The sequence below is a fragment of the Actinomycetospora aeridis genome (assembly GCF_037400275.1).
Lineage (GTDB): Bacteria > Actinomycetota > Actinomycetes > Mycobacteriales > Pseudonocardiaceae > Actinomycetospora > Actinomycetospora aeridis.
The window spans coordinates 1-55,912 of record NZ_JBBEGL010000005.1; the positions used below are offsets into that span (position 1 = coordinate 1).

62 protein-coding genes (1 of these 62 cut by a window edge) are annotated in these 55,912 nt (G+C 75.2%); 16 read left to right on the plus strand and 46 right to left on the minus strand.

The genetic code is table 11. The features are described from left to right. Positions 1-63 precede the first annotated feature (63 nt). Positions 64-2,034, minus strand: coding sequence for a sigma-70 family RNA polymerase sigma factor (locus WCD41_RS18110; protein WP_337714896.1), 1,971 nt, complete (start codon positions 2,032-2,034; stop codon positions 64-66). After that, complete coding sequence (locus WCD41_RS18115) at positions 2,031-2,354, minus strand: YciI family protein (protein ID WP_337714898.1); 324 nt, start codon at positions 2,352-2,354, stop codon at positions 2,031-2,033. The genes WCD41_RS18110 and WCD41_RS18115 overlap by 4 nt, the downstream gene beginning before the upstream one ends. 152 nt (positions 2,355-2,506) lie before the next feature. On the opposite strand from WCD41_RS18115, the gene WCD41_RS18120 reads away from it, so the two are divergent. The 3 genes from WCD41_RS18120 to WCD41_RS18130 all read left to right on the plus strand — a co-directional run bounded on the left by WCD41_RS18120 (position 2,507) and on the right by WCD41_RS18130 (position 5,607). Then, positions 2,507-3,160 (plus strand): DUF998 domain-containing protein, encoded by a 654-nt coding sequence (locus WCD41_RS18120; RefSeq protein ID WP_337714900.1) that lies wholly within the window; start codon positions 2,507-2,509, stop codon positions 3,158-3,160. A gap of 273 nt (positions 3,161-3,433) precedes the next feature. After that, a complete protein-coding gene (locus WCD41_RS18125) occupies positions 3,434-4,708 on the plus strand; it encodes a DUF8814 domain-containing protein (RefSeq protein ID WP_337714902.1) in 1,275 nt (424 codons plus the stop codon). Positions 4,709-4,734: 26 nt separating this feature from the next. Beyond that, positions 4,735-5,607 (plus strand): 1,4-dihydroxy-2-naphthoate polyprenyltransferase, encoded by an 873-nt coding sequence (locus WCD41_RS18130; RefSeq protein ID WP_337714904.1) that lies wholly within the window; start codon positions 4,735-4,737, stop codon positions 5,605-5,607. On the opposite strand, the gene WCD41_RS18135 is transcribed toward WCD41_RS18130, so the two are convergent. Continuing rightward, on the minus strand, positions 5,604-5,993 hold the full coding sequence (locus tag WCD41_RS18135) for a DUF4229 domain-containing protein (protein ID WP_337714906.1): 390 nt from the start codon (positions 5,991-5,993) through the stop codon (positions 5,604-5,606). The genes WCD41_RS18130 and WCD41_RS18135 overlap by 4 nt on opposite strands. A 210-nt stretch (positions 5,994-6,203) precedes the next feature. On the opposite strand from WCD41_RS18135, the gene WCD41_RS18140 reads away from it, so the two are divergent. Then, positions 6,204-6,407 carry a BldC family transcriptional regulator gene (locus tag WCD41_RS18140; RefSeq protein ID WP_337714908.1) on the plus strand — a complete coding sequence of 68 codons (204 nt, stop codon included), beginning with the start codon at positions 6,204-6,206 and terminating at the stop codon, positions 6,405-6,407. A gap of 254 nt (positions 6,408-6,661) precedes the next feature. Further along, the gene (locus tag WCD41_RS18145) at positions 6,662-6,916 is read left to right on the plus strand and encodes a hypothetical protein (RefSeq protein WP_337714910.1); all 255 of its coding nucleotides are present in this window, start codon (positions 6,662-6,664) and stop codon (positions 6,914-6,916) included. 14 nt (positions 6,917-6,930) lie between these two features. Here the strand turns inward: WCD41_RS18145 and WCD41_RS18150 are convergent, their stop codons facing one another. The 5 genes from WCD41_RS18150 to WCD41_RS18170 form a co-directional block, all read right to left on the minus strand. After that, a complete protein-coding gene (locus WCD41_RS18150) occupies positions 6,931-8,313 on the minus strand; it encodes a MinD/ParA family ATP-binding protein (protein ID WP_337714913.1) in 1,383 nt (460 codons plus the stop codon). A 69-nt stretch (positions 8,314-8,382) separates the two neighbouring features. Continuing rightward, the gene (gene ccsB / locus WCD41_RS18155; protein WP_337714915.1) at positions 8,383-9,426 is read right to left on the minus strand and encodes a c-type cytochrome biogenesis protein CcsB; all 1,044 of its coding nucleotides are present in this window, start codon (positions 9,424-9,426) and stop codon (positions 8,383-8,385) included. Then, positions 9,416-11,110: a cytochrome c biogenesis protein ResB gene (gene resB / locus WCD41_RS18160; RefSeq protein ID WP_337714917.1), complete on the minus strand. Its 1,695-nt coding sequence runs from the start codon at positions 11,108-11,110 to the stop codon at positions 9,416-9,418. The genes ccsB and resB overlap by 11 nt, the downstream gene beginning before the upstream one ends. A gap of 21 nt (positions 11,111-11,131) precedes the next feature. Next, positions 11,132-11,971: a cytochrome c biogenesis CcdA family protein gene (locus WCD41_RS18165; protein WP_337714919.1), complete on the minus strand. Its 840-nt coding sequence runs from the start codon at positions 11,969-11,971 to the stop codon at positions 11,132-11,134. A gap of 82 nt (positions 11,972-12,053) precedes the next feature. Further along, positions 12,054-12,836: a hypothetical protein gene (locus WCD41_RS18170; protein ID WP_337714922.1), complete on the minus strand. Its 783-nt coding sequence runs from the start codon at positions 12,834-12,836 to the stop codon at positions 12,054-12,056. 330 nt (positions 12,837-13,166) lie between these two features. Between WCD41_RS18170 and WCD41_RS18175 the strand changes: the two genes are divergently transcribed. After that, positions 13,167-13,340, plus strand: a complete 174-nt coding sequence (locus WCD41_RS18175; protein WP_337714923.1) for a hypothetical protein — start codon at positions 13,167-13,169, stop codon at positions 13,338-13,340. Between the two features lie 12 nt (positions 13,341-13,352). Here WCD41_RS18175 and WCD41_RS18180 read toward each other — a convergent pair whose 3' ends face one another. The 16 genes from WCD41_RS18180 to WCD41_RS18255 form a co-directional block, all read right to left on the minus strand. Then, positions 13,353-13,736: a zinc-ribbon domain-containing protein gene (locus tag WCD41_RS18180; protein ID WP_337714926.1), complete on the minus strand. Its 384-nt coding sequence runs from the start codon at positions 13,734-13,736 to the stop codon at positions 13,353-13,355. Positions 13,737-13,797: 61 nt separating this feature from the next. After that, complete coding sequence (locus WCD41_RS18185; protein ID WP_337714928.1) at positions 13,798-14,373, minus strand: TlpA family protein disulfide reductase; 576 nt, start codon at positions 14,371-14,373, stop codon at positions 13,798-13,800. A 1-nt stretch (position 14,374) separates the two neighbouring features. Further along, positions 14,375-15,004, minus strand: coding sequence for a histidine phosphatase family protein (locus tag WCD41_RS18190; RefSeq protein WP_337714930.1), 630 nt, complete (start codon positions 15,002-15,004; stop codon positions 14,375-14,377). Further along, a complete protein-coding gene (gene hemL, locus WCD41_RS18195; protein WP_337716056.1) occupies positions 15,001-16,329 on the minus strand; it encodes a glutamate-1-semialdehyde 2,1-aminomutase in 1,329 nt (442 codons plus the stop codon). The genes WCD41_RS18190 and hemL overlap by 4 nt, the downstream gene beginning before the upstream one ends. Positions 16,330-16,388: 59 nt before the next feature. Beyond that, entirely contained in the window at positions 16,389-18,530 is a 2,142-nt protein-coding gene (locus WCD41_RS18200) for a serine/threonine-protein kinase (RefSeq protein ID WP_337714932.1), read from the minus strand. Positions 18,531-18,637: 107 nt separating this feature from the next. Next, positions 18,638-18,973 (minus strand): hypothetical protein, encoded by a 336-nt coding sequence (locus WCD41_RS18205; protein WP_337714934.1) that lies wholly within the window; start codon positions 18,971-18,973, stop codon positions 18,638-18,640. Next, a complete protein-coding gene (mce1N, locus tag WCD41_RS18210; RefSeq protein WP_337714936.1) occupies positions 18,970-19,422 on the minus strand; it encodes a transport-regulating membrane protein Mce1N in 453 nt (150 codons plus the stop codon). The genes WCD41_RS18205 and mce1N overlap by 4 nt, the downstream gene beginning before the upstream one ends. Beyond that, positions 19,419-19,856: a hypothetical protein gene (locus WCD41_RS18215; protein ID WP_337714939.1), complete on the minus strand. Its 438-nt coding sequence runs from the start codon at positions 19,854-19,856 to the stop codon at positions 19,419-19,421. Before WCD41_RS18215 ends, mce1N begins: the two co-directional genes overlap by 4 nt. A gap of 2 nt (positions 19,857-19,858) precedes the next feature. Then, positions 19,859-20,833 carry a porphobilinogen synthase gene (gene hemB / locus WCD41_RS18220; RefSeq protein ID WP_337714940.1) on the minus strand — a complete coding sequence of 325 codons (975 nt, stop codon included), beginning with the start codon at positions 20,831-20,833 and terminating at the stop codon, positions 19,859-19,861. A gap of 78 nt (positions 20,834-20,911) precedes the next feature. Next, positions 20,912-22,558 carry a uroporphyrinogen-III synthase gene (locus tag WCD41_RS18225; RefSeq protein WP_337714942.1) on the minus strand — a complete coding sequence of 549 codons (1,647 nt, stop codon included), beginning with the start codon at positions 22,556-22,558 and terminating at the stop codon, positions 20,912-20,914. A 23-nt stretch (positions 22,559-22,581) separates the two neighbouring features. Beyond that, a complete protein-coding gene (hemC, locus tag WCD41_RS18230) occupies positions 22,582-23,631 on the minus strand; it encodes a hydroxymethylbilane synthase (protein WP_337714945.1) in 1,050 nt (349 codons plus the stop codon). Then, entirely contained in the window at positions 23,628-25,016 is a 1,389-nt protein-coding gene (locus tag WCD41_RS18235) for a glutamyl-tRNA reductase (RefSeq protein ID WP_337714947.1), read from the minus strand. The genes hemC and WCD41_RS18235 overlap by 4 nt, the downstream gene beginning before the upstream one ends. Beyond that, complete coding sequence (locus WCD41_RS18240; RefSeq protein ID WP_373695151.1) at positions 25,013-25,801, minus strand: redox-sensing transcriptional repressor Rex; 789 nt, start codon at positions 25,799-25,801, stop codon at positions 25,013-25,015. The genes WCD41_RS18235 and WCD41_RS18240 overlap by 4 nt, the downstream gene beginning before the upstream one ends. Positions 25,802-26,108: 307 nt before the next feature. After that, entirely contained in the window at positions 26,109-26,789 is a 681-nt protein-coding gene (locus WCD41_RS18245; RefSeq protein WP_337714949.1) for a hypothetical protein, read from the minus strand. Next, entirely contained in the window at positions 26,786-27,373 is a 588-nt protein-coding gene (locus WCD41_RS18250) for a hypothetical protein (protein WP_337714951.1), read from the minus strand. Before WCD41_RS18250 ends, WCD41_RS18245 begins: the two co-directional genes overlap by 4 nt. After that, positions 27,370-27,669 carry a glutaredoxin family protein gene (locus WCD41_RS18255; RefSeq protein WP_337714953.1) on the minus strand — a complete coding sequence of 100 codons (300 nt, stop codon included), beginning with the start codon at positions 27,667-27,669 and terminating at the stop codon, positions 27,370-27,372. The genes WCD41_RS18250 and WCD41_RS18255 overlap by 4 nt, the downstream gene beginning before the upstream one ends. A 904-nt stretch (positions 27,670-28,573) precedes the next feature. Here WCD41_RS18255 and WCD41_RS18260 point away from each other — a divergent pair. The 3 genes from WCD41_RS18260 to WCD41_RS18270 all read left to right on the plus strand — a co-directional run bounded on the left by WCD41_RS18260 (position 28,574) and on the right by WCD41_RS18270 (position 31,960). Then, positions 28,574-29,209 carry a sigma-70 family RNA polymerase sigma factor gene (locus WCD41_RS18260; RefSeq protein WP_337716060.1) on the plus strand — a complete coding sequence of 212 codons (636 nt, stop codon included), beginning with the start codon at positions 28,574-28,576 and terminating at the stop codon, positions 29,207-29,209. 124 nt (positions 29,210-29,333) lie between these two features. Then, positions 29,334-30,677 (plus strand): DUF5667 domain-containing protein, encoded by a 1,344-nt coding sequence (locus WCD41_RS18265; protein ID WP_337714955.1) that lies wholly within the window; start codon positions 29,334-29,336, stop codon positions 30,675-30,677. A gap of 191 nt (positions 30,678-30,868) precedes the next feature. Further along, the gene (locus tag WCD41_RS18270; RefSeq protein ID WP_337714957.1) at positions 30,869-31,960 is read left to right on the plus strand and encodes an HAD family hydrolase; all 1,092 of its coding nucleotides are present in this window, start codon (positions 30,869-30,871) and stop codon (positions 31,958-31,960) included. A gap of 195 nt (positions 31,961-32,155) precedes the next feature. Here the strand turns inward: WCD41_RS18270 and WCD41_RS18275 are convergent, their stop codons facing one another. The 11 genes from WCD41_RS18275 to WCD41_RS18325 all read right to left on the minus strand — a co-directional run bounded on the left by WCD41_RS18275 (position 32,156) and on the right by WCD41_RS18325 (position 42,087). Then, positions 32,156-33,232, minus strand: coding sequence for a lysophospholipid acyltransferase family protein (locus WCD41_RS18275; RefSeq protein ID WP_337714959.1), 1,077 nt, complete (start codon positions 33,230-33,232; stop codon positions 32,156-32,158). Between the two features lie 45 nt (positions 33,233-33,277). Then, complete coding sequence (locus WCD41_RS18280) at positions 33,278-34,330, minus strand: NAD-dependent epimerase/dehydratase family protein (RefSeq protein ID WP_337714961.1); 1,053 nt, start codon at positions 34,328-34,330, stop codon at positions 33,278-33,280. 28 nt (positions 34,331-34,358) lie between these two features. Further along, the gene (locus WCD41_RS18285; RefSeq protein WP_010241351.1) at positions 34,359-34,460 is read right to left on the minus strand and encodes a 30S ribosomal protein bS22; all 102 of its coding nucleotides are present in this window, start codon (positions 34,458-34,460) and stop codon (positions 34,359-34,361) included. A gap of 173 nt (positions 34,461-34,633) precedes the next feature. Further along, positions 34,634-34,867: a helix-turn-helix domain-containing protein gene (locus WCD41_RS18290; RefSeq protein WP_133830068.1), complete on the minus strand. Its 234-nt coding sequence runs from the start codon at positions 34,865-34,867 to the stop codon at positions 34,634-34,636. Positions 34,868-35,094: 227 nt separating this feature from the next. After that, positions 35,095-35,934, minus strand: coding sequence for a pyrroline-5-carboxylate reductase (proC, locus tag WCD41_RS18295; RefSeq protein ID WP_337714963.1), 840 nt, complete (start codon positions 35,932-35,934; stop codon positions 35,095-35,097). A 19-nt stretch (positions 35,935-35,953) separates the two neighbouring features. Beyond that, positions 35,954-36,739, minus strand: coding sequence for a sugar phosphate isomerase/epimerase family protein (locus tag WCD41_RS18300; RefSeq protein ID WP_337714965.1), 786 nt, complete (start codon positions 36,737-36,739; stop codon positions 35,954-35,956). A 45-nt stretch (positions 36,740-36,784) separates the two neighbouring features. After that, on the minus strand, positions 36,785-38,149 hold the full coding sequence (locus WCD41_RS18305; RefSeq protein ID WP_337714967.1) for an Rv0497 family membrane protein: 1,365 nt from the start codon (positions 38,147-38,149) through the stop codon (positions 36,785-36,787). A 5-nt stretch (positions 38,150-38,154) separates the two neighbouring features. Continuing rightward, positions 38,155-39,147: a Ppx/GppA phosphatase family protein gene (locus WCD41_RS18310; RefSeq protein WP_337714970.1), complete on the minus strand. Its 993-nt coding sequence runs from the start codon at positions 39,145-39,147 to the stop codon at positions 38,155-38,157. Positions 39,148-39,170: 23 nt separating this feature from the next. After that, complete coding sequence (locus WCD41_RS18315; protein WP_337714971.1) at positions 39,171-39,899, minus strand: response regulator; 729 nt, start codon at positions 39,897-39,899, stop codon at positions 39,171-39,173. Further along, a complete protein-coding gene (locus tag WCD41_RS18320) occupies positions 39,896-41,200 on the minus strand; it encodes a sensor histidine kinase (protein ID WP_337714973.1) in 1,305 nt (434 codons plus the stop codon). The genes WCD41_RS18315 and WCD41_RS18320 overlap by 4 nt, the downstream gene beginning before the upstream one ends. A 116-nt stretch (positions 41,201-41,316) precedes the next feature. Continuing rightward, a complete protein-coding gene (locus WCD41_RS18325; protein ID WP_337714975.1) occupies positions 41,317-42,087 on the minus strand; it encodes a phosphoglyceromutase in 771 nt (256 codons plus the stop codon). Positions 42,088-42,272: 185 nt separating this feature from the next. On the opposite strand from WCD41_RS18325, the gene WCD41_RS18330 reads away from it, so the two are divergent. From WCD41_RS18330 to WCD41_RS18355, 6 genes are all read left to right on the plus strand, one after another. Next, positions 42,273-42,668, plus strand: a complete 396-nt coding sequence (locus tag WCD41_RS18330) for a hypothetical protein (protein WP_337714977.1) — start codon at positions 42,273-42,275, stop codon at positions 42,666-42,668. A gap of 6 nt (positions 42,669-42,674) precedes the next feature. Then, positions 42,675-43,979 carry a cupin domain-containing protein gene (locus tag WCD41_RS18335; RefSeq protein WP_337714979.1) on the plus strand — a complete coding sequence of 435 codons (1,305 nt, stop codon included), beginning with the start codon at positions 42,675-42,677 and terminating at the stop codon, positions 43,977-43,979. A gap of 66 nt (positions 43,980-44,045) precedes the next feature. Then, on the plus strand, positions 44,046-45,005 hold the full coding sequence (locus WCD41_RS18340; protein ID WP_337714981.1) for a ferredoxin family protein: 960 nt from the start codon (positions 44,046-44,048) through the stop codon (positions 45,003-45,005). A 102-nt stretch (positions 45,006-45,107) separates the two neighbouring features. Then, entirely contained in the window at positions 45,108-45,380 is a 273-nt protein-coding gene (locus WCD41_RS18345; RefSeq protein WP_337714983.1) for a GlsB/YeaQ/YmgE family stress response membrane protein, read from the plus strand. A gap of 37 nt (positions 45,381-45,417) precedes the next feature. Next, the gene (locus WCD41_RS18350) at positions 45,418-45,897 is read left to right on the plus strand and encodes a MarR family winged helix-turn-helix transcriptional regulator (RefSeq protein ID WP_337714985.1); all 480 of its coding nucleotides are present in this window, start codon (positions 45,418-45,420) and stop codon (positions 45,895-45,897) included. A gap of 29 nt (positions 45,898-45,926) precedes the next feature. After that, complete coding sequence (locus WCD41_RS18355) at positions 45,927-46,364, plus strand: OsmC family peroxiredoxin (protein WP_337714987.1); 438 nt, start codon at positions 45,927-45,929, stop codon at positions 46,362-46,364. A 7-nt stretch (positions 46,365-46,371) separates the two neighbouring features. Here the strand turns inward: WCD41_RS18355 and WCD41_RS18360 are convergent, their stop codons facing one another. From WCD41_RS18360 to WCD41_RS18405, 10 genes are all read right to left on the minus strand, one after another. After that, positions 46,372-46,761 carry a hypothetical protein gene (locus tag WCD41_RS18360; protein WP_337714989.1) on the minus strand — a complete coding sequence of 130 codons (390 nt, stop codon included), beginning with the start codon at positions 46,759-46,761 and terminating at the stop codon, positions 46,372-46,374. A 173-nt stretch (positions 46,762-46,934) separates the two neighbouring features. After that, positions 46,935-47,099, minus strand: a complete 165-nt coding sequence (locus WCD41_RS18365) for a hypothetical protein (protein ID WP_337714990.1) — start codon at positions 47,097-47,099, stop codon at positions 46,935-46,937. 140 nt (positions 47,100-47,239) lie between these two features. Further along, complete coding sequence (locus tag WCD41_RS18370) at positions 47,240-48,199, minus strand: helix-turn-helix transcriptional regulator (RefSeq protein WP_337714992.1); 960 nt, start codon at positions 48,197-48,199, stop codon at positions 47,240-47,242. A 138-nt stretch (positions 48,200-48,337) separates the two neighbouring features. Further along, positions 48,338-48,775: a hypothetical protein gene (locus WCD41_RS18375; RefSeq protein WP_337714994.1), complete on the minus strand. Its 438-nt coding sequence runs from the start codon at positions 48,773-48,775 to the stop codon at positions 48,338-48,340. A gap of 5 nt (positions 48,776-48,780) precedes the next feature. Then, a complete protein-coding gene (locus tag WCD41_RS18380) occupies positions 48,781-49,503 on the minus strand; it encodes a hypothetical protein (RefSeq protein ID WP_337714996.1) in 723 nt (240 codons plus the stop codon). Positions 49,504-49,565: 62 nt separating this feature from the next. Then, entirely contained in the window at positions 49,566-50,339 is a 774-nt protein-coding gene (locus WCD41_RS18385) for a helix-turn-helix domain-containing protein (protein ID WP_337714998.1), read from the minus strand. Positions 50,340-50,585: 246 nt separating this feature from the next. After that, positions 50,586-51,089 (minus strand): DUF4234 domain-containing protein, encoded by a 504-nt coding sequence (locus tag WCD41_RS18390; RefSeq protein ID WP_337715000.1) that lies wholly within the window; start codon positions 51,087-51,089, stop codon positions 50,586-50,588. 243 nt (positions 51,090-51,332) lie between these two features. Continuing rightward, positions 51,333-52,028, minus strand: a complete 696-nt coding sequence (locus WCD41_RS18395) for an ANTAR domain-containing protein (protein ID WP_337715002.1) — start codon at positions 52,026-52,028, stop codon at positions 51,333-51,335. A 239-nt stretch (positions 52,029-52,267) separates the two neighbouring features. Then, a complete protein-coding gene (locus tag WCD41_RS18400) occupies positions 52,268-52,441 on the minus strand; it encodes a hypothetical protein (protein WP_337715004.1) in 174 nt (57 codons plus the stop codon). Positions 52,442-52,706: 265 nt separating this feature from the next. Then, entirely contained in the window at positions 52,707-52,907 is a 201-nt protein-coding gene (locus WCD41_RS18405; RefSeq protein ID WP_337715006.1) for an ANTAR domain-containing protein, read from the minus strand. Positions 52,908-53,761: 854 nt separating this feature from the next. Between WCD41_RS18405 and WCD41_RS18410 the strand changes: the two genes are divergently transcribed. Further along, positions 53,762-54,943 (plus strand): hypothetical protein, encoded by a 1,182-nt coding sequence (locus WCD41_RS18410; protein ID WP_337715007.1) that lies wholly within the window; start codon positions 53,762-53,764, stop codon positions 54,941-54,943. 19 nt (positions 54,944-54,962) lie between these two features. Here WCD41_RS18410 and WCD41_RS18415 read toward each other — a convergent pair whose 3' ends face one another. Next, positions 54,963-55,912 carry the 3' portion of a hypothetical protein gene (locus WCD41_RS18415; RefSeq protein WP_337715009.1) on the minus strand. 214 nt of this gene lie beyond the right edge of the window, so only the last 950 of its 1,164 coding nucleotides appear in the window; the start codon falls outside the window, past its right edge; its stop codon occupies positions 54,963-54,965.

Genomic DNA, 55,912 nt, shown 5'->3' on the forward strand with positions numbered 1-55,912 from the left:
CGCACCGACCCCCCGACCCCCACCGTCGACACCGGCCCACCGCCGTTCTGACCACCGCCGACGTCAGCCCCGCGTGCGCAGCCGGCGCAGCGTCACGCTCCCGCCGGCGGAGTGCTTGAACAGGTACTCGGCGCGCTCGTAGGACAACCGCGTCCGCCCGGTGTCGGGGCACCGGTCGGCGGGGGCGCGCGTACGGGCGGGCCCGGGGCGGCGCTCGGCGAGGAACACCGGCCCCTGGACCCGCCCCGCGAGCAGCTCATCGAGCAGCCGCGCCGTGCGCGAACGCCACGACACCGTGCCGTCGTGGGTGCGCCGGTCCTCGCGGTCGAGGTCGCTGACGTCCAGCGCCAGCACCGCCCGTACAGGCGCGCCGGACTCGTGCAGCAACGACCACAGCGCGCGCTCGCGCACCGGCACGGCGAGGTCGTCGCACAGCGCCGCCACGTCGTCCGGGGCGAGGGGCGGTGCGGGCGGCGACGTCGCGGCGCGGCGGGCGAGATCCGCGGCCAGCTCGGGCCGTCCGACAAACACCGCGAACGACCGGGCCGCCGCGCGGTGCCGGTTCCAGGTGGCCGGCGCGGCGGCGCTCCACGAGGTGGTGAGCACGCGGACGACCTCCTCCGGCGTCAGCGAAGCGAGCGGGGTCGAGCCGCCCACCCCGCGCACCAGGCGGCGCAGGGTCTGCCCGTACGCCCGGCGCGCGGGGGCGTCGAGGCCGTCCAGGAACTCCCCGGCGAGCTCCCCCAGCGTGGGACCCACCGGCGCCGCCACGAGGTCCGCCGCCCGCGCGTCGAGGAACGCGCGCTCGGCGTCGTTGCGCGTGAGCGCGGCGGCGCGCGCGTACTCCCGCCGGGCCTCCTCGTCGCGACCGAGCCGGGCGAGCAGGTCGGCCCGCACCCCGGGCAGCAGGTGGTAGTCCCGCAGGCGGGGGTCGTCGCGCAGCCCCTCCACGAGCGCGAGCCCCTCCGCGGGGCCCCGCGCACGCGCGACCGCGACCGCCCGGTTCAGCGCGACGACCGGCGTGGGGACCACGGCGACGAGGCGGTCGTAGAGCGCGGCGACGGCGGCCCAGTCGGTGTCCTCCGGACGCCGGGCCTGGGCGTGACACACCGCGATCGCCGCCTGCAGCACATAGGGGCCGGGAGCGCCGCCGAGGTCCCGCGCCCGCAGCATCGCGGTGAAGCCCCGCCGGACGTGGACGGGGTCCCAGCGACCGCGGTCCTGCTCGTGCAGCGGGATCGGCTCGCCCGACGGGCCGGTGCGCGCGGCGGCGCGGGACGCCTGCAGCTCCATCAGCGCGAGCAGGCCGTGCACCTCGGGCTCGGACGGCGCGAGCGCCGCGAGGCGGTGCCCGAGCCGCAGGGCCTGACCGGTGAGGTCGGTGCGCAGCAGGTCGGCCCCGGACGTCGCGGCGTAGCCCTCGTTGAACACGAGGTACACGACCTCGAGCACCGACGAGAGCCGGGCGGCGAGCTCGTCGCGCCCGGGCATCGCGAAAGCGACGCCCTCGTCGGCGAGGGTGCGCTTGGCGTCGGCGATCCGGCGGGCGATCGTGGCCTCGTCGACGAGGAACGCCCGCGCGATCTCCGTTGCGGACAGCCCGCCGAGCAGCCGGAGGGTCAGCGCCAGGCGCCCTTCGGTGCCCAGCACGGGGTGGCACGACAGGAACATCAGCCGCAGGACGTCGGCGTCCGGGTCGTCAGCAGAGTCGTCGGCAGAGTCGTCGGCAGAGTCGTCCGCAGAGCCATCAGCAGGGCCCGCCAGCGCCGCGTGGGCCCGTTCCGCCCGCTGCGCCCGACGGAGGTGGTCGACGGCCCGGCGCTTGGCGACGGACGTCAGCCAGGCACCGGGGTTGTCGGGCACCCCGGCGTCCGGCCACTGCTCGAGGGCCGAGACCAGCGCGTCCTGCGCCAGCTCCTCGGCCAGGCCCACGTCATGGACCATCCGCGTGAGGGCGGCGACGATCCGGGCGGACTCGAGCTTCCAGACCGCGTCCACCCGGGCGTGCAGCCCGCCCCCACGCGGCGAGGTCACGGACCCATCACCCGGTGCAGGATGCTGTCGCCGTCCCCGACGATGCGGCGGAACCGCCGCGAGACCTCCAGGGCCTCCTCGTAAGAGGACACCTCGACCAGCGCGAAGCCGAGGATCTCCTCCTTGGCCTCGACGAACGGCCCGTCGGTCACGGTGATCTCGTCGCCCTGGGAGGTCATCTTCACGCCGCCGGGCTCCAGGCCCCCGGTCGCGATGAGGATGCCGGCCGACGTCATCTCCTCGATGAACGCGCCCATCTCGGCGAACAGGGCCTCGTCGGCGTCGCGGCTGTTCTTCCCGGTGGTCATCAGGTAGCGCATCTCGAACTCCTCGATCTCGGTGGTCGTCGTGGTGCTTCCGGCTCCACGTCGATCGGGCCGATGCGAGAGGGAACGATCGTCATTCCCTGTCATATCAGCCCGAGCGACGTCCTGGCGAGAGACCGACCACCCCGCCCCAGGAGGCACCCGAGATGAGCACCGCGACCGCCACCACCACCCCCACCACCACGACCACCCACTCCCAGCTCGGGCTCGTCGCCGCCGGCCTCCTCGGCTGGAGCGCGCTGTCGCTCGCCCAGGCCGCCACCCGCGAGGGGTTCGACATCCTGCGCCACCCCCTGAGCCAGCTGTCCACCGGCGACCTGGGCTGGCTGCAGATCACGAACTTCGTCCTCGCCGGCGTGCTCGTCGTGGCCGGCGCGGGCGGGCTGCGCACGGCCCTGCGGGGCACGCCCGGAGCGGTGTGGGTCCCCCGGCTCGTGCGGGCCGCGGGGACCGGCTTCGCCGCCGCCGGGGTGCTCGTCATGGACCCCGGCAACGGCTTCCCCGTCGGCGCCCCCACGGGCGTGACGACGATGTCCTGGCACGCCCTCGGGCACATGGTTGCCGGGACCGTCAGCTTCTCCGCGCTGATCGCGGCCTGCTTCGTCCTGGCCCGCCACTTCACCCGCGGCGGGCGCCGCGACCTCGCCGTGGTGTCGCGCTCCGCCGGCACCGCCCTCGTGGTCGGGTGGGGCTGGGCGATGACCGGCGGCGTCGCCGGCACCCTGACCCTCGCCGTCGGCGCCATCGCCGCCATGGTCTGGATCGCCGCCGTCGCGCTCCGGTTCCGCCGCACGAGCTGACCCCTGGCCTGACGGGACCCCGGCGGCTCACCCACAGGAGCCCCGGGGGTCCCGCACGTCTGCACCAGGTACGCGCCGGCGTCCAGCCGCCGCGCCGAACGGGTGGCGAAACGCTCGACCGGATGACAGCCCATCGAGCGGATCTCCGCGGTACCCGGCACCCGCGCCCGGTGCCGCGCCGTTCACTGCACCGTGCGCTCCGACACGACCCAGTCCTCCGCTTCCGCGGGACGGTTCGTCCGGACGCCGCGGAGGCGACGGACAGGAATCGTCGTGGCCGCCGGTGTCCTGGCGACCGCCCTGACCCTCGCCGCCGTGCCCGGCGCGCCCGCCGCGTCGGCCGACCCCGCCGCGCCACCGGGCAGCCCCGGCAGCGGCCAGCCCATGCCGCGTGACGACCGCGCCCCCGGCGACGACGACGGACCCCAGCGCTGGGCCCCGCCGCTCGCCGGGTTGACCACCGGCGTCGACGTCGCCGAGGGCACCGCGCGCCTGAGCACGACCCGCGACGGCACCGAGACCGGCCCGGCCGCGCTGCGCGGCGCCGAGCGCCAGGGCCTGCTCGACCTCGGCGCCCACCAGTTCGCGACGCCCGTGAACCGGATCGAGGCGCCCGTCGACGCCGAGGTCCCGCCCGGCACCCAGGTCACCGTCGACGTCCGTGGGCAGGGCCCTGACGGGCAGTGGACCGAATGGATCCCGGCCGCGGCCGGGGCGCCGGCGATCCTCCCCGAGCCGACCCGCACCGTCGCCGCGCGCCTCGCGCTGATCGCGCCCGCCGGCGTCTCGGGCCCGGTGGTGCGCAGCCTCGAGGTGAGCGCCGACCAGGCGCCGACGGACGCCCGGGCGATCACTCCGCGGGCGAGCTACCGGGTGTTCGCCACCCGCGAGGGCCTCGTCGGCGGCACCACCGCCAACGGGCACCGGATCGTCGCGAACGACCAGTTCGCCGCCCTGCCCTCGCGCCGCGCGCTGTCCCCGAACGGCAAGGGCGACTACAGCGTGCGCGTCTGCACCGAGGCCGGGCGCTGCGCGACCGTGCCGATCTGGGACGTCGGCCCCTGGAACACCAAGGACGACTACTGGAACCCGCCCGGCCAGCGCGAGCAGTGGAAGGACCTGCCGCAGGGACGGCCCCAGGCCCAGGCCGCGTTCGAGAACAAGCACAACGGCGGCCGTGACGGCTTCGGCCGTCAGGTCAAGAACCCGGCCGGCATCGACCTCGCCGACGGCACGTTCTACGGCCTCGGGCTGCGGGAGAACGCGTTCGTCACGGTCGACTACCTGTGGACCGCACGCTCGGCCGCCCTCGGGCGGGCCGTGACGGCGGGCGCGGGCCCGGTCGTCGAGCGGACGGCGGCCGACGCCACCGCCGAGGACGGCGGGGTGGTCGGCGACGGCGCCCAGGTCGAGGTCCAGTGCCAGGTCGCCGGCACCTCGGTCGAGGGCACCCAGGGCACCAGCAACCTCTGGCTGCGCACCCGCCCCGACCACTACGTGCCGGCCGCCTGGATCCAGGGCGCCCCGCCCGTGCCCCCCTGCACCTGACGGCGGTTCCACTAGGCTCGCCGCCCGTGGCGACCGTCGGCGAGTGGGTGGAGGGGGCCCGGCCCCGCACGCTGCCCACGGCGATCGCGCCGGTGCTCGCGGGGTCCGGGGCGGCCGCGGGCGTGGCCGGGTTCGACCTGCTCGCCGCGCTGCTGGCCCTCGTCGTCGCGGTGGGGCTCGTGATCGGCGTCAACTACGCGAACGACTACTCCGACGGCGTCCGCGGCACCGACGACGACCGCGTCGGCCCCCTGCGCCTCGTCGGGTCCGGGGTGGCGCAGCCCTACCTGGTCAAGCGTGCGGCGTTCCTGTGCTTCGGGGTCGGGGCGCTCGCCGGGATCGCGCTGTCGCTCTACAGCGGGCACTGGTGGCTGATCGTCGTCGGCGCCGTGTGCCTGGTCGGGGCGTGGTTCTACACCGGCGGCTCGCGTCCCTACGGCTACCGCGGGCTGGGCGAGGTCGCGGTGTTCGTGTTCTTCGGTCCCGTCGCCGTGCTCGGCACCGAGTTCACGCAGACGGGCCGGGCCAGCGGGCTCGGGATCGGCGCCGCGGTGGGCGTGGGCCTGCTCGCCTGCGCGGTACTCGTGGCCAACAACCTGCGCGACATCGGCTCCGACGTCGAGACGGGCAAGCGCACGCTCGCCGTCGTCCTCGGCGACCGGGACACCCGCGTCCTCTACGCCGCGCTCGTCGTGGTGCCGCTGGGCATGACGCTGGTGCTCAGCCTGCGGGCGTGGGGCGCGCTCGCCGGCCTGCTCGCGCTGATCCTGCTCGCCCCGAGCCTGCGCCGCGTGCTCGCCGGCTCCACCGGCCCCCAGCTGATCCCCGTGCTCCGCGACACCGCCCTGGGCCTGCTCGTGTGGTCGGCCGCGACGGCGCTGGGCCTGGCGCTCACCTAGGGAGCGGCGGGACCACCGTCGACGTCCGTGTCGCCGCGCAGCTCGGCGCGCAGGCGGTCCCGACGGGCCCGGCGGGTGGCCGTCGCCGCGTCCACCTCGGCGGTGAGCCGCGTCCGCAGACCACGGAACAGCACGAGCGAGAGCGGCAGCGCGACGACGAGCGCGATGAGCAGCGCGACCAGCAGAGGTAAACCGACGGCCATGAGGACGCCCGCGATCACCGCGACGACGAGCAGCCGCGCGCCGACGTAGAGCCCGACAGCGACCGCGACGCTGCCGGGTGTCCCGGCCGCCGACGGGGTGGTCGCCCCGCCCTCGGCCGGAGTCTGCGTCTGGTCGTCGTCGCTGGTCACGCCGTGCGTGGACCCGGACTCCTGGTCGGTCACACCGTCCAGGGTAGGCACGACGGCGACCGGTCGCGCGCGGCCGGGCCCGACGCCCACATCGTCCGGTTTCGTCCTTTGTGGTCCCTTTACCTGGATACAAGCGTTCGAGTACGTACGGGGTCCGGTGTCACGATTCGCGTGTTGTGCCCGGCCGCGCCCCTGTCGCGGTGCGGGCCGGGTTGTGTGAGGCGAGAGGGAAGGTGGAGTGACATGACCATCACTCACGACGCCGGTGAGCGGCTGATGACCCCGGGCGAGGTCGCCGCGATGTTCCGCGTCGACCCCAAGACCGTCACGCGCTGGGCCTCCGCGGGTCGCATCGGCTCCATCCGCACGCCGGGCGGGCACCGCCGGTTCCGCGAGTCCGAGGTCCGCACGCTGCTCGACGGCCTCACCAGCGAGGCGCACCACTAGCTCCGAGCACCGGCGCCGATGAGCGGCCCCCGGCGCGCCGTCCGGCGACGCGCCGGGGGCCGTTCACGGCACGGGGCGGCGACACGCGGGGACGCGGTCACCGGCCCGCACCCGCTCGTCCCGGGCACCCGACCGCCACCCGACGGCCACCTCGCGCACGCCACGCGGACTTTCGATCCGACCGGTAGCGTGGTGGTTGCCCGGTCCACGGAGCACCCGCGGTCCGGTGACGTCGAGATGCTGGAGGCGTCCGAGTGATCCCGTTCCTCGTGGCCGTGCTGGTCCTGGTCGTCGTGGGGACGTTGCTGTGGAAGGTGATGGCCGCCCAGGCGGCCCAGGCCGGACACGACGGCGGCCCCGGTGGCATGGTCGAGGACGCCCCCACCGGTCCCACCCGGCAGGCCTCGCCGCGCCGGCCCCGTCGCCCGGTCGCCCCCGACGACGACCCGGAGTTCCTCCGGTCGCTCGACGAGAAGATCCAGCGCGAGGATCCGCCCTCCTCCACCTGAGCGGGCCCCGCGGCTCAGCGCGGCAGCATCGGCCGCCGCACGCGCGACCCGGCCCGGCCGAAGTCGTCGGCGACGGTGGCGGCCAGCTCGAGCAGCGCTGCCCGGGTGCGTGACGCGAGCTTGTCGAGCTCGATCTCCGCGCCCTCCTCGAGGTGCGGGTCGAACGGCAGCCGCACCACCGCGCGGCACCGCGCCGCGAAGTGGTCCGACACGCGGTCGAGGTCGACGTTGCCCGACGAGCGCCGCACGTAGTTGATGACGGCCACCGAACGGGACACCAGGTCGCGGTAGCCGTGCGCGTCGAGCCAGTCGAGCGTGGCCGACGCGCTGCGCGCCCCGTCGATGGACGCCGACGACACGATGAGCAGGGAGTCCGCGACGTCGAGGACGCCCTTCATCGCCGAGTGCATGAGGCCGGTGCCGCAGTCGGTGAGCACGACGTTGTAGAAGTGCTCGAGCAGGGTGACCGTGCGCCGGTAGTCGACCTCGCTGAACGCCTCGGACACCGCCGGGTCCTGCTCGCTCGCGAGGATCTCCAGCCGTGACGGGCCCTGCGAGGTGTAGGCCCGCACGTCGGAGTAGCGGCGCACGCGGTTGGCGTCGCGCAGCAGGTGGCGCACCGTCGCCGTGGTCTCCAGCGGGATCTTCTGGCTCAAGGTGCCCCGGTCGGGGTTCGCGTCCACGGCGATGACGCGGTCGCCGCGCAGGGAGGCGAACGTCGAGCCGAGCGTGGTGGTCATCGTCGTCTTGCCGACGCCGCCCTTGAGGCTCAGCATCGCGATCTTGTAGCAGCCGTGGAGCGGCTGGTTGACCCGCGCGATGAGCTCGCGCCGGGCCGCGTCGCCGACGCTCTCCCCCGGGTTGATCAGGCCGCCGGAGCCGAGGAACAGGGCGCGCCGCCACCCCGTCTGCGGCGGACGCTTGCTGGGGCGCAGCAGCTGGGCGGACGACAGGTCGTACGAGGCGGGCCCGTTCGGGCCGGCGCCCTGCGGGCCACCGGCCCCGTGGCCCGGTGTGGTGAAGCGGCCCGCCACGGGCGCCCGGTCGGCCGGCACCGGCCCGCCCCGGCCGGGAGGTGCGGCGCCGACGCGCGGGTCGAAGCCGGGGTGGCGCGGCTGCGCGGCGTCCCCGCGCGCCGCCTCGGCGGTGTCCACCCGGCGCGTGGTCTCGGGCGAGTCCGCGGGCACGGCCACGGCGGCCGACTCGGCCGGGCCGGCCGGACCGGCCGGACCGGCTTCCGACGGGGCCTCACCCGAGGAGCCGGACGCCGGCTCCGGCGGGGTGGCAGGGGTGGCGCCGGCCGCGGCGTCGCGGGACGGACCGTTCGGCAGGGTCGAGCTCCGCGGCGTCGCGTCACCCGCCTCGCGCTCGGCGCCGGTGTCGTCCCTGGATTCCATCGCCCCGGTCCTCCCTCGTCGCGTGCGCGCGCCGCACCGTATCCCGTCGCGGAGATCCGCGTGAACGGATCAGCCGACCCCGGCGTAGGAGTGCAGACCCGTGACGACGAGGTTGACGAAGAACAGGTTGAAGATCATGACGGCGAACCCGACGACGTTGACCGCCGCCGCGCGGGGCCCCCGCCAGCCGGCCGTCGAGCGGGCGTGCAGGTAGCAGGCGTAGACGATCCAGGCGATGAAGGCCGTCGTCTCCTTCGGGTCCCAGCCCCAGTACCGGCCCCACGCCGCCTCGGCCCAGATCGCCCCGGTGATCACGGCGAAGGTCCAGATCGGGAAGGCGATCGCGGTGGCGCGGTAGGCGACGCGGTCGAGCACGTCGGCCGCGGGCAGCCGCGAGGTCCAGGTGAGCTTCGACGGGTCGTTCTCGTGCACCCGGCGCAGCAGGTAGAGCACGCTCGCCACGCCCGCGAGCAGCAGGATGCCCGAGGCGATCACGGCCGCGGAGACGTGGATCGCGAGCCAGTAGGAGCGCAGGGCGGGCACCACGGGCGCGGTCTGCGTGTAGAGCACCGTGCCGGCGAGGAACATCAGGACGATCACGGGCAGCAGCACGAACGCGCCGAGGCGGCGCAGCTCCGGGCGGCGGCGCAGCACGACCAGCCAGGCGCCCACGGCGACCAGCGAGATCGCCGCCGTGAACTCGTACATGTTGCCCCACGGCACGCGCTGCGCCGCGAAACCGCGCACGACGAGCATCGCCAGGTGCAGGGCGAAGCCGAGCACCGTCAGCGAGACGCCGGTGCGCCCGAAGCGCTCCGCACGGGACCGGGGGCGGCGCGTCGGCGCCGGGGGCTCGGTGGTGTCCTCGAGGTCGGCGGCCGCGGCGGCGCCCTCGCTCGAGAGCCCGCTGGTCCCGCTGGTCCCGCTCATCCCCGCCGTCCCGGCAGTGGCGCCGGCGGCCACGGGCACGCGCGCAGCGGACTCCTCCTCCGCGCCGGTGCGCCGCAGCAGGGCGTGCTCGACGGCGTGCAGGATCATCGCGAACACGTAGATCACGAGCGCGGACTCGAACAGCAGGTCGCCGAACTGGCCCAGGCCTGCGTCAACGACCATCGTCGTCCTCCCGTTCGTCCTGCGCCGGCACGTCCGGGTCGGGACGCTCCCGGCCCTGCTCCCCCGCGTCGGGGTGGGGCGGCGCCAGCTCCGCCGCGAGCCGCCCGAACTCCTCGCCGTAGCCCGCCCGGTCGGTCCGGGCGAGCCCGCCCAGGCTCACCACCGTACGACCTCCTGTCGTAGACGGCTCGGCAGGGCTCGCCCGCACCCAGAACCGCCGCCGTCGCACGGTCAGCGACAGCGTCAGGCCCCCGAGCAGGGCGATCGCGGCGATGAGCACGGCCGTCTGCGCGGGGTCGTGGGACACCTGCAGTGACACCCAGTTCTCGACACCGTCGAAGCGGATGCGGGTGCCGTTGTCGAGGGCGATCTCGCCGCCGGGCTTCACGTTCTCGCGCGCCACGCGCACCAGCCGGCCCTGCTCGACCATGTTCCGGTCGACCTCGAAGATCGACTGCGCGCGGCCCGAGTCGAGGCCCAGGTCGCCGCGCAGGACGTCGACGGCGACCTCCGGGTCGTTCAGCGCCGGGAACACCGACGTCACGAGCCCGCCGCCCGAGGAGGTCGGCGCGAACAGCCCCGTGATCGCGAGCTGGGAGCGCCGACGCTCGGCCTCGTCGGTGACGCCGGGCGGATCGATCTTCGTCGCGCCCTCGGAGAGCAGCGTGGCCTGGTCGACGGGGCGCCACTGGATCAGCCCGACCCGCTGCTCGCCGTTCGGGAAGGTGACCGTGAACCGCGGGGCGTAGCCGTGCCCGAGCAGGTAGACGCGCTCGCCGTCGACGCGCAGGGGGTCGTTGACGGCGAGGTCGTGCGGCGCCCAGGCGGTGTCGCCGCGCTCGACGGCGTCGGTGTCCTGGTAGCGGACGGCCGCGTCGAACGAGTCGGGCTGGCCGTCGGGACGGAACGTGGCGCGGAAGTCGTCGACGACCATGCAGAACGGGTCGAGCCCGGTGCCGTCGACCTGCAGGCCCGGACGGAACGAGTCGTAGGCGTAGATGCCGGCGTTGCAGAACTCGCTGCCGTCCGCCATGACGATGACCTGGCCCTCGTAGCCGAACAGCTTGCCGACGGCGATCCCGCCCAGCAGCGCGACGAGGCTGAGGTGGAAGACCAGGTTGCCGACCTCGCGCAGCGCGCCCTTCTCCGCCGACAGCGTGCGCACGCCGCCGGGCTCCGAGCGCACCGCGACCTTCCAGCCGCGCAGGCGCTTTCGCGCGGACGCGACGACGGCGTCCGGGTCGTCGCCGGACGTGCTCCGCGCGTGGTGGGGCAGGCGGGCGAGGCTGCGCGGCACGGACACCGGCTCGGCGCGCAGGCCCCGGACGTGCTCGAACGACCGCGGCACCAGGCAGCCGATGAGCGAGACGAACAGCAGCAGGTAGATCGCCGCGAACCACGGCGTCGCGAAGACGTCGAAGAGCCCGAGGTCGTCGAAGACGGGGCCGAGGGTGGGGTTCTGGGTGAGGTAGTCGTCGACGGCGTTGGGGCTCGGCGTGCGCTGGGGCAGCAGCGCTCCGGGCAGCGCGGCGACCGCGAGCAGGAACAGCAGGATCAGCGCTGTCCGCATGCTGGTCAGCCCGCGCCAGGTGTTGCGGGCCAGCGCGAGCGCCTGCCGCGCCCGGCTCGGCCGGGACGGCGGCGGGCCGGCCTCGCCGGGGGGCGCCTGGAGCGTGGAGGTCATCAGGTGGGGCCTACAGAGGAGCTAGAGAGGAGTGGTGAAGCCGGCGACGGGGCCGCGCAGCAGGGCGACGATCTCGGCCCACAGGCCGGTGGCGAGCAGCAGCCCGACGACGACGAGCGCGACGCCGCCGACGATCTGGATGCGCCGGCTGTGGGTGCGCAACCAGGCCTGGGCCCGCACCGCGCGCCCGGCGCCGAGGGCGATGAGCACGAACGGCACGCCCAGCCCGAGGCAGTAGGCCAGCAGCAGGACGATGCCCCGGACACCCGCCGACCCGGTGTCGGTGCCGCTGGCCAGGGCGACGACGCCGGCGAGCGTCGGCCCGAGACACGGGGTCCAGCCCAGCCCGAAGGTCGCGCCGAGCAGGGGCGCGCCGAGCAGGCCCGTCCGGGGGATCCAGTGGGGGCGGGTGTCGCGCTGCAGGGCGGGCACCAGCCCGAGGAACACCAGCCCCATGGCCACGGTGACCACGCCCCCGATCCGCTGCAGCAGCGCCTCGTTGGCCAGCAGCGCGTCGGCGAGCCAGACGACCGAGCCGAGCCCGAGCACGAACACCACGGTGAAGCCGAGGACGAACAGCGCCGCGGCGCCCGCGACACGGACCCGTCGCAGCCGCCGCGGGGTGGCCGTGACGACCGGGAGCTCGCCGGTGACCGCCGCGCGGCGCTCGGCGTCCTGGGCGCGGACCTCGTCCTCGGTGACGGCCGGGGCGTCGGCGCCGACGAGCCCGGCCAGGTAGGCCAGGTAGCCGGGCACCAGCGGCACCACGCACGGCGAGGCGAAGCTGACCGCGCCCGCCGCCACCGACAGCAGCACGGCGAGCAGGACGGGGCCGGACGTGGCCACCTCGGTCAGGTTCATGGCACGACCAGGGTAGGACGCCGCGGTCGGGCGCGCGTGAGCGCGGGGACCGATCTCCGACGATGTGTCGTAGAAGACCGGGTCAGGCGACGAGGTCCTCGGACCACGGCCCCGCGGAGTCGGCGACGAACCGCTCGATCCCGGAACGGCGCGCGGGCTCTCCCCGGCGTCGGGGCGGCGCCGGGAGGTCCGCCGGGACGGCACCGGCCAGCGTGGTGAGGAACGCGACCGCCCGCTCGAGGGTCGCGGTGGTCAGCGGGCCGTCCCAGACCATGAGCACGTGACCGCCGTCGACGACGACGCTGCCCGGCGGCTTCGGCAGCGCGGCGAGCCGGGCCAGGGGCGGCGCGAGCAGGGCCCGGGCGTACGCGGCGTCGCGGCCGTGGGCGGTGAACGTCGCGCCCAGCGGTCCGGCGTCGAGCTCCGGCAGCCTGCCGATCCGGTCCTCCCAGCACGTGACGGGCCACCCGCGGGGACGCAGGACCGTCGTCGGGGCGTCCACGACGGCGGCGTCGGCCTCCACGAGCGCGGTGTCCTCGACGACGACCTTCTGCCCCTCGCCGTCGCTCACCGTCACCCAGCGGCGGTGCTCGACGGCGCGCACGACGTGGTCACCGACGGCGCGCGTGAGGTCCCGGACGACCACGCCGCGCCGCTGCTCGCGGGTCACCGGCCGCAGGAACCAGGAGCGGGTCAGCGCGGCGGGTGCGGCCACGTGGTGCCACCCGTGCTCGGCGGCCCAGCGCGCCCACTGCGCGTCGTCCCGGGCCGCGGAGCGCCGCATCGGCACGATCACCGCCAGACCGAGCGCGACGCCCAGCCCGACGGCGAGCGCGCACACCACCAGGACCCAGATCAGCCCCACGGTTCCCCCTCACGCCGTCCCGCGGGCTTGGACGGTGCACGGGGCGACGGATGTTCCCGACCACCCGCGGAGATCCTCGCGGAAATTCGCTCGCGCACCGCGGGCGGACGCTCGTACCGTCCGCGTCGTGTTCATCGACCTCTGAGGCTCCGGGACCGCTCCGGTCCCCGCCCACCCCTCTGCCTCTCCGCCGTCCGGCGCGGTGCCCTCGCACCCCGGGCGATGACCAGGGAGCACCGGCGGTCGATGTCGATCTCCTCGACGACCGTGCGCACTCCCAGGTCTCCCGGCGCGCCGGCGGTGTCCGCCCGCACACCCCAGGAGGTCCGAATGCGCACCACCGATCCCACGCCGCCCGCCAACCGCGCCGCCCGGCGCGCGGCCGCGAAGGGGCGCCCGATCGGCGCGGACGGCCGTCCGGCCGCTCCGCGCCGCACCGGCCCGAAGGAGCACACCAAGCCCGCGCACGTCCGCACGGACTTCGCCGCCCGCCGGTCCGGCTGAGCGGCGGGAGCCTCAGCCGTGCGAGGCGTGCCCGTTGCCGTTGCCGCCCTGCGGGGGCGCGGTCCAGGGCGCGGCGCCGGGGTAGCCCGGTGCCGCGCCCTGCTGCGGGGGGTAGGCCTGGTACTGCCCGGGCAGCGGCGGCGGGCCCGCCGGGGGCGCCGCCGGGCCCGACGCGAGCTGCTCGGCCTGCCCCTTGTCGATCCACATCAGGAAGCCGCACGCCGTGCACTGCGTCGCGTACCGGGTGCGGACCGGGAAGAGCGGGATGAAGAACAGCGTGAACTTCGTGACCGCCTTGATGACCGCGTTCGCGGCCGAGCGGTGACAGTTGACGCACGTCAGCACGACCAGCGCGAGCTGGGTGACGGTGCGGCGGGTGCCGAAGATGATCAACACATACCCCCGGGGAGCGGTTCTGCCGCAGAGCTTCGCAGATCGGCCGCCCGCAACGGAACGCTCAGGTCGCCGCGGCGGGCTCCGCCGCGATGCGGTCCACCACGGGCTGGAGGTCGGAGGCCAGGACCGCGGTGAGGAACACCGCGGCCACCCGGTGCCGGCGGTCCAGCACGATCGTCGACGGCACCGCGTTGCGCGGGTAGCCGCGCAGCACGAGCAGCGACCGGCCGGGCGGGTCGAAGATCGACGGGTAGACGACGCCGCGGTCGCGCACGAAGTCGGCGGCGGCGTCGCGCTGGTCGCGCACGTCGATGCCGAGGAACTGCACCCCGCGCGGCGCGCTGGCCGTCGCGACCTGGTCGAGCGCGTCCGCCTCGCCGCGGCACGGCCCGCACCACGAGCCCCACACGTTGAGCACCACCACCTGGCCCCGGTAGGCGTCGGTGGACAGCGCGCGGCCGGGCTCGAGCAGGCTGTCGCCGCTGACGGCGGGCAGCACCCCGCGGCTCTCGGGCGGGTCGTAGACGACGGTGGTCCGCCCGCCCGTGCCGTTGAAGACGAACTCGCCCTCCCCGGCCCCGGACGAGCACCCCGCGACGAGCAGCAGGGCCGCCAGCGCCAGCAGGAGCGCGCGCACCTCAGGCCCCCGTGGCCGTCGGGTCGGACGTGCCGCCGGGCTCGGCGTAGGCGATGTCGACGAGGCTCTCGTCGTCGAAGACGAAGCTCGTCACCGACCCCAGCGAGCACTGCCGGTGGGTCGGGTTGTGCCACAGCCGCTGCCCGGCCAGGAAGCGCCGCAGCGTCCAGATCGGCAGCTGGTGCGACACGCACACGGCCTCGTGCCCGACGGCGGCGGCGCGCGCCCGGTGCGCCGCGCCGAGCATGCGGTGCGCGATCTCCAGGTACGGCTCGCCCCACGACGGGCGGAACGGGTTGCGCAGCAGCGGCCAGTACTCCGGCTTGCGCAGCGCGCCGTCGCCGACCGAGACGTGCTGGCCCTCGAACGCGTTGGCGGCCTCGATGAGCCGATCCTCGGTGACGGGCTCGAGCCCGAGCGCCGCGGCGACCGGCTCGGCCGTCTCCTGGGCGCGCTGCATCGGCGAGACGAACAGCGCGGTCACGTCGGCGCCCGCGAGGTGCAGCGCGACCCGCTTCGCCTGCTCGCGGCCGGTGTCGGAGAGCCCGTAGCCGGGGAGACGCCCGTAGAGGATCCCCTCGGGGTTGTGGACCTCCCCGTGGCGGACCAGGTGCACGGTCGTGCGGGTCACGGTGCTTCCGCCGCCGCGGCGGCCCGGGCGGCGTGGGGCAGCGCGTCGGCGATCACCGAGAACGCGTCGTCGTCGAGCGCGGCGGAGACGAAGCAGGCCTCGAACACGCTCGGCGGCCAGTAGACCCCGCGGTCGAGCAGGGCGTGGAAGAACGGCGGGAAGCGCCAGGTCTCGGCGGCGCGCATGTCGTCGTAGTTGCGCCCCTCGCCCTCGGCGAAGCGCACCGAGATCAGCGAGGCGGCCCGCTGGATCGTGTGCACGACGCCGGCCTCGGACAGCGCGCCGGTGACGAGCCCGTGCAGCCGGTCGACGTGGGCGTCGAGGGCCGCGTAGACCTCGGGCGTCGCGTGGCGCAGCGTCGTCAGGCCCGCGGCGGTGGCGACGGGGTTCCCCGCCAGCGTCCCCGCCTGGTAGACGGGCCCGGCGGGCGCGAGGTGGGCCATGACGTCGGCGCGGCCGCCGAACGCCGCGGCCGGCAGCCCGCCGGACATGACCTTGCCGAAGCAGTACAGGTCGCCCGCGACGCCCTCGAGGCCGTACCAGCCCGCGGCCGAGACCCGGAAGCCCGTCATCACCTCGTCGACGACGAGCAGCGCGCCGTGGGCCTGGCACAGGCGCTTGAGGCCGGCGTTGAAGCCGTCGCCGGGCGCGACCGCGCCCATGTTCCCCGCGGCCGCCTCGGTGATCACGCAGGCGATGTCGGGCCCGCGCTCGGCGAAGACCTGCGCCACGGCGTCGAGGTCGTTGTAGGGCAGCACGACGGTGTCGTTCGCCTGGGCACCGGTGACACCGGGCGTGGACGGGAGCCCGAAGGTCGCCACCCCGGAGCCGGCCTCGGCGAGCAGCGCGTCGACGTGGCCGTGGTAGCAGCCCGCGAACTTGACCACGACGCTGCGGCCGGTGAACCCGCGGGCCAGGCGCACCGCGCTCATCGTCGCCTCGGTGCCGGAGTTGACCAGGCGCACCTGCTCGACGGGCTCGACGCGGCGCACGATCTCCTCGGCGAGGTCGACCTCGCCCGCGGTCGGCGTCCCGAACGACAGGCCCGCCGTCGCGGCCTCGCGGACCGCCTCGACGACCGCCGGGTGCGCGTGCCCGAGGATCATCGGGCCCCAGGAGCTGACCAGGTCGACGTAGCGGTGGCCGTCCGCGTCGGTGAGCCACGCCCCGGAGCCGGACACCATGAACCGCGGGGTGCCGCCGACCGAGCGGAACGCGCGGACCGGGGAGTTCACCCCGCCCGGGACCACCTGCTCGGCGCGCGCGAAGAGGTCGGCGCTGCGGGGGACGGCCGGCTCGACGCTCGACGCGCCGGAGCCCGTCATCGCTGTACTGGTCACGCCGCCAGTCTCCCAGCCGCCGGGTGACGTCGCCGTGCCCGGGATCAGGCCGGCAGGCCCTCCCCCGGCGGCGGCGCCAGGCCGACGACCGCGCGCTCGACGGTGTCGCAGTCCGGCCCGACGACCTCCGCCGCGTACGGCGCCGCGTCCCACCCCAGCAGGGCGCGGCACGTCCCACCGTCCTCCGCCGCCACGTAGGGGCCCTGCCGCGGCCCGTTCGGGGCGTTCCAGGAGCTCACCGTCTCGCCGCTGCGCGCGCCGCGGGAGTTCGCCTCGGCGGCCACGTCCCCGGCCCCGTTCCAGCGCGACCAGGTGACCGTCGTGCCCTCGGGCCCGGCGCAGCTGCGGACCTGGCGCGGCACGATCCCCGACGTGCCCGCGGTGGGCGTGGCCGGCCCGCAGCCCGGGCGCACCGCGGGCGCGAAGGCCCGCTCCACCGCGCGCAGCTCCTCGCCGCCGGGGATGCCGGAGGTCCGGAACGCCGCGGTGACGTCGGCGCACCGGTCGGCCGGGGCGTAGAGCTGGACCGTCGCGGCGATGCCGTTGTACGCCGCCAGGCTGGTGCAGGACCCACCGCTGACGGTCTGCCAGTAGGGCCCCTGGGGCACGTTCTCGTACTGCCAGACGCGCTGGCCGTCCACCGACTGCGAGCCGGAGTAGCCGAACACGCGGTCGACGGCGTCCGAGGGCGTGTTCCAGCGTGAGTAGGAGATCGTCACGCCGCCGGCGGCGTTGCACTGGGCCGCCTCGAGGGGCAGGGCGCCCGTCGTCCCGACCCGGTAGGCCGCGACGTCACCGGGGACGCAGCCACCGCCCGTCGACGCCGGGAAGAGCTGGGCGAGCGGGGCCGCGGGGCCGACGGCGACGGTCACCGGCCCGTCGGTGGCGCCCCGGCCGAGCGTCACGACCAGCGTGACCACCAGGGCCGCGACGAGCACGAGCGCGCCCGCGGCGATCAGCAGCGCCCGCCGCCGGCGGCGCGGTGGGCCTTGCGGTGGCGCGACGGGCTGTCCGGGCACGCTCGGCGTCGCCCAGGGGCCGGACCCCGGCCACGACCCCGGGCCGCCCGGTGCCGGCGACCACGGCGCCGACGCGCCGTGCGGACCGCTGTCCCACCGGACCTGCCCGCCGGGAGCACCGCCGGCGGCCGCGTACGGAGGGGGCGCCTGCGGCGGGAACGAGGGGTGGCCGCCCGGCGGCGGGGCGCCGGGCCCGATCCAGGTCTCGCGCCGGTGCTCCGGCCCGCCGGGCGCGGCCACCGGCGGGGTCGGCCCCGCCCCGCCCGCCCCGCCCGCACCCAGCGCCGCCCGCGCCGCCTCGGCCAGCTCGCCCGCCTCCGCGTACCGGTCGCCGGGACGCTTCGCCAGCCCCCGCAGCACGACGGCGTCGAGCGCCGGGGGCAGTCCGGGACGGCGCGCGGACGGCGGCGGCGGTGCCACCGTGAGGTGCTGGTGGAGCATCGCGGGCATGTCGCCGTCGAACGGCGGCGCGCCGACGAGGCACTCGTAGAGCACCACGGCGAGGGCGTACACGTCGGCGCGGCGGTCGACGTCGGCGCCCTCGAACTGCTCGGGGGCCATGTAGGCGAGCGTCCCCAGCGTCGTGCCGGTGCCGGTGAGGTTGCGGCCGCGCGTGGACGCCCCGGCCAGCCGGACGATGCCGAAGTCGACGAGGTGCACGAAGTCCGGCCCGCGCCCGGAGGTCACGAGCACGTTGCCCGGCTTGACGTCGCGGTGCACCAGGTCGTGGGCGTGGGCGTCGTCGAGTGCGTCGGCGATCTGCTCGACGACGGCCACCGCGCGGGCCGGGTCGAGAGGGCCCTCGTCGTGGAGCACCCGGGCGAGGTCGCGCCCCTCGACGAGGCGCATGTCGAGGAAGAGCCGGCCGTCGATGACCCCGAAGTCGTGGATCGGCACCACGTGCGGCGACGACAGCCGGGCCGCGGTGCGGCACTCGCGCTCGAAGCGCTCGCGGATCTCCGGGTCGTCGGCCAGGTCGGGCGTCAGGCGCTTGAGGGCGACCTCGCGGTCCCGACGGGTGTCGTAGGCCCGGTGCACCTCGCCCATCCCGCCACGGCCGAGGCGGTGCTCGAGCCGGTAGGGCCCGAAGCTGTCCGCGTCGCCGGTGTTCCCGGTGCCAGCGGTACCGGCAGTGCCGTCCGGCGCCGGGCCCGACAGGTCGGTCATGCGTCCTCCCCCTGATCCCCGCACCGGAGATCCCCGCCCAGATCGTCGCGGACGGAGGTCCCCCGACGCCCGGACGGAGGATAAGGGCAGGCCGTGCTCTCAGGCGATCACGAACGGCGATCGGATCCCGGCGCCGTCGTGGCGGGCGCGGCGTCCGGCTCGTCGGACGGGTGAGGAGACCCGCTGACCTCGGCGCCCTCGGTGACCTCGGTCGGGGCCCGGCCGGCCGGGCGGGCCGCGAGGGCGCAGAGCACGGCGGCGACCCCGGCGGCGGTGCCCGCGAGGAGGGCGCCACCGACGAGGTGGACCTGACGGATCGGGGTGACGAGCAGGCCCCCGGTGGTCTCGCGCACCTCGACCCCGGCGACGAGCAGCACCACCGCCGCGACGGCGAGCACCGCGGCGGCCACGAGGAGCCCGACGGTGCGGCGGGAGCCGCTCACGAAGCGGCCCGCGCGCGCAGCAGGTCCTCGAGGGCCCGCCGCAGGCCGGCGCCGTCGCGGGCCCACGCGACCGCGCGGGTGCCGTCGGAGAGCCGCAGCACCACCGGCGCGAGGCGGCGCGGCACGACCGGCCCGTCGCCGAGCACCCGCAGCCCGTGGTGCTCGTCGTCGACCGGGCGCACCGAGGTCACCTGCGACATCGGCAGGCTCGTGGTGCCCTGCTCGAGGGCGGACGCGGTGAGGCGCACGCGCAGGTAGCGGCGCCGGGTGCGCACCAGCAGCAGCGTGTACAGGAGGACGAGCAGACCGACGCCGAGCCAGAGGGTCAGCGATGCCCCGCCGGGCGCGAGGCTCTCCAGGGCGATCCCCACCCCGGCGAGCACCGGCCCGAACAGGAGGATCCAGGGCCGGGTGCCCGACTCCTCGAAGAGAACGTCGGGCTCACTCATGCGGACCGGCCGAACCAGGCGCGGGCCGCCGGCAGGTGCAGGAGGACCGCCCCGACGAGGAAGGCGACGAACCAGACGCCGCCCACGCCGAGGATCGTGACCTGCACCAGACCGACCGCCGCGAGCACCCCGCCCAGCACGGTGAGGCCCAGCCGCGCCGAGCGCGACGGGATCCGCAGGCGGCGGGCGCCCACGAGCGTCGCGACGCCGCCCGCCGCGAGCACGATCATGGCGGCGACCACCGCGACCGGGCCGGTGCCCGGGTCGAGGTCGCCGAACAGCAGGCCGACGGCGAAGAGCAGCGCGGTGCCGATCATCAGCACGCCGAGGACGGCCCACAGCACGATCGCCGCCGTGACGACCCCCGGGCGCCCCGGCTCCTCCTCGGGCGGGGTGACCGTCGGGGGCGGGGTGGTGCGTGCGTGGTCGGCCACCGTCACCGGTCCAGCCAGGCGGCGGCCTCGGTGGCCCAGTACGTGAGGACGACGTCGGCGCCGGCCCGGCGGATGCCGGTCAGCGACTCCAGGATGGTGCGCTCCCGGTCGAGCCAGCCGCGCTCGACCGCCGCGGAGATCATCGCGTACTCCCCGGACACCTGGTACGCCGCGACCGGCACGTCGGAGGCGTCGGCGACGCGGCGCAGCACGTCGAGGTAGCCCATCGCCGGCTTGACCATCACCATGTCGGCGCCCTCGTCGAGGTCGAGCGCCGCCTCGCGCGCCGCCTCGCGGGCGTTCGCCGGGTCCTGCTGGTAGGTGCGGCGGTCGCCCTGCAGCTGGGAGTCGACCGCCTCGCGGAACGGGCCGTAGAAGGCGCTCGCGTACTTCGCCGAGTAGGCGAGGATCGCGGTGTCGCGGAACCCGGCCTCGTCGAGCGCCGCACGGATGACCCCGACCTGGCCGTCCATCATCCCGCTGGGCGCGACCACGTGGGCGCCGGCGCGGGCCTGGGCCACCGCCATCTCGGCGTAGATCGGCAGCGTCGCGTCGTTGTCGACGCCGCCGTCGGCGTCGAGGACCCCGCAGTGCCCGTGGTCGGTGAACTCGTCGAGGCAGGTGTCCGCCATGACCGGCAGGGCGTCGCCGACCTCGGACCGGACGTCGGCGAGGGCGACGTTGAGGATGCCCTCGGGGTCGGTCGCGCCGGAACCGACCGCGTCCCGTCGCGCGGGCACGCCGAACAGCATGATCCCGCCGACGCCCGCCGCCACCGCCTCCGCGGCCGCCTTGCGCAGCGACTCGCGGGTGTGCTGGACGACGCCCGGCATCGAGGAGATCGGGCGGGGCGCGTCGAGGCCCTCGGCCACGAACACGGGCAGCACCAGGTGCCGCGGGCGGACCTCGGTCTCGGCGACGAGGCGCCGCATGCCGGGGTTCGCCCGCAGCCGGCGGGGACGGTCGGTAGGGAACATCAGCCTTTGACCTTCGGTCTTGTGAGTGCTTGCCCGTGCCCTGGCACGGGCAAGCACTCACGAGCGCGTCAGCGCAAACTAGCGCTTGCGGGCCTTCGTCTTGCGGGGCGGGGGCAGGGCGCCCTCCGCCCGCAGCCGCGCGGCGTGCGACGCCAGCGCCTCCACCAGCGACGGCACGTCGGCGGTCTCCGGCTTGACGTCGACGCGCAGCCCGAACTCGACGGCCGTCTCGGCGGTCTTCGGGCCGATGCAGGCCACGATCGTGCGGGCGTGCGGCTTCCCGGCGATCCCGACCAAGTTGCGCACCGTCGACGACGAGGTGAAGCAGACCGCGTCGAAGCCACCGGTCTTGATCGCCTCGCGCACCGGCGCGGGCGGCGGGGCCGCGCGCACCGTGCGGTACGCCGTGATGTCGTCGATCTCCCAGCCGCGCTGCTGGAGGCCCTCGGCGAGGGTCTCGGTGGCGATGTCGGCGCGCGGGAGCAGCACCCGGTCGACCGGGTCGAGCACGTCGTCGTGGGGCGGGAAGACCTCGAGCAGGCCCTCGGAGGACTGCTCGGTCTCCTCGGACGGCACGAGCTCGGGGTGCACGCCGAAGGCCCGCACCGTCTCGGCGGTGGCCTCCCCGACGCAGGCGATCTTCACGCCGGAGAAGGCGCGGGCGTCGAGCCCGAACTCCCCGAACTTCTCCCACACGGCGCGGACCGCGTTGGCCGAGGTGAACACGACCCACTGGTAGCGGCCGTCGACGAGGCCCTTGACCGCACGCTCCATCTGCGCCGGGCTGCGCGGGGGCTCCACCGCGATGGTGGGCACCTCCTCGGGCACCGCGCCGTGCACGCGCAGGCGGTCGCTCATCGCGCCGGCCTGGTCCTTCGTGCGCGGCACGAGCACGCGCCAGCCGTAGAGCGCGCGCGACTCCCACCAGGACAGCGTCGAGCGGTCGGTGACCGCGTCGCCGAGCGTGACGACCAGGGTGCCGTCGAGCTCGGCGCCGTCGGCGGCGAGCTTGTCGAGGCTCGTCTCCACCGTGCGCTGGCGCGAGCCGGTGCCGGCCGTGGTGACGAGGGCGGGCGTGCCGGGCTTCCAGCCGTTCTCGACGAGCTGGGCCGACGCGCCGGCCAGCTCCGCGGCCGTGGCCTGCAGCACGAGCGGGCCCGGCGCGACGGCCAGCGCGGCGTAGTCGACGGCCTCGCCGGCGGTGAGGTCCACCGAGGTGTGGGCCGGGCCGAGCGCGACGCCGGCGTAGGTCGGGACCGCGGTGTCGGCGGGCATGCCCGGCACGACGTCGAACGGCACGGCGGCCGCCGCCACGGCGCGGACCTCGGTGACGACGTCCGGACGCACCAGCGGGTCGCCGACGACCAGGCGCACCACCGAGTCGCCGCCGCGGGCGGCGGCGACCACGGTCTCGGCCAGCGCCGCCGGGTCGGCGGGCGCGGGCCCGTCGCCGGTCGCGGCGGGGTCGTCGGCGGCGAAGCTCGGCGCGACGACCGCATCGGTCGCCGGACCGCCGGCCGCGGGGTCGTCGCCGACGTGCCCGACCGGGCGCACGGCCACCGACGACGGCAGCAGGCCGAGGACGTCCGCGGGGACGCCGCGATCGGCCACGACCAGCGTGGCGGCGGCGAGGGCGTCGCGGGCCCGCACGGTCAGCAGGCCGGGGTCACCGGGCCCGCTGCCGACGAAGGCGACCCGACCGGCGGTCGTCGAGGGTGCTGTCATGTCTTCCGTTCCCATCGTGGTGTTCAGGAGGCGGGCGGGGGCTGGTCGCCGGTCCCGGGCGCAACATGGGTCGAGCTCCGCTGCGCTTCGTCTCCGGCGAGCCCCTTCGGCTCCGCCCCGTCGGCGAGCAGTTCCTCGGCCAGTTCACGGCCGATCCGCTCGGCGTCCTCGGTCTCTCCGGTCGCGGAACCGCGCACGAGCGCGCCCTCCGCGGTGGCGGCCACCGCGCGCAGCGACAGCCGTTCGACGACGCGACCGTCGTCGTCGAGGTCCTCGACGACCTCGGCGAGCGCCCCCACCGGGGCGCCGCAGGGTGAGCCCAGCCCGCCGAGCACGGAGCGCTCGGCGGTGACGGCGACCGCCACGGACTCGTCGTGCAGGGTGGCGCGCAGGAAGCCCGCAAGCTGGGCGTCGTCGGCGCGGCACTCGCAGGCGAGCGCCCCCTGGGCGGGGGCGGGCAGCACCTGCAGGGGGTCGAGCACCTCGGTGGCCTCGCCGACGCGCCCCAGCCGGGCGAGCCCGGCGCGCGCGAGCACGACGGCGTCGAGCTCGCCGCGGGTCACCTTCGCGATGCGGGTGTCGACGTTGCCCCGGATCGGCACGAGCTCGAGCCCCAGGCCGAGCGCGGCGATCTGCGCGATCCGCCGCGGCGACCCGGTGCCGACCACGGCACCCGGCGGGAGCTCGCCGAGCACCATCCCGTCCCGGGCGACGAGCGCGTCCCGCGGATCCTCGCGGGCCGGGACGGCCGCGAGGGTCAGCCCCGCCACGGACGCCGTGGGCAGGTCCTTGAAGGAGTGCACCGCGACGTCGATGTCGCCGGCGAGCACGGCGTCCCGCAGCGCGGTGACGAACACCCCGACTCCGGTCTGGGCGATCGGTGTGCCCGCGGCCTGGCTGCGGTCGCCGTCGGTGGCGATCGTGACGATCTCGACGGTGGCCCCGGCCTCGGTGAGCGCGGAGGCGATGAGGTCGGTCTGCGTGCGCGCCAGCAGGCTCGCCCGGGTCCCGATGCGAATCGTGCGGGCGCCCTCGCCCGTCAGCGGGGCCGCGGCGGTGTCGATCGCCGTCATCGGCGCCCCCCGCGGGTGTCGACCGCGAGCGCCTGGTCCACGCCGTTGCCCGGCTCGACGCTGGCGGTCTCGGTGGCGGCCAGCGCGGCGGGCGTCTGCGGGTCGAGCTCGAACAGCTCGCGCAGCGCCTCGGCGTAGGTGTCGCCGCCGGGCGACTGGGCGAGGCGCTTGACCTGCACGGTCGGGGTGTGGAGCAGCTTGTCGACCACGCGGCGCACGGTCTGGGCGACCTCGTCGCGCGCGTGGCCGTCGAGGTCGGGCAGGCGCCCGTCGAGGCGGAGCAGCTCGGCGTCGACGACCTCGGCGGCGCGGCGGCGCAGCGCGGTGACGGTGGGCGTCACCTCGGCCGTGCGCTGGGCGGCGAAGTAGGCGCGCACCTCCTCGGCGACGACCGAGCGGGCCTCCTCGACCGCGCGGCCCGCGCTCGCGGACCGCAGGCGCTCACCGAGGGCGGCGAGGTCGACGACGGTGACGCCCGGCAGGTCGCCGACGCGCGGGTCGACGTCGCGGGGCAGGCCGAGGTCGCACACCACCAGGTCCGGCGCGGCCGGGTCGCGGGACGCGAGGGCGGCCCGGACGTCGTCGGCGCCGACGACGGTGCCGACCGCGCCGGTGCAGGCCACGACGACGTCGGCGGCGGCGATCTCGGCGCGCAGGGCGTCCAGGCCGACGGCCCGGGCGAGCGCGCCCTCGGTGCGCAGGGCCACGGCGAGCCGCTCGGCGTTCTGCTCGGAGCGGTTGGCGAGCACGAGGTCGTCCACGCCGGCGCGGCGCAGGTGCGCGGTGGACAGCGCGCCCATCGACCCGGCGCCGACCACCAGCGCGCGGCGTCCGGCCAGCGCGCCCGGCCCGCCGAGCGCGGCCTCGGCGTCGGCGAGGGCCTCGGAGACCACCGAGGCGCCCGCGGCGTCGATCCCGGTCTCGGCGTGGGCGCGCTTGCCGACGCGCAGTGCCTGCTGGGCCAGCTCGTGCAGCACCCGGCCCGCCGACCCGAGCTCGCGGGCCTCGGCGTAGGAGGCGCGCAGCTGGCCGAGGATCTGCGCCTCCCCGACCACCATCGAGTCGAGCCCGGCGGCCACCGAGAACAGGTGCTCCACCGCCGAGCCCGCGTAGTGGACGTAGAGGTGGTCGGTGAGGTCGGAGACCTCGGCGTGGGCGTGGCGGGCCAGCACCGAGGACACCTCGGTGAGCCCGCCGTGGAAGGTCTCGACGACCGCGTAGATCTCGACGCGGTTGCACGTGGAGACGAGCATCGCCTCGGTGACGTGCTCGCCGGTCAGGAGGTCGTCGAGGACCTTGCGGGTGTCGTCTCCGGACACGGCGACGCGCTCGAGCACGGGCACCTCGGCGGTGCGGTGCGAGACGCCGACCAGGAGCAGGCTCATCGTGAGACCGCCTCTCGCGGGGTCTGTCGCGGGGTGGCTGTGGGTCCGGCCGCGGGGACGGTGCCGTGACGGCGGGCGACGTGGAACGACAGCACCTGCATCTCCACCGCCAGGTCGACCTTGCGCACCTCGACCCCCGCCGGCACCGCGAGCACGGTGGGCGCGAAGTTGAGGATGCTGCGCACCCCCGCGGTGACGAGGTGGTCGCAGACCTGCTGGGCGGCGGGCGCGGGCGTCGCCACCACGCCGATGGTCACGCCGCGCTCGGCGCAGACCCACGGGATGGTGTCCGCGTGCTCGACCTCGACGCCGCCGATCGTGGTGCCGACGAGCGCGGGGTCGACGTCGAAGAGCGCCGCGACGGGGAAGCCGCGCTGCGCGAAGCCGCCGTACCCGGCGAGGGCGTGACCGAGGTTGCCGACGCCGACCAGCGCCACCGCGTGCGGGCGGGTCAGCCCCAGCGTCGCCTCGACCTCCGCGACGAGCCGCGACACGTCGTAGCCCACGCCGCGCACGCCGGACGAGCCGATGAGCGACAGGTCCTTGCGCAGCTTCGCCGAGTTGACGCCCGCGGCCGCGGCCAGCTCCTCGCTGGACACGGTGCCGCGTCCCTCGGCGAGCAGCGTCGTCAGCACGCGCAGGTAGACGGCCAGGCGGGCGACGGTCGCCTCGGGCACGGGGCGGCTGCCCGTATCGTCGGGATCGACCGGCGCGAGGCCGTCCTCGGGCGCCCGGGCCGAGCGCACCGGGCGGCGAGCAGGCCGGGTGCCACGGTCGACCGTCACTTCCGGGCGCCTCCTGTCGTCCTTCGCCGCGTGCCGCGGCCGGCACTCCCGTGCCCGTCGCGGGGCCCGCACCACGCGGACGTCGCTGTACCCGCCGCCGACAACGCTAGCGCTCGTGAACGCACGCACAAAATCGCCGCGACCCACCGGGCCGCGCCGCGTCGGGCAGGCCTGATGCCGACCGGCGGGGAAGTCCAGCGCGCTCCATTCTGCCCGATCCGACCGCTCGTCGCCTTCTCCGGAGCTGCTTCCCGGGCCTCCCCGCGGTGCCCGGCACCCCCGGTGCGCCGTCCGGTGGACGCCGGTGTCAGACGGTGAGGGCGTCGGTGCCGAGCGCTCCGGCGGTGGGGTCCGCCGGTGCGCTGGGCGGACGTCCCAGCAGGAAGTCCGCGGTCGCCCCGTGCATGGCCGCGACCGGCCCGACGCCCGCCGCGAGCGTGACGGCGGACGCGTCGGTGACCTCGCCCACGATCGCGGTCACGGTGGCCGCGACGGTCGCGGTGACGTCGGCGGCGAGGCCCAGGAGGTCGATCGGGGCGCGCGCCGCGTCCAGGCGTCCGCGCAGCGCGGGCTCGACCGAGAGCGGAGCGCCGTCCACCGCGGGCAGCCCGCCCGCGGTGAGCAACCGGTTCCACGCGTCGGCGTGCGCGACGTGCTGGGCCGCCGCACCGGACAGGAACGCCGCCACCGTCCCGGGCACGGCGCCGTAGCGCCCCTGGCCGGCCCCGGCCGCCGCCTGGCCGAGGAGGTCCCCCGCGAGGCCGGAGACCGCGGCGCCGAGCGCGACCAGCGCCGCCTCGCCCGCGTAGGTGGGCGGCGCCGCGGTCGTGGTCGTCGTCGGTGCCGGCGGGGCGCTCGACGGCGGGGTGCCGGGCGGCGCGTCGTTGGAGCAGGCGGCGAGCGCACCGAGGCCGGCGAGCGCGCCGAGCCCCGCGAGCACGCGACGTCGCGACACCCCGCCCGGCATCCCGCCCGACATCGCGGTCATCGGAGCGCCCCCTCGGTCGCGGGCGACGCCTTCTCCGTGGGGAACAGGACGTCGGGGAAACCGACGGTGCCCGCCGCGGGCGGGAGGGCCTGCAGGTCCGGTGGCGAGGCGACCAGCTCGGAGCGCCCGGTGGACAGCAGCGCCTGCAGGGTCAGCAGGACGGCCTTGCGCCGCGCCGCGGCCGCGGCGTGCCCCGCGACGGTGCGGCGCACGTCGGGTGTCGAGAGGTCGACGACGTCGCGCACGAGCGTCTGGGCGAGGACGTCCTCGAGGGTGAGCGCGAGCCCGACGACGTCACCCGGGCCACGCACCGTCGGCAGCGCCTGCTCGACGACGGGGGCGTAGCGGGGGTCGGCGCCCGTCTGCACGCGGCCGCCGGCCCGGCGGGTCGCCGTCGACAGGTCGGTGCGGGCCGTGGCGAGGGAGTCCAGCGCGGTCGCGAGGAGGTCGCGCAGGGGGGCGGGCGCCGAGGCCCCGCCACCGAACGGCAGGGCCTGCAGCGAGGAGTAGGTGTCCGCGGCCAGCACCACGAGCGACGAGGCGGTCTGCAGGACCGGCACGTCCCCCGGCGCCGGAGCGGTCACCGGGCGCCCCCGCCGGCCAGTGCCGCGAGGGCGCGGACGAGCTCGTCGGGCTCGAGGCGCCACGACCCGACCTCGGTGCCGTCGACGAGGGTCACGGGGATGCGGTCGCCGTACTCGGCGCGCCACTCGGGGTCGGCGCCCGGTCCGTCGACGTCGAGCACCTCGTGCTCCTCGCCGACGCGTCCGCAGATCTCGCGCACCACGCCCTCCATCCGGTCGCAGGTCCGGCAGTCGGCGCGCACGAGCACGAGCACGCGCGCCGACCCGCCGGGACGACCGTCCGTCGCACCGTCCACCGACGCACTCGCCCGCTCGTCGGACCGCTCGTCCGCCACCGGCTCGTCGCCTCCCTCCGGCACCCCCGCGGTGCACCGCCCGGCGGCAGTCTCGCACGGTCGTCAGGGCCCCACGCGGAGCCCCGCGATACCGCCGAACGGCCGCTCGTCGCACCGTTCGTGCAGGTCGGAGAGGGTCACCCGGCCCGCGGGCGCGCCGGTGCGAGGGGGGATCGCGCCGCACGTATGCTCCCTCGGCGACGCCCTCCCGAGCGGGGGGACCGGATCGGGAGAGGTCGATCGAGGGAGAGGGCATGTCCGACGCTGCCGGCCGTCACGGCCGGACGTGCGCGCGCGACTCCGGCCGTTCTCGACGCCCGCAGCACCCGTCGACCGCCCCCGGAGCCCCGTGAGGCGCGCCGCACCCGATCCCGCCGACGAGCCCGGCGCCGGCCACCGGCCGGCGCGGGGCAGCGGGCACGGCGGGGGGCACGGCGGTGGGCACAGCACGGGGCCCGGCCGGTCGCGGGGCGCCACCGGCACCGACACCCCGCCCGAGCCGGTGATCGACGCCCGCGCGAACGGCGCCCCGCCGACCGCTCCGTTCTACCCGGCCCAGCGCCGGCGCGAGGACACCTGGCCGCCGCCGTCCTCCCCGCAGCCCCACGGCGACACCGCGACCGGGACCACCCGCCCGGCGCGCCGCGGACCGGGCGCGGGAACGGGTGGCCGCCCCACGCCGCCGATCGGCGTGCCCCGCCCCGACGCGGCACCCCCCGCCCCGCGCAACGGCACCGGCCCGCTCCCCCCGGCGCCGCCGGAGATCCCCGAGCCCTCGGGCGCCGCTCCCACCGCCGCCGTGCCCCTCCAGCCGCCCCTCCAGCCGCCCGGCGACCCGACGGCGACCCACACGGTCACCGGCGGCGTGCCCGAGGACGCCGCGGAGACCCCCGACGAGGACGAGTTCGACGAGGACCTCGTCGACGAGCTGCCCGACGACGACGGCTCCCGGGCCGAGGGCTGGGTGCTGGTCCGCGCGGCGCAGGACGGCGACACCGCGGCGTTCGGGCAGCTGTTCGACCGGTACCACGACACGGTCTTCCGGTTCATCCTCTTCCGCCTCAGCGACCGCCCCGCCGCCGAGGACCTCACCCAGGAGACGTTCGTCCGCGCCTTCCGCCGGATCACGTCGGTGAGCTACCAGGGCCGCGACATCGGTGCGTGGTTCGTCACCATCGCCCGCAACCTCGTGCTGGACCACGTGAAGTCCAGCCGGTACCGGCTCGAGAGCTCCACGGCCGAGGTCGCCGACGTCGCCCCCAGCAGTTTCCGCCCGGGTCCGGAGTCCGAGGTCATCGCGGGCGCCACCCACGCCGAGCTGCTGCGATGCGTCGCCCGACTCGGTGACGACCAGCAGGAATGCATCGCTCTGCGCTTCCTGCAGGGCCTCTCGGTGGCCGAGACCGCCGAGATCATGGGCCGCAACGAGGGGGCGGTGAAGGCCCTCCAGCACCGTGCGGTCCGTCGGCTCGCTCAACTGTTGCCCGAGGGTCTGCGGTGAGTGACATCCGTGTAGTTCGAACCGCACACCGCATCGACGTAACCGGTCGGCTGTCCGTTCGTTTGCCTCTGCGACGACCACGGCGCGTACCGACCGTGACGCGCGGACGATGAGGACGGACGGCATGGCGAGCGGGCACGACGAGGACGACGAGCGTTCCGCTCGCGTCTGGGAGCAGCGGGACGCCACGGGTCGTCCGGCGCCCCCCGATCGTGCCGGGCCGTCGCGGGACGCCGCGCCCGATCACCAGGCCCCCGATCACCAGGCCCTCGAGCTGGACCTCGTCGCCGCGCTGCGTGCGGCCGGCCGGGACGCCGCGGGGCCCGACCCGGCGACCAGCGCCCGGATGCGCGCCGCCGTCATGGCCGAGATCACCGGGGGCGCCGAGGCTGCCCCGCGCGGGGGCACGCGCGTCCTGCGCACCACGGACACCGGTCCGGCCGGCGGTCGGGGGGCCGGCCGGGCCGGTGCCCGCCGGACGGGCACACCGTCGGGCACACGGTCTGGCGCCGACCGTCCTGCCGACAACCGCCCCACCGGCCGGGCGCCCCGTCGCCGGTCCTCGCGGGTGATGTCCTCGATGGTCAGCGGCGCCTGCGCGATCCTGCTGCTCGGTGCCCTGACCGTGCTGCTCAGCCGCGGCGCCCTGCCCGGCGAGATGCTCTACGGCGTCAAGCGGGCCTCCGAGAACGCCGAGATCGGGCTGACCAGCGGCCAGGAGGCCAAGGGGCAGCGGCACCTCGACTTCGCCGCGACCCGCCTCGAGGAGGTCTCCGACCTCATCTCGCGCAACAGCACCACCGCGGCCGGCACCGGCCCCACGGCCGCGGGTCTCGGCCCCGACGAGGCCGCGCTCGTGCTCGAGAACCTGCGGGCGTTCGGCGAGCAGGCCCGCACCGGCTCGCGGATGATCCTCCCGCTCGCCTCGCAGCCGTCAGGTCCCCCGCCGCGTGAGCTCGAGGACTGGGCCCGCGCGCAGTCGTCCCGGCTGGACACCCTCAGCCCCTCGCTCGACGGCGACGGCCGCGCGGCGGCCGCCGACTCGCAGCAGATGCTGCAGCGTCTCGGCCAGCGTGCCGCCGCCCTCGGCGGTCCGACCCGCTGCGCGACGGGCGACCAGTCCGACGACCTCGGCCCCGTCCCGGCCCGGGAGTGCAACACCTCCACCGAGCCGTCGACCGCCTCGCCCGAGAGCTCGCAGGCGGCCAGCACGTCCAGCGCGACGTCGACGACCACCACGACGACCACCACCACCTCGACGAGCCGCAGCTCGTCCGACGAGGACTCCTCGACGCGGAGCAGCGGCGACTCCGACGACGACAACGGTGGCGTGGTGGACGACCTCCTGCCCGGCGGTGAGCGGCGCGAGTCGCCGGACCCGGTGCGGGTGCCCCTGCCGGTGCCGCTGCTGCCCCAGGTCGACGTCCCGCCGCTCCTGCCCGGTCTGCCCGGTCTGAGCCTCGGCTGACCCCTCCCACGCCGGGCGTGAGCCCGGTCGTGGCGCGCCCCGCGGTCGGGGGTCGCGACTAGGGTGAGCACCGCACCGGGGACCGCTCGTCCCGTGCCGCCCCGGCACGCGATCACGGGCGGACGGTGTCCCCGGCCGACGGTGTGACTGGCACACGGTCCCGGGACGGGACGCGACGGGAGGGTCCGGCGGTGGGACGACGGCGCGAGCGCCGGTTGCAGGCGGAGTACGAGGCGGCACGGCTCGCGGGTGAGGCGTCTGCCGAGGCGGCGCTGCGCGACCCCGCCGTCGACGACCCGGCCGCCGAGCCCACCGCCTCCGAGCTCCTCGAGTCGGTGCCCGAGAGCGCCGGGCCGACCGCCGAGGTCACCGTTGCGCCGACGTCCGGCGCGCCGGCCCCCGAGGGCGCACCCGACGGCGAGCTCGCGGGGGGCGGGCCCGCCGCCGCGGCCGCCTCGGCCGACGCGCCGGACATCCACCGGGTGCCGCCGTCGACGCGGGTGCCGCCCGACCTCACGGCCGCCGCGTTCTTCGACGTCGACAACACGATGATGATGGGCGCCTCGATCTTCCACTTCGCCCGCGGGCTCGCGGCGCGGAACTTCTTCTCGGGCTCCGACATGCGGGGCTTCGTCTGGCAGCAGCTCAAGTTCCGCCTCGGGGGCGAGGGCAGCCCGGACGACGTGCGGGCGCACCGCGAGCAGGCGCTGTCGTTCGTCGCCGGTCAGTCGGTGGCGGAGCTGGTCGAGCTCGGCGAGGACATCTACGACGAGCTGATGGCCGACCGGATCTGGGAGGGCACCCGCGCGCTCGCCCAGATGCACCTCGACGCGGGCCAGCGGGTCTGGCTGGTCACCGCCACGCCCCTCGAGCTCGCCCGCATCATCGCCCGCCGGCTGGGGCTCACCGGGGCTCTCGGCACGGTGGCCGAGAGCGAGGACGGCGTGTTCACCGGGCGGCTCGTCGGCGAGCTGCTCCACGGACCGGCGAAGGCCCACGCCGTGCGCGCCCTGGCCGCCCGCGAGGGCCTCGACCTGCGGCGGTGCGCGGCCTACTCCGACTCGGTCAACGACGCGCCGATGCTCTCGGTGGTCGGCACGGCGGTCGCCGTCAACCCGGACTCCGACCTGCGCGCCATGGCCCGTCGCCGCGGGTGGGAGATCCGCGACTTCCGGTCCGGGCGCAAGGCCGCGAAGATCGGCGTCCCGTCGGTGCTCGGCGCGGGCGCCGTCGCCGGCGCGGTCGTGGCGGGCGCGGCCTACCGCCGCCGCCTGGTGGGCTAGCTGCTCCTCGGCGCCCGCCCCGCCCGCGACATTCGGAGCGAACGTGGCGTTCGCTGCCTCGATTCGCTTGAAGTCCCCGTTCGCAACGTGCCTGTCGCGAAGCCGGCACCCCGAGGTCTGTGCCGCGAACGCGGACTTCGGACGCGTAGAAGCAGCGAACAGCGCGTTCGCTGCAACAAACGAGGGCGGCCGGCCTCAGCCCAGGAACGCGTTCCGGCGGCCCGCCAGCAGGCGGTAGAGCGTCTGCTGGATGTTCTCGCGCACCTGGTCGGTCAGGTTGAACACCAGCATGGGGTCGTCGGCGGCCCCCGCGTCGTAGGTGTCGGTGGGGATCGGCTCGCCGAACTCGATGTACCACTTCGACGGCAGGGGCACGAGCCCGAGCGGCCCGAGCAACGGCCAGGTCGGCGTGATCGGGAAGTACGGCACGCCCAGCAGGCGGGCGATCGGGCCGAGGTCGGCGATCTTCGGGTAGATCTCCTCGGCGCCCACGATGGAGCAGGGGATGATCGGCACGCCGCACCGCAGGGCCGCCGACACGAAGCCGCCGCGGCCGAAGCGCTGCAGCTTGTAGCGGTCCGCGAAGTCCTTGCCGATGCCCTTGAACCCCTCCGGCCACACGCCGACGAGCTCGCCTGCCGACAGGAGCGCCTCGGCGTCGGCGTTGCAGGCGAGCGTGTGCCCGGCCTTCCGCGCGGCCGCCCCGACGCCCGGCAGGCCGAACACGAGGTCGGCGGCGAGCATCCGCAGGTGGCGCGGGACGGGCAGGTCGTCGTGCGCCGCCACCGTCGTCATCAGTGCGTCGAGGGGCAGCGTCCCCGAGTGGTTGGCGACGAGCAGTGCGCCGCCGGAGAGCGGGACGTTCTCCGTCCCGATCGTCTCGACGCGGAACCAGCGCTCGTAGAGCGGGCGCAGGAGCGGCATGACCACGTGCTCGGTGAGGTCGCGGTCGAAGCCGAAGGCGTCGACGGTGTAGCGGCCGGTGACCCGGCGCTGCAGGAACTCCCCGATCTCGGCCACCCGCGCCTCGAGCTCGGTGGGGCCCGCGGGCGACGGCAGCGCCGTGACCTCTCCCCCGGCCGGTGCGGCGTCCGTGGCGACCTCCATGCCCTCTCCCGTCACCTCGCCGGCCCGGTCGGGGTCGAGACCCCGGGCCGCGGCGGTGCGCTCCTGCAGCGACCCGACACCGGGGCGGCTGGCTCGCCGTGGCGCGGGACGGGGTCGGGGACGCCCGCCGTCGGTGCGCAACGGGATCACCCGGGCCTCGGGCATGACGTCTCCTGTCGGAACGCGGTGAGGGGTGAGCGGGGCGGGCGGTCAGCTGCCGGAGGGCAGGGCCCGGGCCACGGCCAGCGCCGCGTCCTGGGCCCGGCCGAACCGCGCCGGGTCGATGACCGGGCGCAGGTTGCGCCCGGCCACGAAGTCGTCGAAGGCCTGCACCGTGGTCCAGCGCGGGGTGAAGCCGAACTCGTTCTGCAGCTTGGTCGTGTCGACCACGCGCCCGAAGTTCAGCAGGCGCAGCTGTTCGGGCGAGAAGTCCACGAGCCGCGCCCGGCGGGTGAAACGCCCGACGAAGGGCACCGCGGGCTGGGGCACGGGCAGCGAGATCCGGCCCGCCCGCCGGATGGCCTGGGAGAGCATGAGCACCCCGGCGGCGCCGACGTTGAACACCCCGGGCAGGTCCTCCGCCGCGGCCCGCTCGAGCACCGCGACCGCGTCCTCCTCGTGCAGCAGCTGCACCCGCGCGTCGTAGCCCAGCACCACCGGGACGACCGGCAGCGAGAAGTAGCGCACGAACGACGTGTCGATGCGCGGCCCGATGAGGTTGACGAACCGCAGGGTCGTCACCGGGATGTCGGGGCGCCGGCGCGAGAAGCTCCGGACGTAGCCCTCGATCTCGACGGCGTCCTTCGCGTACCCGCCCGGCGGGATCGCCTTGGGCTCGGTGGTCTCGGTGAACGTCGCCGGGTCACGCGGGCTGGCGCCGTACACCGCGCTGGTGGACTTGACCACGAGCCGGCGCACCGTGTCGGAGCGCTGGCACGCCGCGAGCAGCTGCATCGTCCCGATGACGTTCATCTCCATCATCATCGAGCGGCCCCCGGACTGGCCGGGGTTGCCCGAGAGGGACGCGTGGACGACGGTGTCGACCTTCGCGGTGGAGATGACCTTGCCGATCAGCGGGTTGCGGATGTCCACCCGCACGAACTCGGCGCGCCCCATCCGCCGCCGCATCTCCCGCGACGGCGGCGTCGTGTCGACACCGAGCACGCGCTCGATCGACGGGTCCGCCGCGAGGCGTGCCGCCAGGTGACCACCGAGGAAGCGGCTGACCCCGGTGACGAGGACGACGGACGGCGCCTCCGACATGCGATGGACTCTCCTGCGGGTCGCGGCCTTACTTGCCGAGCTTGCGACGCTGCACCCGGGTCTTGCGGAGCAGCTTACGGTGCTTCTTCTTCGACATCCGCTTGCGACGCTTCTTGATGACCGAACCCATAGGAAACCTCTCGTGAACCGCTCTACGTGACAGCGCTCGTGATGGCCGGCGACCGACCGGGTCGCAGACACACCACCGTACCGGCCGTCCCTCGGGCGACCGGTGGTGGAGGGGTGCGGCGATCGTCTCGCCGTACCCCGTCAGCCGGTAATCAGGCGGTGATCAGGCGGTGATCAGCCGGCGTCGAAGTAGGAGCCGCGCAGGTACTCGTGGACGGCGTCCTCGGGCACCCGGAAGCTGCGGCCCACGCGGACCGCGGGCAGCTCGCCGTTGTGCACCAGCCGGTACACCGTCATCTTCGACACGCGCATCGCGGCGGCGACCTCGGCGACGGTCAGGAACTGCACCCTCGCCAGGTTGTCGCCGTCCGCCCGCCGCGGGCCGGAACCCGTCGTGTTGTTGGGCATGGGTCTCACGCCTTCCGCGCACAGGCCGTGCCGTCGGGCTTCCCCTCCCGACGGTTCGACACGCCGTGCTGTGCGCATGAGGGTAACGGGACGCGTGTGACGTCTGGTTCGACCTCACCCGCTCGTGCGGCGGCCGTGCAGGCAGACGCGTCAAGCGTCCACGCCGGAACCGCTCGACACGATCTCGTCACGACGAACGGATCCTTCCGGCCGCCCGCCGCGTCTGGTCACCCGTACTGGCGGCCGAGCGCGACGGAACGGTCGCGGGCGGCCGTGACGGCCGTGGCGAGGGCGGCGCGCAGCCCGTCGGCCTCCAGGGCCCCGAGGGCGGCGGCCGTCGTGCCGCCGGGCGAGGTCACGGCCTCGCGCAGCAGACCCGGGTGCGGTGCGGCGCCCTCGCGACCGTCGCTGCCCGGGGTGGTGAGCAGCCCCCCGGCCCCCTCGACGGTCGCGGTCACCAGCTCGGTCGCGACGGGGCGCGGGAGCCCGAGCGCGACGCCGGCGTCGATCATCGCCTCGGCGAGCAGGAAGACGTAGGCGGGCCCCGAGCCCGACAGCGCGGTCGCGAGGTCCTGCTGGGACTCCGGCACGCGGACGGTGCGCCCGACCGCGGCGAGCAGCTCCTCGGCCGCCGCCAGCTCGGCCTCCCCCGCCGCGGCCCCGGGCGAGAGCACGCACATCGCCCGGCCGACGAGCATCGGGGTGTTCGGCATGACCCGCACGACCGGGGTGCGCTCGGGCAGGCGGGCCTCGATCGCCGCGGTCGGGATGCCCGCGGCGAGGGAGACGACGGCCGGGCGCGCGTCGCGGCCGGCGAGGACGTCGCGCACCTCGTCGAGCGCGGCGGGCACGTCACCCGGCTTGACGGCGACGACGAGCACGCCGGCCCGGCGCGCCGCCTCCGCGGCGTCGACGGCCGCGAACCCGTAGCGCCCGGTGAGCTCGGCGGCCCGCGCGGCGACGGCCTCGACGACGAGCAGCGAGGACGGGTCGCGCCCGGCCGACACCAGCCCGCCCAGCAGCGCCTCGCCGATCTTCCCGCCACCCAGCACCGCCACCGTCTCCATGACGGCGATCCTGCCCCAGCTAGCGGACGGGCGAGCGCGGCAGGTCGGTGCCGAGGTGCAGGCGCGCGAACAGCAGCGACTCCGCGAGCGCGTCGAGGCGCTCGTTGCGCGAGCGGGCCCGCCGCGTACTGATCTCGACGACCACCGTGCCGTCGAACCCGGACGTCCCGAGACGCCGGCAGACCTCCGCGCAGGGCTGCGTGCCGCGCCCGGGCACGAGGTGCTCGTCGCGCTCCAGGCCGGTGCCGTCCCCGAGGTGCAGGTGCACGAGACGGTCGCCCATGCGCTCGAGCAGGGCGAGGGCGTCGTCACCCGCGGTCGCGGTGTGCGAGAGGTCGAGGGTGTACCAGCGCGCCCCCTCCCGCGTCGGGTCGTGCCCCGGCGTGTAGCTCGACCACCGCAGCCGGCCGCGACGCAGCGGGAACATGTTCTCCAGGGCGATCCGCACGCCGTGGGCCCGCTCGAGCTCGTCGACCTGCCGGGCCAGCCCGAGCGCGTAGCGGCGCTGCCAGCGGAACGGCGGGTGCAGCACGACGGTGGGCGCCCCGAGACTCGCCGCGAGCACGGCGCTGCGGCGCAGGCGTTCGGCCGGGTCGGGCGTCCACACCCGCTGGGTGATGGCGAGGCACGGGGCGTGCACGGCGAGGACGGGCATGCCGGTGCGCTCCGAGGCGCGGGCGACCGACGCGAGCCGCTGGCTGTCCGGGTCGGTCCACACCATCAGCTCGACGCCGTCGTAGCCGAGCTCGGCGGCGACGTCGAAGGCGGAGTCCATGTCCTCGGGGAACACCGAGGCGGTCGACATGGCGACCGGCGGGCCCCCTCGCGGGGACGGGCGGGAGGTCACGGATCAGCGGCTCAGCAGCACGATCGCGGCCGGGGACACGGTGACCACCAGCCCGACGACCACCGCGAGCACCGTGGTCTGCAGGTCGTCGGAGCGGCGCAGCGCGCGGACCCCGAACACCAGGCCGGTGGTCGCGGCGGCGGCGAGGACCAGCGCGACGACGGGCTGCTCCTGCCAGAGGTAGGAGAAGACCGTCCAGAGCACGGCACCCAGCAGGGCGCCGAGCACGAGCTGGACGATCATGACGACCCAGTCCCGCGCGGAGGCGCGCGGCGGCTCCTCCTCCTCGTCCAGGTCGTCCTCGTACTCGTCGACGTCGACGTCGCGGTCGGCCGGGTCGTCGCTGAACCGCGTGCGGCCCGGGGCCCGGCCGAGGCCGGCGGGCACGTCGTCGCGCTCGTCGTCGAAGCGGTCGTCGTCGAAGCGGTCGTCGGCGTCGTCCAGGTCGTCGTCGAGGCCCGGTCGCCCGAGCGTCGACGCGGCGGTGGGCGGGCCGCCGTCGTCCGGGGCACCACCGCGGGGCGGCGGCGCACCCGGCGGGACGGGGGCCGGGGAGACCGCGGTGGACGGGCCGCCGTCGCGCGCCGACGGGACGCCGGACACCGGGCGCATCGGGGCGAGGGGGCCCGGCGGCCGAGCGGGCGGGGCGGCCTGCGGGGCGGCCTGTTGTGCGGTCTGGGGCGTCCCGAACGCCTGCGTGCCGGTGACCGGCGGCGCCGCGCCCTGCGGTGGCCCCGGCGGCGGCGCGGGCGGGCCGGGCGGCGGCCCGGCCGGGGGCATCGGCGGCCTCGGCGGCGACGGGGACATCGGGGGCATCGGCGGTGCCGCCGGGGCGCCCGCCCACGGGTCGCGGCCCTGCAGCTCGTACCCCTGGGGCTCGTAGCCCTGCGGCTCGTAGCCCTGCGGCTCGTAGCCCTGCGGCTCGTAGCCCTGCGGCTCGTAGCCCTGCGGCTCGTAGCCCCCGCCGTACGGGTCGTAGGTCGCGCCGTACGGGTCGTGGCCGCCGTTCTGCTGGCCACCGCCCTGGTAGGCGGGCCGGCCGCCGGTGTCGTAGCCGCCCGCGTACCCCCCGCCCTGGTACCCGGACCGGTAGCCACCGGTGTCGTAGCCCCCGGACTCGTAACCACCGGTGTCGTAGCCGCCGGACTGGTAGCCGCCGGTGTCGTAGCCACCGTCGTAGGACGTCTCGTACGGGCCGCCGTAGCTCGGGGCGGCGGGCGGCGCGGGCTCGGGGCTGCGCGGGGGGCCCGCGTCCTCGGGCTCGCCGGAGCGGCGGCGGCGGGGCTGCTGGGACTCGGCGCTGTAGGCCGCCAACAGCTCGGCGACGCTGCGCTGGCTGCCCGGTCGGGGCCCGTCGTCCCTGTTCACGACCCCTACCGTGCCTCGTGCAGTGTCGGTCGTCCAGTCGCCAGGGGCCCGTCGACCGACGCCAGCCCACCGCCCGGCTGTAGCTGGTCGAGGCGGCCCAGGATGATCCCTTCGCGCAGCGCCCAGGGGCAGACCTCGACCTCCTCCAGGCCGAGGGCGGTCATCGTCTCGTGGGCGACGATGGCGCCGGCGACGAGCTGGTGGCTGCGGCTGGCCGACACGCCCTCGAGCTCGGCGAGGTCCGTGGAGCTCATGCGGGAGATGAACGCCACGACCTGGCGCAGACCGGCCGCCGAGAGCCGGCGCCGGACCCGCGGCCCGGCGCTGCGCGGTGCGGCGCCGGTGAGCCGGGCGAGCGAGCGGAACGTCTTCGAGGTGACCACCGCGCGGTCGGGCGGGCCCTCGCCGAGCAGGGTGCTCGCGGCCGGGGCCAGCACCTCGTGCGCGTAGTCGGTCAGCGCCTTGACCTCCTGGCGCTGCGGCGGGTCGCTGGTGAACCAGTCCCGCGTCAGGCGCCCGGCGCCCAGCGGCACCGAGATCGCGTGCACGGGCGCCTCGTCGCGGCCGACCGCCATCTCCAGCGAGCCGCCACCGATGTCGAGGACCAGGAGGTGGCCCGCGGACCAGCCGAGCCACCGGCGGACGGCGAGGAAGGTCAGCGCCGCCTCGTCCGGGCCGGAGAGCACCTGGAGGTCGACCCCGGCCTCGGCGCGCACGCGCTCGAGCACCGCGGGCGAGTTGGACGCGTCGCGGACCGCCGACGTCGCGAAGGCCAGCAGGTCCTCGCAGCCCAGGTCGAGCGCCTGACGACGGGCGTCGGCGGTGGCCGCCACGAGCGCGTCGGCACCGTCGACCTCGAGCCGGCCCTCGGTGAGGTGCTCGGCGAGGCGCAGCGCCGTCTTGGTGGAGTGGGTCGGCGTCGGGTGACCGCCGCGCTGGGCGTCGACCACCAACAGGTGCACCGTGTTCGACCCCACGTCCAGGACCCCGAGTCGCACGTCCCGGAGTCTAACGGGGGCGTTCAGGCGTCCAGCTTGTAGCCCAGCCCGCGCACCGTGACCAGGTGCCGCGGCGCCGACGGCTCGGGCTCGAGCTTGGCCCGGAGCCGCTTGACGTGGACGTCGAGGGTCTTGGTGTCACCGACGTAGTCGGCGCCCCACACGCGGTCGATGAGCTGGGCGCGGGTGAGCACCCGGCCGACGTTGCGCAGGAGGTACTCGAGCAGGTCGAACTCCTTGAGCGGGAGCGGGACCTCGAGGCTGCGTCCGCCCGGCTCCGCCGACTCGACCGTGACGACGTGCCGGTCGACGTCCATCCGGATCGGCCCGGCCTCCAGCAGCTGGCGCTCGCCCCCGCCGCCCGGGGCGGCGCCGCCCTCGGCCTCGCCGTCCTGGCCGCGACGCAGCACCGCGCGCACGCGGGCGATGAGCTCCCGCGCCGAGTACGGCTTGGTGACGTAGTCGTCGGCCCCCAGCTCGAGCCCGACCACCTTGTCGATCTCCGCGTCGCGGGCGGTGACCATGATCACGGGGACCGCCGAGCGCTGCCGCAGGGCCTTGCAGACGTCGGTGCCGCTCATCCCCGGGAGCATGAGGTCCAGCAGGACGATGTCGGCGCCGTGGCGCTCGAAGTCGTCGAGGGCGGCGGCGCCGGTGCCGGCGACGGAGGTCTCGAAGCCCTCCTTGCGCAGCAGGTAGGCCAGCGGGTCGGCGAAGGACTCCTCGTCCTCGACGATGAGCACGCGGGTCATGGGGAACCTCCGGGAGCGGTCGGGGCCGGCTCCGGACCGGTTCCCGTCGTGGTGAGGGCCAGGTCGGTGTCGACGTCGGAGTCGGTGCCGAGGTCGGCGTCGAGGTCGTCGTCGCCATCGAGGTCCTCGTCGCCGTCGTCGGAGCGGGCCGCCGGCACCCGCAGGGTGAACGTCGACCCCACCCCGGACCGGCTCCACAGGCGGACCTCACCGCCGTGGTTGGCCGCGACGTGCTTGACGATGGCGAGCCCGAGCCCGGTGCCGCCGGTGGCCCGGGAGCGGGCGGGGTCGACGCGGAAGAACCGCTCGAACACCCGCTGCTGGTGCTCCGGGGCGATCCCGATGCCCCGGTCGGTCACCGAGATCTCGATCCGGTCGCCCTGCCGGCGGCGCCGCACGGACACCGGCGTGCCCTCCGGCGAGTAGGCCACGGCGTTCTCGAGCAGGTTGGACAGCGCGGTGACGAGCAGCGTGCGGTCGCCCGCGACCTCGAGACCGCTCGGCGCGTCGAGCAGGAACCGCTCGCGGGGATCCGGGGCGTCCTCGTTGCCCGCCGCGCTCGCCGCCTCGGCCGGCACGCGGACCCGCTTGAGCGCCTCGGTGAGCACCTCGTCGACGTCGACCCGCACGAGCTCGGGCAGCTTCTCGGCGCCCTGCAGCCGCGACAGCGCGATCAGCTCGGTGACGAGGGCGCCGAGGCGGTGGGACTCGTTGAGGATGCGGGTCGCGAAGTGGCTGACTTCCTCGGGGTCGTCCGCGTCGAGCACCGCCTCGGCCAGCACGGCGAGCGCCCCGACCGGCGTCTTGAGCTCGTGGCCGACGTTGGCCACGAAGTCGCGGCGCACGGCCTCGAGCCGCACGGCCGCGGACGTGTCGGTGGCGTCGACGGCCACGAAGCCGTCCCCGAGCGGGCGGACGTGCGCCATGATCGTGCGCGGGGTCGACCCCGGCGGGTACGTCGAGGGCGAGAGGTCGACCTCGCACGGCTCGCCGCCGGCGGCCACGCGCTCCGCGGCCGCGGTCAGCCGCGGATCGGGGCGGGAGTCGGCGACGGCCCCGAGCGCCTCGGCGCGCTCGTTGGCCAGCACGACGTCACCGAAGCGGTTGATCACCGCGATGCCCGACTGCGAGCGGCGCACCAGCCGCGCGAGGAGCTCGGCCACCGTCGGGCCGCGCACGCCGCGGGTGCGTTCGCGCCCCGGCTCGTCCCGCTTCCACCGGACGAGGGCGGCCCCGACGACGGCACCGAGCGCCGCGACCACCAGGGCCACGACGACGGTCACCAGCACGGGGACGGTCACATCTGTCGATGGTAGGGGCGTCGCGGCCCCTTCCGGGCGCTCCGCGTGAGCAGTCCAACGCGTCCGGGGGACGACGTTGGCCTGCCGTTCCCCGGCCGTTCACGTGACCGGGCCCGTCAGCGCCCCTGGTTGGCCACCGCCGCGATGGCGTCCTTCGCCGCGTCGGGGTCGAGGTACGTCCCGCCCGGGTTGGTCGGTCGCAGGTCGCCGTCCGCGGCGGTCTCGAGGTCGTAGCGCAGCGGGATGCCGGTCGGGATGTTCAGCCCGGCGATCGTCGCGTCGTCGACGCCGTCGAGGTGCTTGACGACGGCACGCAGCGAGTTCCCGTGGGCGGCGACGAGCACCGTGTGCCCGGCGCGCAGGTCCGGGACCACCGCCGCCTGCCAGTAGGGCAGCAGCCGCGCCAGCACGTCGGCCAGGCACTCGGTGCGCGGCATCGTGTCGCCGAGGTCGGCGTAGCGCGGGTCGCCGGTCTGGGCGTACGGGTCGTCGGGGTCGATCGGTGGCGGCGGGGTGTCGTAGGAGCGACGCCAGATCTGGAACTGCTCCTCGCCGTACTCCTCCATCGTCTGCTTCTTGTCCTTGCCCTGGAGGGCCCCGTAGTGCCGCTCGTTCAGGCGCCAGTCACGGCGGACCGGGATCCAGTGGCGGTCGCAGACGTCGAGGGCGATGTTCGCCGTGTTGATGGCCCGGCGCAGCAGCGACGTGTGCAGGACGTCGGGCAGGAGCCCGGCGTCGGCGAGCAGCTCGCCGCCGCGGCGGGCCTCCCCCTCGCCCCGCGCCGAGAGGGCGACGTCCACCCAGCCGGTGAAGAGGTTCTTCTCGTTCCAGTCGCTCTGGCCGTGGCGCAGCAGGACGAGCGTGCCGACCGATCCCTCCGGGTTCATGGCGCCAGACCCTGCCAGCGGCCCGCCGACCTCACCACGCCTGTCGGGCGACCCGGGCGTGAGATCACCCTCCGCCGGGTACGGCCTGCGTCGTCGGAGCACTGTGCTCGCGACCCACCACCCACCGGGCGCCCCGCACCCCACGCAGGGTCTCCCGGAGCAGACCACGATCCCTGGAGTTCGACGTGAACGACGACGACATCACCCACGGCCCGGCCGACGGCGGGGCCTCCGGCAACTCGGCCGACGGCGGTGCCGACGGCGCGGCGGGCCACGGCCCGGCCGACGGCGGCGCCCGCGGTGGCGGCTCCGACGGCGGCGCGGACGGTGGCGCGGACGGCGGCGCGGGCCACGGCCCGGCGGACGGTGGCGCCCGCGGTGGCGGCTCCGACGGCGGTGCCGACGGCGGCGCGGACGGTGGCGCGGACGGCGGCGCGGGCCACGGCCCGGCGGACGGCGGCGCCCGCGGCGGCGGCTCCGACGGTGGCGCCGACGGCGGTGCCGACGGGGGCGCGCACGGCCCGGCCGACGGCGGCGCCCGCGGTGGCGGCTCCGACGGCGGTGCCGACGGCGGGGCCTGAGGGCTCGTGACGACCGATACGCCAGCGTCGACAGCGGCCGGGCGGTCCCAGGACCGCCCGGCGCTGCGGCGCCTCGTCGCGGGTGACCTCGACGAGTTCGCGGCGGGCACCTGGGGCCGCGAAGCCCTCCTGTCGCGTGCCGCCGACCTCGCGAAGCACAGCCCCCACGGGCCCGGGGAGACCGACCACCCGCCGGCGTTCGGCGACCTGTTCGACCTCGCCGCGGTCGACGAGCTCCTCTCGCGGCGCGGCCTGCGCACCCCGTTCCTGCGGATCGCCAAGCAGGGCACGGTGGTCGACTCGCGCCAGTTCACGGGCGAGGGCGGCGTCGGCGCCGAGGTGTCCGACCAGGTGCGTGACGACCGCGTGGCCGCGCTGTTCGCCGAGGGCCACACGGTGGTGCTGCAGGGCGTGCACCGCACGTGGGCGCCGGTGGCCGACCTGGTCACCGACCTCGCCGCCGAGCTCGGGCACCCGGCCCAGACGAACGCCTACGTCACGCCGGCCTCGTCCCGCGGCTTCTCCGCGCACTACGACGTGCACGACGTCTTCGTCCTGCAGGTCGCGGGCACGAAGCGCTGGCACGTCCACGCCCCCGTGCACGCCGACCCGCTGCGCTCCCAGCCGTGGAACGACCGCGCCGACGCCGTGGCCGCCCGGGCCGCCGAGGAGCCGCTGATCGACGCGGTCCTCGAGCCCGGCGACGCCCTCTACCTCCCGCGCGGCTACCTGCACTCGGCCACCGCGCAGGGCGAGGTCAGCGCCCACCTGACGATCGGGGTCCACGTCCTCACCCGCTGGGCGGTCGTGGACGCGCTCGTCGACGCGCTCACCGCGGACCCGGAGCTGCGTGGCTCGCTGCCGCTCGGGATCGACGCCGCGGACCCCGCCGCGCTCGCCCCGCACGTCGAGGCGGTCGCGGCGCGGCTCGCCGAGACCCTCGCGACGCCGGACGCCGACCGCGCCGACCGGGTGGCCCGGCGCCTGCGCCGCCGCGCCTGGAACGGCAACCGCCCCGAGGCGGTCGCCCCCCTCGTCCAGGCCGCCGCGGCGACCGCGGCCGACACGGCCACCGTCGTGCGCTGCCGGCGCGGGCTGCACCACCGGCTGCGGCCGTCGCCGGCCGACGAGGACGTCGTCCTCGAGCTCGCCGACCGGACGCTCACCCTCCCCGCCGGCACGCGCGCCGCGTGCGAACGCCTGCTCGACGGCGATCCGGTGGCCGCCGGGGAGCTGCCGGGACTCGCCCCCGACGACGGGGTGGTCGTGGTCCGGCGGCTCCTCAAGGAGGGCGTGGTCGTTCCGGAGTGAGGCCACCCTCACTTCGGTCGGCCCCGCCGGGTGTCCGCGGGCGTCCGGGCCGGGTATGACTGGGGGATGACCTCCAGCGAGCCGGACGGCACGGCGTCCTTCCGCTGCTCGGACGCCGCCCGCGACCGCGACGATCCCTTCGTCGCGACCGCGCCCCCGGCCCGGTGCTGGCTGCTGGTCGAGCACCCCGGCCCCTGGGGCCACCAGGCGCTCGGGGACGCCGGCTACCCGGCCGGGGTCCTCGACGCGGTCGACGCGTTCTGCCGTGCCCGCGGGGCCCGGTTCCAGCTGATCCGCCGGCCGCGCGCCCGGGGCGAGCCGCTCGCCGACCGCGGGCGGTTCGCGGTCGTCGACACCACACCCGGGGCGGAGTCGGTGCGGTGGGGACGCGTGTCGTCCCCCGAGGGCCTGCCGGCGGCGCTGGCGGACGTCGAGGCCGCGACGACGCCCTCCCCCGAGCCGGTCTACCTGGTCTGCGCGCACGGCCGGCACGACGCGTGCTGCGCCATGCGCGGGCGCCCGGTGGCCGCGGAGCTCGCCGCGGTGCACCCGGAGCGCACGTGGGAGACCACGCACACCGGCGGCGACCGTTTCGCCGCGAACGTGGTCCTGCTCCCCCACGGCCTCGTCCTCGGCCGCGTGCCCGCCACCGAGGCGGTCTCCGTCGTCGAGCGCTACGCCGCGGGCGAGGTCGACACGCTCTGGGTGCGCGGGCGCTCGTTCCTCAGCCCGGCCGCCCAGGCCGCCCAGCACCACGCGCGGCTCGCCCTCCAGGAGTCGCACATCGACGCGCTGCGCGTGCTCGACGTCGAGGCCCGCGAGGAGGGTCACACGGCGGTGCGCCTCGACGGCGGCGCGGAGCGCGGACCGGTCATGGTGGTCGTGCGCGAGCGGTGGGTCGCCTCGCCCACCCCGCTGACCTGCTCGGCGGGGCGGGCGGCGTCGATGCGCGTGTTCGATCTCGTCGACCTCGCGCCCGACGGCGCGGCACCGGCCGGTGTGCCCGTCACCGGCGCCGTCGGGTGAAGCACAGGGAAACGCAGGAAACGCTTCCGGGCACTGGTTGAGCCCGCGGGAACAGGGGAACGTGGCCGCTGCACGGCATCGCACTTCCCGAACGGAGCGGTCATGACCATCCTCACCATCCTCGGCTGGATCGTCTTCGGGCTCATCGTGGGCTTCATCGCCCGCGCGCTGGTCCCCGGCAAGGACAACATCGGCATCCTCGCGACGATCGGCCTCGGCATCCTCGGCTCGGTCGTCGGCGGCCTGGTCTTCTCGCTCTTCACCGGGCGCATCACGCTGACCAACCCCGTGGGCTGGATCGGCTCGATCATCTTCGCGATCATCCTGCTGGTGATCTACAACAAGGTCTCGGGCCGCAAGCAGGTCCGTCGATAAATTGTGCACGATGTGATCGTGCGCTAGGTTCATCGACGTGAGCACGGACGACGGCACGGAGGACGACCTGCTCCTGGAGGAGCAGGCGTGCTTCGCGCTCTACTCGGCGTCCCGCGCGGTCACCGACGTCTACCGGCCCCTGCTCGCCGAGCTGGGGCTGACCTATCCGCAGTACCTCGTCCTCCTGACCCTCTGGGAGTCCGAGCCGCGGACGGTCCGGGACGTCGGGGCCGCGCTCTCGCTCGACTACGGCACGATCTCGCCGCTGCTCAAGCGGCTGGAGAGCGCCGGCTTCGTCGAGCGGCGCCGGGCGACTCGTGACGAGCGGACCGTCACGGTGCACCTGACCGACGCCGGTCGCGCGCTGCGCGCCCGCGTCACCCACGTGCCCCGCGCGATCGGCTGCGCGCTCGGTCTCGACGGCCGGGCGCGCCGCGAGCTCGTCGTGCTCCTCCGGACCCTCACCGCCTCGACGATCGCCTACCGCGGCGTCGACGGCGAGACGTCCGCCGGTTGAACCCACTCTCGAGACGCCAGGAGGCGACGATGCCGAGCCGCGACGCGACCACGCACTGGGAAGGCGGCCTGCAGGACGGGACGGGTCACGTGACCCTCGACTCGTCCAACGCGGGCCAGTTCAACGTCTCGTTCCCGACCCGCGCCGAGGACCCCAACGGCCAGACCAGCCCCGAGGAGCTCATCGCCGCGGCGCACTCGTCGTGCCTGGCCATGAACCTGTCCGGCGTGCTGGGCGCGGAGAAGCTGACCGCGAGGTCCATCGACGTCAGCGCCGAGGTGACCCTGTCGCCGGCCAAGGGCGGCGGCTTCGAGATCAGCGGCATCGCGATCACCCTGCGCGCCGACGTCGACGGGGTCGACGAGGCGAAGTTCCAGGAGCTCGCGAAGACGGCCGAGCAGACGTGCCCCGTCTCCAAGGCGCTCGCGGGCACGACGATCACGCTGGACGCGTCGCTCGGGAACTGACGAGGGGTCAGTCCCCGTCCACGGGGAGCGGCTGGGTGTCACCACTGCGCCCCGGCTCGGCGGGTTCCGGTACCGCGGGGCGCCAGAGCGTGAGTCCCACGACGACGACGGCGCCGAACAGCAGCCCGACCCCGAGGTAGACGAGCGCGGACTCGACCGTCCCCTCGCCCGCCACGAGGTGGGTGAGCCCCGCCTGCGCCGACCAGGCGAGAAGGAACTGGCGAGCGCGGACCGCTCCGGCGTGCACGGCCAGCAGGAGCGCGACCTGCACCGCGACCAGCACGACGGTGGCGGCGGCCGCGAGCCCGCCGCTCCCCGCGAGGAGCATGGTGGCCGCGACGGCGGCAGCGGCAACCGCGCTCGCCGTCACGACCAGGGGCGTCCGGTCCGGCTGCACGATCCCACCGTACGAGCGGCGCGAAGCCCCGTCGGTCACGCGGGGGGAGGGCGACCGACGGGGCCCGGGCACCGACCGCCACCGGTCGCGCCGGGTGCGAGCACGCTCGCGCCCGTACCGACGGTCCCTCCTCGCACTGTCCTCGTCAAGCGGGCAGGTGATGCGTTTCGCGTCTACGACCAGCCGCCTCGTCCGTCCGCGCGCAGCAGACGACCGAACGACTCGCCCGTGGCACGTGCAGCCCGGGCGAGCGCGGCGAGGTGCTCGAGGTCCTGATCGCCGAGCCACTCCGAGAACGCCGTGGAGGTCTCGGGCGGGTCGTCGGCGATGGTGGCCATGAGGTCACGGTCCAGCCACATGTGGTCCCCCGAGGAGGCGCGGTCGCGGGCGCGGCGGCTCCGGGTTGAACCGGCCTTGACGGAACCATGGTGCACCACCGGTCGTGCGCGGTGGAAGCGGCGCGCGCGACACGGGAGCGTCACCGTCGCAGCGTTTCCCGGGGTGAGCAGCCGTAGCGCTGCCGGTACTCGACGGCGAACCGGCCGGCGTTGGCGAAGCCCCAGCGCGCCGCGATGATCCCCACGGTGTCGCCGCGGGTGGGGTCGCCGCTGCGCAGGTCGTCGTGGGCCCGCTCCATCCGGGTGCGCCGGAGGTAGTCCAGCGGCGACTGCTCGCGGTGGCGCCGGAACGCCGCCTGCAGCCCGCGCGGCCCGATCCTCGCCGCCGCCGCGATCTGGCCGAGGGTGATGTCCTCCTGGGCGTGCGCGTCCATGAACGCCACGGCGCGGCGGATCGTCGCCGGCTGTGCGGTGCCCGGGCCCTCGGCCTGCCGGTCGCCGAGGGTGCTGTTGGGGAACACGAGCAGCACCCCGACGGCCAGCTGCCGCAGGGCCTCGCCGCGCACGAGCGGCGAGGACATCAGCTCGTCGTCCGGGAGGAGCGCGCGGTCGACGTGGTCGACGAGCTCGCTCCAGTACCGGGCGAGCGCGGGCGAGCGCGGCGTCATCGACCCGAACACCACGGCGGTCGGGTCGAGCCCCGAGACCTCGGCGCCGACCCGGCCGACCTCGGCCTGGTCGAGCGTCGTCAGCCGCAGGTCCACGCCCTCCCAGCGCACCGTGTGGGGCGACCAGTGGGGCGCCAGCATCACCGGGCCGGACGTGTCGTGCCCCGTGGTGGCGACCCGGACCCCGCCGCCGACGACCTCGACCACGACCACACCGTCGAGCGGGTCGACGCGAGCGCGGAAGCGGGCGGTGTGCCGCAACCGGCTGATGCCGAGAGGGCCGGCGAACGCCGCGTCCAGCCCGAAGGCGAACCCTTCCCGCGGCACGGGCTCGTGACGGAAGCGCCCGTAGGCGGCCTGGTGCGCCGCCGCCACGTCGGGATCGTCGGTCGTGATGTGGTGGCGGTGCACGGGGACGAGCACCTCGGTCATCGCCTCGTGAAGGTATTCAGATCCCCGGCGCGACGGTATCCCGTGCACGAACGGCGGAGACCCTGAACGAGCAGTCTCGGCCGTTCGCGACGGAGCGGCCCCCGCCGCCGGCCGAGATGGTGTAATGGCCGAGCGCGTTCAGGCGCCGTCCGGCCGGTCCTGGCCCTGCGCGTCGGCCTCGGCCGCTCGACGGACAGCATCGACCTGGCGGTCGACGTCGGCCTGGTCGCGCTCCATCTCCCGGCGGGAGCGGTGCAGCGCCTCCCGCGACCGCTCGATGGTGTCGTTGGAGCGGGCCGTCGCCTCGGACGCGCGGGTGAGCGCGGCGACCGACCGGTCGAACCGGTCGGCCGTCACCGCCCCGGCCGACCGCGCCAGCGCGTCGAGCGCCTCCTCGCGCTGGTCCGCGCGCTGCTCACGCTCGTCGGCCCGGCGCTCGCGCTCGTCCGCGCGCCGGTCGCGCTCGTCGGCGAACCGATCTCGCTCGTCGGCCCGGGCGTCCCGGCGGTCGGCATCGCCCTCGCGCACGTCCGCGTCCGTCGCCCGCACGTCGCGCCGATCGGCATCGCCGCCCACGACCGTCACTCCGTACCGTGGAACACGGCGGCGGGCTCGTTCCCGCTCATCACCGACCCGGCCCAGGCACCCAGCATCATCGCCTGGACCTCGGTCTGCCCGAAGGCGCGCGGCGCGGAGGCGTAGAGGTTGATCGCCCCGACCGCGCGCTGATCCACCTGGAGGCCGCAGCGGAGGGCGCTCCAGGGGACGGCGATCGAGAGCGCCGACCGGACGCCGAGCGCATCGGCGGCCCGGCTGAGGTGAGGCCACCGTTCCGCGTCTCCACGGCCGGTCAGGTCGTCCGCCCGCACGGCGCTCACCATGTCCATCTCCAGGGCGTCGACGCACGGCCCCTCGCGGAAGCGGTACTGCGCCGCGTCGACGGACGGCGCGACACCCGTCCCGAGGGCAGTGGAGTACGGGCGTGCGTCGCCCTCGAGCTGGTCGACGGTCGTGATGCTGATCGACGAGCACTCGTCGTACAGCGCCCGCGTCGCGTCGAGGACGAGCCGGAGGACGTCCTCGCTCCCGTCGGCGGCCGTCGGCGTCGCCAATCCGTTGACGGCGATCCAGCTGATGATCATGCGGCCGAGGTGGTCGCGCGCGTGGGCCCGGGCCACCGTGGCGTCCCGGTCGTGGCCCGCGGCGCGGGTCCTCGCCCGTCCGATCAGGGTGCGGGAGCTCTCGATCCGGGCGCGCACGCGGGCGCGCACCATCCCGAGCTCGATGTCCCGGTCCGCCGTCACCGACCGACCATAGGCCCCCGGCTCGGCCTGCCACCAGGTGCAGGAGCAAGGACGGCGGGCGCTCAGCGCGACACTCGAGGGCCTACGGTCCCGTTGGTGGTCGCCCGTGGTGTCGACGGCTGCTGGGTGGGAGACGCGGCGGTCTCCTGGGCCGCGAGCAGGTGCAGGCAGGCCTCGACGACGGGCGAGATCGCGAGGTGCTCGGCGCGGGCCTTGGCGATCACGGCTCGCAACGAGGCCTCGACCGCGCGGCCGTGGAGGTCCCTGGCACGGTGCACGGCGTCGTGGGCACGCCGGTGCAGCGCGGAGAAGTCGGGGGTGCCGGGGACGGCCGGAGTACGGAGGGTCCGGCTGGGAGAGCACCCGAAGGCCTGCCGGTACTCGCTCGCGAACCGGCCGGCGTTCGCGAAGTGCCATCGGTTGGCGATGTCCCCCACGGTGACCCGATCACTCCGGTCGGCCGTGAGGAGGTCGCGGTGGGCACGTTCCAGCCGGACCTGGCGCAGGTGTCCCAAGGGGGTCTGCCCGCGGTGCTTGCGGAACGCCTGCTGCAGCCCGCGGGCTCCGATGTGCACGGCGGCGGCGATCTCTGCCGTGCCGATGTCACGATGGGCGTTCGCCTCGATGAACGAGACCGCGCAGCTCACCGTGAGCGACGCCGCGCCGAGATGCTCCGTGCGCGGGGCGGCGACCAGGTCGGCGGCGAGCTCGGCGACGTCGCGACCGTGGCTCCGCGCCATCGTCGCCAGCATCGCCGAGGCCTCCTCGACGTCCTGGCGGTACCGCTCCATGAGCACACCGGTGGCCACGTCGACCAGATCGGGAGAACGCGCCACCACCCGTCCCTCCTACCCGCCGGCGCCGCGCACGCGCAAGCTGCGGCGCCCGGAGCCCTACGCGGGAGCCTGCTCACGGGCACGGAGGTCCTTGCGCAGGATCTCGAACGATCTTGGTCTCCACCGCTGCCACCTGCAGCGACGTGCGTGCACGGCGTCCATGATCGCGATTCTGTTCCGTGGTGGTTCCGTGGAGCGCGCCGTTCAGCCCCAACGGCCGCCTGCCGCTACCGACCGGCCGCGGACTCAGCCGCGGAGGGGAACCTCGGTGCCTGCGGGGGCGCCGTACGAGTCGGCGATCTTGTTCAGCTCGCTCTGGTAGTACAGCGAGACCAGCCCGAAGACGAAGCAGAGCAGCAGGCCGATGCCGGCGCTGCAGGTCGGGCGCAGGCCGGCGGCGCGCTGGGCGTTGGCGATGCGGTTGCCGGTGTTGTAGAGCGACACCAGCGGGGCCACGATCGTCCAGCTCAGGAAGAGCAGCACGAGCATCGGTCCGGCGACCGGGACGACGCGGCGCCGGTCGAACTCGGCCATCTCGCGGTGAATCTTGTAGTACCAGACGTAGGTGTAGATGCCGGAGGTGATCAGCGGCAGGCCGAGCCACACGCCGACGGGGTTGCGACGCTTCATCGCCAGTCCGAGGTGCGCGGGCTGGGTGATCCCCGCGCTGGGGCGCTGGGCCAGCTCTGCGCCGGCCGGCTTCGCCTGAGGCTGCCGGTACTCCTGCGGGACGAACAGACGGTCGGTCACCTCGGACGAGCCGGGGATGTTCTGAATCGGGGCACCCGGGCCCTGCGCCTGAACCTGCAAGGCCACCTGCGGCGAGGGCGTCGAGTGACGACCGCTGGCCGGCGGACGCGGGCCGGACTCAGGCACGACAGACATTCGTGGTTCCCCCGACGGGTTGGGCCGACTCGGCCGTTGCTCCGGCCTGTCCGGCCGCAGATGAACCACTTGTCGCCGTGTGGAGCCGCACCGTTACCAGTGGCGTGGTCAGCCCCGGGCGTTGTCTCTCCGCGTCTTGGCCTCACTGACGAGCCAGCTCGCGACGGCGGCCAGCTTCAGATTGGTGTTCTGCGAGGACTCGACCAGCATCGCGAATGCCTCCTCCTCGTCGAGGGTGAAGCGTTCCATCAGGATGCCCTTGGCCTGTCCGATGACGTCGCGAGATTCCAGGGCGACGCTGAGATTCGCGGTGTGGTCGGCGCCATAGAGCAGCGTGCCGGCCTGCGTGGCGAACAGTCCGGCGGTGACGACGTCGCTGGTGTCGAAGGCCTCGGGCTGGTCGGAGTAGAGGTTGAGCGCACTGCGGGGGCCGCCTCGCTCGCTGACCACAGAGGTCGACAGCATCGAATAGACCCCGGCCTCAACGGCGTAGGGCGCGAATCGAGGCCATCGCTCGGCGTCGGCCCCTTGCATGTCGCAGGCCACGAAAGCCCCGTTCGCGGGCGGATCGTCGGCCGCGCTCACGCACGGCCCTTCCTGCAAGCGGCTCTGCAGCTCGTCGAGCTTCTGCACCACCTCGGTGGTGGCGTGATTGGAGCTGACGGTGCGCTCGTGGGTCCGCGTCAGCCCGCCGCCGATCGCGGCCGGGACGAGCTTGACCGCGGAGACGACGAGCTGGCCCAACAGAGTGTCTCGGTTGCGGATGCTGCGCTGATCGATGAGGTCCTGCGCGGTCTCCCGCATGGTCAGAGCCAGGTCAGTGCTCGGGATGGGCATGGATCGGAGCCCCCTCGGGCGAGGGTCGGCTTGTGGCTCGGGCAAGCACGCCGAGACACAGACCGGTGGTGGGCCGCTGGGTGGACCCCTCGACCCGACCGTACAGACCTTGCGTTCCACGTACGGCGGCGACGAACATGCCGGGGCAGAGTCGAGTCGAGAGACAGGACGGACGCGCTGGTCCTGCGGCGTCGCTACCGCCTGGGTCATGCACCGTTGCGGAGGTGGCGACCGAACGACCCGTCGACCAGGCGAGCGGCACGGGCGACGCCGGCGAGGTCGATGACGTCCTGGTCGCGCAGCCACTCCGAGAGCGTCGGAATCCCTACCGGTGGTGTGTCGAGATCGTCGACGTCGACACAGTCTTCGAGTTCCGGCACGGGCGCTCCTCGCCGAGGTAGTGGTCGACGCGCGAGTTGGCGCGATGTCCGAGGGGCTGGCAGCGAGACGGGCCCCGCACCGAAGCGGGGGGATGCTCGGTACGGGGCCTGCCCGCGAAGCCGTGCCTACCTGCTTCGAGCCGGCTCGGGTGATGCACCGGCGGTCGGCGTCTCTGTTGAGCCGACGCTCTCGGGACCCGTGAGGTCGCCGGGCCCTCGACGGCCCAGGGTGTGGATAGTCGAAGGCGAACGACCCGCTCGGAGGTCAGACGGTCGGCGCTGCGCCGGTCGCGTCCTTGATCAGCCAGGCGACGACGTCGGTGAGGCCGATCCCGGTGCGCAGGGCCCAGTCGACGAGAACTTCGGTGGCGTCGTCCTCGGAGCAGTCGTAGCGCTCCATGAGGATGCTGGTCGCGCTGGTGATCGCGTGGGGCGGCAGTGCTCGCCCGTCGGCGGTATCGGACACGGGCGGCCTCCCGGCGACCCAGTAGATGCTGCGACCGGGACCGCTGTTCGCGCTGCTCAATTCACGGCCGCTTGGTTGACCGATGCCCCAAGTCGGGACACTGAGTTCGTTCGCCGTCCATGCCAGCGTGACAGACCGGACACCGCTGCGCCGCACGGGGTACTCGATCGCCACTCTGCAACGCGGGCCGGCTCCGGGGTCTCTCCCTCGGCGGCGCGGGCTCTGCCCTGCCGGGCCGGTCGTGCGGGTGCAAGCGCCCCTGTCCTCGGTGGCCGGCGGCTGTGCTGCCGGGTGGCGCTTGCGGCTGTGCGGGCGGTCTGGCAGCCCTCGGGCGCGTCGTCGTGGGTGAGGCCCCGCCCCGACCACCACCCTCTCGTCCCGGAGCTCGTGGCACGGGTGGGCTCTCCTGAGGTCGGTGCCCTGGTCCAGGGCGGAGCGTCTGGCCGCCGGAGGCCGAGCCTCGTTCTGCTCCTGGTGGCTGCCGTGGTCCAGGTCGTCGCTGTCGCTGCCCGGCTGGTGGCCTGGCCCGCCCGGGTCCGCCGCCCCGCCCCCGACGCAGTCATTGGGGGTGCGGGGAGGCGTGGCCCGGCAGGGCCGGGCCACGCCGGCGCGCCAGCGCCGGCTCTGACCGTGGGTGGTGCCCGGTGAGCGGGCGGGTTCTCGGTAAAGGGGTAACAGCTCTTCGACCCGGACGGCGCCGCCGCGAGGACCACACCCCGAACCGTCGTGGTCCGGGGCGTGCTGGTGGTGCGGGCAAGGGTGCCGAGTCCATCGAGACGCAGCGCCAGGAACGTGCCCAGTCCCGTCGCCGTGACCGCTGGGGTCGCCGGCGCCAGCTCCGGCCGATCTCGTCGTTGAAGCGGGTGCAGCAGTGCGGCCACAAGATCGGCGGCCCGGACGCTGGCCCGACGCTGGGGGTGATCACGAACAAGGACGGCACCCGGTCGGCGGCCTATGGCGGGCTCAAGCACTGCGGGTCGGTGTGGACGTGCCCGGTCTGCGCGGTCAAGGTCGCCACCCGCCGCGCCGACGACCTCGCCGCGGTGATGCGCGCGGTCCACGAGCGAGGTGGCAGCGCGTTCATGCTCACCTTGACCATGCGCCACGCCCGCGGCGACCGCCTCGGGCTGTCCACTGGCGACAGGCGGCGGCGGGACCTGCTCGAGGAGCGTCGCGCTGACCGGGAGGTGGCCGAGGCCAACGGGTGGGACGTCGACGAGCGCGCCGCCGAGGCCGAGGAGATCGAACTCGCCGGGATCAAGGCCAAGGAGGGCTGCTGGGACGTGCTGGGCTATGCCTGGGCCGCCGTCACCTCCGGGTCGACATGGGTCAAGGACTCCGCCCTGTTCGGCGGGCTGCTGGGTTGGGCGCGGGTCGTGGAGGTCACCGACGGCGCCAACGGCTGGCACGTCCACGTGCACGCGCTGCTGTGCTTCGCCGACGACGTCTCCGCCGAGCTCGTCACCGCCGGCGTCGGGGCGCGCATGTTCGGCCGGTGGCGCCGAGCCCTGGAGCGCAAGGGCTTCGACGCCTCCGACGAGCACGGTTGGGACCTGCGCAAGGCCCAGCTCGGCGAGGGCGACCTCGCCGATTACTTCACCAAGATGGCCCACGAAGTCACCGGCGCCGCTGGCAAGCACGGCCGCAGCCGAGGCGGGCGCACCCCCATGCAGCTGCTCGCTGACGCTGTCGACATCTACCGCGCAGAGGACCTCGCCCGGTGGTGGGAGTGGGAGGAAGCGTCCGACGGGCGGCGCCAACTCACTTGGTCGCGCGGCAGTCGCGACCTTCGGGGTCTCGCTCGCCTCGGCCAAGAAGCGACGGACGAAGAGATCGCCGAGGAAGATCAGGGCGCGGAAGTGCGCCTTGCGCTGACGATCAACACTTGGGAGTGGCTGACTAGGAGCCAGCGCGAGACTGAATTACTCGTAGCCGCAGAGGCAGGCGGCATAGAGGGCGCCCAGCGGTGGCTTGCGCAACGCGGACTAGCTTCGAGGGCCGTGGGGTGCGAGCTCCAACCACGTCCATCGGACTAGAACTCGGTGGCGCCGTTAGCTAGTACAAGTAGACATTTATGGATTCCCCCTGCCTTGCGGGCAGAGTCGGGTCGTCTTCGTTCCGGACTCCAATTGATAGCTCGCTGCTGTCCACCGACACCCGGGCCTCCCACTCACGCCTGGTGGGGCCTTCACGGAGCGAGACCTCGCAATCTTCAGGGGTCGTCGTGACCGACGCGACGCCGAAGAGATCGCGACCTGGTTCAGAGAAGTCTCCACGGACTATCCATTGGTGTCCCCGTCGGGTACGCGACGTACACCGCAGCATCGGACTACCGTCGCGTCCAGTCGCCTCCGACGATGGGCTCGACTCGGCCGCGATCGCATGGAAAGCCGATTCACAAGCCGCGAGGAAGTTGTCGCTCCTGTTGTGACGCTCGATCTCAGCTTGCAATCGTCCCGAGCGCGGGCCGCCATCGCGGCGCGACAAGATGGCGTTGGAGAGATTCTGCATCGCAGCTTCCACAGACTCTTGGTCCGTCGCAGAAGCTCTTGCAAGATTCTGGAACGGGCCATGCGTCTTTGAAGTCGCGGGCGTCGCTCGCTCAAGCCTCCGTATCCATGCCGGCCGCTGTTTCAGCTCTGTCACCAGGACGGCAAGCGCCAAGTCCCGGTCGACCAGGTTCCTCGCCGCTGCTCCTTCCGTGAGCAGGCGGAGTCGTTCTGGGATGCGAGCCAATAGTGCCGGACCATCTTCGTAAAGACCATCGGGCTGGGTCCATTTCGATAGATACGCGTACACCATTGCCGCGACAGCACCTGTCAGCAGGACCTCGACGTACTTGTCGAATCCTGGAACGTACCGACGAAGGGCCGGACTTACTAAACCCCCAAGCAAGCATACGAGAACGATCAGCACGAAAACGGCGAGGTCCACAACAACTTGCCGAACAGTGAGAGACTTTCGGAACGCAGATAGGACTAGTGCTCGGCCGACAGTAGCGAACC

Coding starts and splice junctions, on each gene's coding strand:
- WCD41_RS18115 (WP_337714898.1), bottom strand. CDS start 2,354: ATGCGCTACCTGATGACCACCGGGAAGAACAGCCGCGACGCCGACGAG.
- WCD41_RS18120 (WP_337714900.1), top strand. CDS start 2,507: ATGAGCACCGCGACCGCCACCACCACCCCCACCACCACGACCACCCAC.
- WCD41_RS18140 (WP_337714908.1), top strand. CDS start 6,204: ATGACCATCACTCACGACGCCGGTGAGCGGCTGATGACCCCGGGCGAG.
- WCD41_RS18150 (WP_337714913.1), bottom strand. CDS start 8,313: ATGGAATCCAGGGACGACACCGGCGCCGAGCGCGAGGCGGGTGACGCG.
- ccsB (WP_337714915.1), bottom strand. CDS start 9,426: ATGGTCGTTGACGCAGGCCTGGGCCAGTTCGGCGACCTGCTGTTCGAG.
- resB (WP_337714917.1), bottom strand. CDS start 11,110: ATGACCTCCACGCTCCAGGCGCCCCCCGGCGAGGCCGGCCCGCCGCCG.
- WCD41_RS18165 (WP_337714919.1), bottom strand. CDS start 11,971: ATGAACCTGACCGAGGTGGCCACGTCCGGCCCCGTCCTGCTCGCCGTG.
- WCD41_RS18175 (WP_337714923.1), top strand. CDS start 13,167: ATGCGCACCACCGATCCCACGCCGCCCGCCAACCGCGCCGCCCGGCGC.
- hemL (WP_337716056.1), bottom strand. CDS start 16,329: ATGACGGGCTCCGGCGCGTCGAGCGTCGAGCCGGCCGTCCCCCGCAGC.
- WCD41_RS18200 (WP_337714932.1), bottom strand. CDS start 18,530: ATGACCGACCTGTCGGGCCCGGCGCCGGACGGCACTGCCGGTACCGCT.
- mce1N (WP_337714936.1), bottom strand. CDS start 19,422: ATGAGTGAGCCCGACGTTCTCTTCGAGGAGTCGGGCACCCGGCCCTGG.
- hemB (WP_337714940.1), bottom strand. CDS start 20,833: ATGTTCCCTACCGACCGTCCCCGCCGGCTGCGGGCGAACCCCGGCATG.
- WCD41_RS18225 (WP_337714942.1), bottom strand. CDS start 22,558: ATGACAGCACCCTCGACGACCGCCGGTCGGGTCGCCTTCGTCGGCAGC.
- hemC (WP_337714945.1), bottom strand. CDS start 23,631: ATGACGGCGATCGACACCGCCGCGGCCCCGCTGACGGGCGAGGGCGCC.
- WCD41_RS18235 (WP_337714947.1), bottom strand. CDS start 25,016: ATGAGCCTGCTCCTGGTCGGCGTCTCGCACCGCACCGCCGAGGTGCCC.
- WCD41_RS18245 (WP_337714949.1), bottom strand. CDS start 26,789: ATGACCGCGATGTCGGGCGGGATGCCGGGCGGGGTGTCGCGACGTCGC.
- WCD41_RS18265 (WP_337714955.1), top strand. CDS start 29,334: ATGGCGAGCGGGCACGACGAGGACGACGAGCGTTCCGCTCGCGTCTGG.
- WCD41_RS18275 (WP_337714959.1), bottom strand. CDS start 33,232: ATGCCCGAGGCCCGGGTGATCCCGTTGCGCACCGACGGCGGGCGTCCC.
- WCD41_RS18280 (WP_337714961.1), bottom strand. CDS start 34,330: ATGTCGGAGGCGCCGTCCGTCGTCCTCGTCACCGGGGTCAGCCGCTTC.
- WCD41_RS18285 (WP_010241351.1), bottom strand. CDS start 34,460: ATGGGTTCGGTCATCAAGAAGCGTCGCAAGCGGATGTCGAAGAAGAAG.
- WCD41_RS18290 (WP_133830068.1), bottom strand. CDS start 34,867: ATGCCCAACAACACGACGGGTTCCGGCCCGCGGCGGGCGGACGGCGAC.
- proC (WP_337714963.1), bottom strand. CDS start 35,934: ATGGAGACGGTGGCGGTGCTGGGTGGCGGGAAGATCGGCGAGGCGCTG.
- WCD41_RS18300 (WP_337714965.1), bottom strand. CDS start 36,739: ATGTCGACCGCCTCGGTGTTCCCCGAGGACATGGACTCCGCCTTCGAC.
- WCD41_RS18315 (WP_337714971.1), bottom strand. CDS start 39,899: ATGACCCGCGTGCTCATCGTCGAGGACGAGGAGTCCTTCGCCGACCCG.
- WCD41_RS18325 (WP_337714975.1), bottom strand. CDS start 42,087: ATGAACCCGGAGGGATCGGTCGGCACGCTCGTCCTGCTGCGCCACGGC.
- WCD41_RS18340 (WP_337714981.1), top strand. CDS start 44,046: ATGACCTCCAGCGAGCCGGACGGCACGGCGTCCTTCCGCTGCTCGGAC.
- WCD41_RS18345 (WP_337714983.1), top strand. CDS start 45,108: ATGACCATCCTCACCATCCTCGGCTGGATCGTCTTCGGGCTCATCGTG.
- WCD41_RS18355 (WP_337714987.1), top strand. CDS start 45,927: ATGCCGAGCCGCGACGCGACCACGCACTGGGAAGGCGGCCTGCAGGAC.
- WCD41_RS18365 (WP_337714990.1), bottom strand. CDS start 47,099: ATGGCCACCATCGCCGACGACCCGCCCGAGACCTCCACGGCGTTCTCG.
- WCD41_RS18370 (WP_337714992.1), bottom strand. CDS start 48,199: ATGACCGAGGTGCTCGTCCCCGTGCACCGCCACCACATCACGACCGAC.
- WCD41_RS18395 (WP_337715002.1), bottom strand. CDS start 52,028: ATGCGGGAGACCGCGCAGGACCTCATCGATCAGCGCAGCATCCGCAAC.